Genomic DNA, 57,671 nt, shown 5'->3' on the forward strand with positions numbered 1-57,671 from the left:
TGATTTTGTTTTTCAAGATCAAGATCAAGATCAAAAGATCGCAGCCTGCGGCAGCTCCTACCGGTTTTTGTGTTGTTCGTAGCGCGCGAGGATTGGTTGCGTACTGATGCCATGCAGCAAAATACTCAGGGCCACGACCGATAGCGTCAGGTCAGTGCACAGCGTCGCGAGCGACCCGGTCAGCCCCTCGTTCAACGCATAAAACAGGTAAAACAGGCTACCGATCCCACGAATGCCGAACCAGCCGATCAACAGCCGTTGCCGTCCCTCCAGCAAGGTGCCCCACGGCATAAAGGCAACGCACGCCGGGCGTATCAGGCAGAACAATACGCCGCCCACCACCAGCGCGCGCCAATCCCAATGAGCCACCAGCACCACACCGAGCAGCGTCACCAGAAACACCTCCATGGCGCGTTCCACCAGGCTGCCAAACGACAGCATGTCGCCCATCATGATGCCGGCGGCGACCTGGCTGCTTTCCAGCTTTTCGGTGTCGCCGTGCACGGCGTGCTGCGGTTCGACGTTCTGATGGCCGACTACCGGCTGCACCAGGTGTTCGGCTGGTGGCTGACCGGCCCCGGTGGATTTCACTTCAACCTGGCGCAGGCCGAGGCCGGCGGCGAACACCGACAGAAAGCCATAACCGCCAATGGCTTCAGCGCCGACATACGCCAATGCGATCAGCGACAGGGCCAGATAGTCATTGGGGCTCAAGGTACTGTCATCATTGCGAATGCGCAGTGACAAGGTCACGCGACCGATGCCGCGACCCATCCAGTAACCGGTCAAAAGCCCTGCGGGCACGGCCCACAGCACACTGCGCAAAACCCAGCCCTGCCAGTCGCCGTCACTGTGGATCAGCAACAGACCCAGAATCACAAACGGGAAAGCGATGCCGTCGTTCAAACCAGCCTCGCCGGAAAGACCGAAGCGCACTCTGTCGACATCCCGCGCGTCATTGACCTGCACCAGTGCGGCCAGCACCGGGTCGGTCGGCGCCAGGATCGCGCCAACCAACAACGACGGCCCCCACGGCAACTGCAAGCCCCAATGCAGCAACAGGCAAACCCCGGCGATGGTCAGCACCATCACCGGCCCGGCCAGACCAAAAGCAATTCGCCAACGCTTGTCGCGTAATGGCAAACGTAATTTCAGCCCACAGACAAACAGCGAAAAGAGCACCGCCACTTCCGTCAGGTGCTCCATCCACAATGAGGCGTTTTCTACCGACAGTTGCAGCAAGCCCAGACCGCTGGGGCCGATACCGATCCCCAGCAACAGACACACCGCCGATGTCGTCACCGGCATCCAGCGCAGATAGGAAGACGTCAGTGCCAACGTCAGCAGCACGGCACCGAGCACGGCAACCCACACAGTAAAACTCATGATTTGCCGCCTTCAGTGATTAATGACGGGCGCCTGCAGAGACCATTTTCCCCTGTAGGAGCTGCCGCAGGCTGCGATCTTTTGATATTGCCCTTTAAAAACAAGATCAAAAGATCGCAGCCTGCGGCAGCTCCTACATTGGATGGTGTTAGAGCATTGGTTTGCCGCCGGTCACGCCGTAGCGCTGGCCGGTGATGTAGCTGGCTTCGTCCGAGGCCAGCAGCACGTAGATCGGCGCCACTTCCACCGGCTGGCCTGGGCGGCCGAGCGGGGTTTCGGCACCGAAGTTCTGCACTTCCTCGTCGGGCATGGTCGAGACGATCAGCGGCGTCCAGATCGGCCCCGGTGCCACGCAGTTCACGCGGATTTCCTTGGGCCCGAGCATCTGCGCCAGACCACCGGTGAAGTTGGCAATCGCGCCTTTGGTGGTCGCGTAGGCGAGTAGGGTGGGCTTAGGCATGTCGGAGTTGATCGAACTGGTATTGATGATCGATGAACCGGCGCGCATGTGTTTGATCGCCGCCTGGCACAAACGGAAGATCGCGGTGATGTTGACGTCGAACGTCATCACCCATTCCTCGTCGGGGATTTCCTCGAAGTTTTCGTGGGTCATCTGGAACGCGGCATTGTTGACCAGCACATCGATGCGGCCGAAGCGCTCGACGGTGTCGTCGACCAAGGCCTGGCAATGGGCTTTTTGGGCAATGTCGCCGGGCAACAACAGGCACTGGCGCCCAGCCTGTTCAACCCAGCGCGCGGTCTCCTTGGCGTCCTCATGCTCGTTCAGATAAGCAATTGCAACATCGGCACCTTCACGGGCGAAGGCGATCGCCACTGCACGGCCTATACCGCTGTCAGCCCCGGTGATCAGGGCGATCTTGCCGGCCAGACGCCCCGAACCCACATAGCTTTGCTCACCGCAATCGGGGTACGGCTCCATTTTGCGTTGCGAACCGGGAACGGTTTGGGTTTGCGCGGGGAAGGGTGGTTTTGGATAGTCGGTCATCGCGGGTCTCCGAGGTCTCAGGGCAGGTATGGGCGGTTGACCCGGATGGTTTGCCGTGAGTTCGATCGGATTTACGACGGTCTTGCAGACAGTTGAAAAACCTGTGGGAGCTGGCTTGCCAGCGATGGCGGCGAATCTGTAGACATCCATGCTAAATGTCAGACCGCTATCGCTGACAAGCCAGCTCCCACAGTGTTTAGTGGTGATTTCAGGTATCGCGGTGAGTCAGGGCACGTTCCATGCGGGCGATGCCTTCTTCCAGCAGCGAGCGCGGGCAGCCGAAGTTCAGGCGCACGAACTGTTGGTGCTGGTCACCGAAATCCACACCGGCGCTGAGGCCGACTTTGCCCTGTTCGAGGAAGAACTGCTGCGGGTTGTCCAGATCCAGCGCCGAACAATCCAGCCATGCCAGATAAGTCCCCTGCGGCACATTGATCGTCACGCCCGGCAAACGGCTGCGCACGGCTTCAACCAGCCAGTCGCGATTGGCCTGCAGATAGGTTTTCAGCGCAGCGAGCCACGGCGCGCCTTCGCTATACGCCACGCGTGTCGCTTCCATGCCCAGCGGGTTGACGCTGTCGACCATGCCGCAGCGGGCGTGGTTGACGCGTTCGCGCAGGGCGGCGTCCTCGATGATCATGAACGAGGTCTTCAGGCCGGCGATGTTGTAAGCCTTGCTCGCCGACATCAGGGTGATGGTGCGCCGGGCGATTTCCGGGCTCAGCGAAGCGGTCGGAATATGCGTACGACCGTCGAAGCACAGCTCGGCATGGATCTCGTCGGAGATGATCCATGCGTCCTGCGCCACGCAGATATCCGCTACGGCTTGCAGTTCTTCGCGGCCGAAGACTTTGCCGATCGGGTTGTGCGGGTTGCTCAGCAGCAGGGCGCCACCACCGTTCAGCGATTCACGCAGCACGTCCAGCGGGGTTAAATAGGTGCCGTCTGCCTGCGCGTCGAACTCCAGCTCGACCTTGTTCAAACCCCAATGCCCCGGCGCATGCCGCAGCGGCGGATAGTTCGGTACCTGCACCACAACGTTCTGCTGCGGTTGTACCAACGCCTTCAGCGCCATGTTGAAACCGGACTCGACGCCCGGCATGAAGATCAACTCCTGCGGCTTGACCTTCCAGGCGAACTTGGCCCAGAGGTCAGCGACGATCGCTTCGCGCAAGTTGTCCTGCGCCACGCTGTAACCCACCAGCGGGTGCAGCAGGCGCTGTTGCAGTGCTTCGATGATTACCGGCGGCGCGGCGAAATCCATATCAGCAACCCACATCGGCAACACTTCGGCCGGGTAACGGCTCCATTTGGTGCTGCCGGTGTTGTGGCGGTCGAATAGCTGATCAAAATCGAAAGTCATGCGCGGTCTCGTCAAGGCGGGTTGATTCTGCCGGCCATGATAAACCCTCAACCCTACGGGAACACACAAAACCTTGTGGGAGCTGGCTTGCCAGCGATGGCGTCGGCATATCCAATAATGTAGGTGACTGACCAACCGCGATCGCTGGCAAGCCAGCTCCCACAGGGATTGCAGTTGTTAGTGGGAGTGCCGACATGCGGCCGACGGTCGGTTTTCACACGGATCGTGTGGTCTTTGTCTACAGTGAAAAGGTCGGCAGCACATTTGCCGCAACCGTGTTTGTCCAGATAAAACCCGGCACAAGTACCGGGTTCCACCTGATCAGGAGTGCACGATGGATCTCAGCCGTCGTCAGTTCTTCAAGGTCGCCGGTATCGGCCTTGCAGGCTCGAGCCTGGGCGCGTTGGGCATGGCCCCGACGCCAGCCTTCGCCGAGCAGGTGCGCCACTTCAAGCTTGCCCACACCCATGAAACCCGCAACACCTGCCCGTATTGCTCGGTCGGTTGCGGTTTGATCATGTACAGCCAGGGCGATACTGCGAAGAACGTAGCGCAAAGCATCATTCACATCGAGGGCGACGCCGACCACCCGGTCAATCGCGGCACCCTCTGCCCGAAAGGCGCGGGTCTGCTCGACTTCATTCACAGCCCCGGCCGTTTGCTCTACCCGCAAACACGCAAGCCCGGCAGCAGTGAATGGACGCGGATCAGTTGGGACGAAGCGCTTGATCGCATCGTCGACCTGATGAAGATCGACCGCGACGCCAATTTCATCGAACAAAATGCCAATGGGCAAACGGTGAATCGCTGGTTGACCACCGGGTTCCTCGCCGCGTCGGCGGCGTCCAATGAAGCCGGTTACATCACCCAAAAGGTGATTCGCAGTCTCGGCATGCTGGGGTTCGATAACCAGGCGCGTGTCTGACACGGCCCGACGGTGGCAAGTCTTGCCCCGACGTACGGCCGTGGTGCCATGACCAACACCTGGACCGATATCGCCAACGCGAATCTGATCCTGGTGATGGGCGGCAACGCAGCAGAAGCGCATCCGTGCGGCTTCAAATGGGTGACCGAGGCCAAAGCGCACAACGCTGCGCGGCTGATCGTGGTTGATCCGCGTTTTACCCGGACCGCTTCGGTGGCCGACTACTACGCGCCAATCCGCACCGGCACCGACATCGCCTTCATGGGCGGGCTGATCAACTACCTGCTGACCGAGGACAAAATCCAGCACGAGTACGTGCGCAATTACACCGACGTCTCGTTCATCGTCAAAGAAGGCTACGGCTTCGAAGACGGCATCTTCAGCGGCTACGACGTGGCCAAGCGCAGCTACACCGACAAATCCGGTTGGGGTTACGAGATGGGCGACGACGGCTTTGCCAAAGTCGATCCGACCCTGCAACACCCGCGCTGCGTCTATCAATTGATGAAGGTGCATTACAGCCGCTACAACATCGACCTCGCCAGCCAGATTTGCGGGATGCCGGTTGATGCCATGCAGAAAATCTGGGACGAAATCGCCACCTGCTCGATTCCGGGCAAGACCATGACGATTCTCTACGCCCTCGGCTGGACCCAGCACTCGATCGGCGCGCAGATCATTCGCAGCGCGGCGATGGTGCAACTGCTTTTAGGCAACGTTGGCATGCCGGGCGGCGGGGTCAACGCCTTGCGCGGTCACTCGAACATTCAGGGCCTGACGGATCTGGGCCTGCTTTCGAATGCGCTGCCGGGCTATCTGACTTTGGGTCAGGACAGCGAGCAGGACTACGGTCAGTTCATCCACAAGCGCACGCAGGTTCCGCTTAGACCGGGCCAACTGTCGTACTGGCAGAACTACAGCAAATTCCACGTCAGCCTGATGAAGTCGTGGTACGGCGCCAACGCCACGGTCGAGAACAATTGGTGCTATGACCATTTGCCGAAACTCGACATTCCCAACTACGACGTTCTGAAGATGTTCGACCTGATGAGCCAGGGCAAGGTCAACGGCTACTTCTGCCAGGGCTTTAACCCGATCGCCGCGCTGCCGGACAAAAACCGCGTGATGGGTGCCCTGGCGAAATTGAAATGGCTGGTGGTGATGGACCCGCTGGCCACCGAGACCTCGGAGTTCTGGCACAACGTCGGGCCGTACAACGATGTGAAAAGCGCCGACATCCAGACCGAAGTCATTCGCCTGCCCACCACCTGTTTTGCCGAAGAGGACGGCTCGCTGGTCAACAGCAGCCGCTGGCTGCAATGGCACTGGAAAGGCGCCGATGGCCCGGGCGAAGCGCAGACCGACATTCGCATCATGGCCGAGATGTTCCTGCGCCTGCGCAAGCGCTATCAGGCCGAGGGCGGCAAATTCCCTGATCCGCTGCTGAAATTGACGTGGCCGTACAAGATCCCCGACGAGCCTTCGCCGGAGGAACTGGCCAAGGAAATCAACGGCAGCGCTGTCGCCGATTTCACCGATGCCACTGGCGTCGCGGTCAAGGCCGGCTCACAACTCGCCGGGTTTGGTTTGCTCAAGGATGACGGCAGCACCGCGTCCGGCTGCTGGATTTTCGCCGGTAGCTGGACTGAGGCCGGCAACCAGATGGCGCGGCGCGACAATGCCGATCCGTATGGCATGCACCAGCATTTGGGCTGGGCGTGGGCGTGGCCGGCGAATCGGCGGATTCTCTACAACCGCGCTTCGGCCGATGTGTCCGGCAAACCATGGGACCCGAAAAAACGTCTGGTCTGGTGGAACGGCAAAGCCTGGGGCGGCACCGACGTGCCGGACTACAAGGCCGACGTGCCACCAGAAGCCGGGATGAACCCGTTCATCATGAACCCCGAAGGCGTGGCGCGATTCTTCGCCGTCGACAAGATGAACGAAGGCCCATTCCCCGAGCACTACGAGCCGTTCGAAACGCCAATCGGCATCAACCCGTTGCACCCGCAAAACAAGAAAGCCACCAGCAACCCGGCGGCGCGGATCTTCGATTCGGTCTGGGAAACCCTCGGCGAGGCCAAGGACTTCCCGTACGCCGGCACCAGTTATCGGCTCACCGAGCATTTCCACTTCTGGAGCAAGCACTGCAAGTTGAACGCGATTGCTCAACCTGAACAGTTCGTGGAAATCGGCGAGGTGCTGGCGAAAGAGAAGGGCATTGCTGCCGGTGATCGCGTGCGCGTCAGTTGCAAACGCGGCTTTATCGAAGCGGTGGCGGTGGTGACGAAGAGGATCCGGCCGCTGCAGGTCAACGGCCAGATCGTGCATCAGATCGGCATCCCGCTGCACTGGGGTTTCACCGGCCTGACGCGTCACGGTTACCTGACCAACACCCTGGTGCCGTTCCTCGGCGATGGCAACACACAGACCCCGGAATCCAAGTCATTCCTGGTCAACGTGGAGAAGCTCTGATGGAGAATCTTTAAATGGCCAGCCAAGACATCATTGCCCGCTCGGCCACCACGACGGTGCCGCCGTCGGTGCGGAATCAGGAGGCCGTCGCCAAGCTGATCGACACCACCAAATGCATCGGCTGCAAGGCCTGCCAGGTGGCCTGCTCGGAATGGAACGAGCTGCGCGACGAGGTCGGCCACAACCACGGCACTTACGACAACCCGCAGGATCTGAGCGCGGAAACCTGGACGTTGATGCGCTTCACCGAACACGAAACCGACGCCGGCAACCTCGAATGGCTGATCCGCAAGGACGGCTGCATGCACTGCGCCGAGCCCGGTTGTCTGGCGGCGTGCCCGAGTCCCGGCGCGATCATCAAGCACGCCAACGGCATCGTCGATTTCGATCAGGATCACTGCATCGGCTGCGGTTATTGCATCACCGGTTGCCCGTTCAACATCCCGCGCATTTCGCAGAAAGACCACAAGGCCTACAAATGCACCTTGTGTTCGGATCGTGTGGCGGTGGGGCTGGAACCGGCCTGCGTAAAAACCTGCCCGACCGGCGCCATCGTCTTCGGCACCAAGGAAGACATGAAGGAACACGCCGCCGAACGCATCGTCGACCTGAAAAGCCGTGGTTTCGAAAACGCCGGGCTGTATGACCCGGCGGGCGTTGGCGGCACCCATGTGATGTACGTGTTGCACCACGCCGACACGCCAACGATCTACGCCAACCTGCCGCAGGATCCGGCGATCAGCCCATTGGTTGGCCTGTGGAAAGGCATCAGCAAACCCTTGGGCCTGCTGGCCATGGGCGCGGCGGTATTGGCCGGGTTCTTCCATTACGTGCGCATCGGCCCGAATCGCGTCGAAGAAGATGAACATCCAACACCACCCGATACCTCGGTGCATGTCGTTGACCCGGCGGTACACACCTTCGATCCACGCGGGGAGGACCGGCCATGAGCAACAAGACGATCCTGCGCTACACCGCCAACCAGCGTACCAATCACTGGCTGGTGGCGATCCTGTTTTTCATGGCCGGGCTGTCCGGGCTGGCGTTGTTTCATCCGTCGCTGTTCTGGCTGAGCAACCTGTTCGGCGGCGGGCCGTGGACGCGGATTCTGCATCCTTACATGGGCATCGCGATGTTTGTGTTGTTCCTCGGCCTGGTGTTTCGTTTCTGGCGTGCGAACTTCTTTATCAACAATGACTGGAAATGGCTGCGCCGCATCGATCGGGTGCTGGTCAACGATGAAGAAAGCGTGCCGCCGGTAGGCAAGTACAACGCCGGGCAGAAGCTGCTGTTCTGGACTTTACTGCTGTGCATGCTCGGGTTGCTGTTCACCGGGCTGGTGATCTGGCGCGCCTGGTTCAGTGCGTATTTCGGCATCACGGTGATTCGTTGGGCGATGCTGTTGCACGCGCTGGCCGGATTCATTCTGGTGCTGAGCATCATCATTCACATCTACGCCGGGCTGTGGATCAAGGGCTCGGTCGACGCGATGATGCACGGCTGGGTCAGCCGCGCCTGGGCGAAGAAACACCATGAACTGTGGTATCGCGAGATTACACGCGATGAACGCCAACCGGACGTGCCGGAGCGACCGATCACCAAAAAGGGCTGACTTTTGCCAACCATTCTGGAACCTGGGGAAATCGAGGCGGCGGCGAGTTCGCCGCCGTTTCTGCATCTGCCGCCTTCGAACCTGTTTGCGCTGCGGGCTGATCGACTGGAGCAATTGGCCGAAGGGCATGCGCTGGCTGATTACCTGCGACTGATCGCCGGGTTGTGCCGGGTGCAGCAGCAGGTTTTCGACGATCCGCCGCTGACGGCGCCGTTTGATCAACAACGCATCGAGGCGTGTCAGCAGCATGGTTTGCCGCCGTTTGCTGCTGATACGTTGATCCGCGAAGACGCCTGGCAGGCGTATCTTGAGGCTCTGTTGCAACGTTATGTCCCTGATGAGCAGCCTGCAGTGGTCGATGCGCTGACGACGTTGCGGGTCGCCAGTACCGGGCAGTTACGTTCGTGGGCCGTGGCGTTGGTCAGCGGCCAATATTCAATGGTGCCGGCGCAACTGGTGCCGTTCCTCGGCGCAGCACTGCAAACGGCCTGGAGTCACTGGCTCCTCAGTGCGCCGAATCTGCAATTGAAACCCGGCGACAGCCTCAGCCAATGCCCGGCCTGTGGTTCACCGGCGATGGCCGGGGTGATCCGTCATCGCGGCAAGCACAACGGTTTGCGCTATCTGGTCTGTTCTTTGTGCGCCTGCGAATGGCATGTGGTGCGGGTCAAATGCGTGTATTGCGAGTCGAGCAAGGGCCTGGACTATTTCAGCCTTGAGGATGATCGCCATGCCGCCAATCAGGCACCGATAAGGGCGGAGGTCTGTCCGGGCTGTAACAGTTATCTGAAACTGGTGTATCTGGAAAACGATGCCGATGCGGAGGCGTTGTCGGCTGATTTGAGCAGTCTGCTTCTGGACATGCGTCTGGCCCAGGACGGTTATCAGCGTCTGGCACCGAATCTGTTGCTGGCTCCGGGAGACGAATGATCTGAGCGTCTACACTCTGGCGCAGTGATCTGTCTCCAGGAGTGGCTGATGTCCCTGCGGTTACCTTCCATTGATGGTTTGTTACGTCACCCCGCGTGTGTGCCTTTACTTGAGCGCCACGGACGTGAGTCGCTGCTGGCCAGTTTGCGACAGTTGCTCGATGAATTGCGCCCCGGCGTGTTGGACGGGCAACTGTCAGCCGTCGAAATCAGCCCCGAAGTGCTCGCCGGTCGTGTCGGCGAACGCTTGGCGCAGCAACAACGCAGCAACGTGCGCCGGGTGTTTAACCTGACTGGCACGGTGCTGCACACCAATCTTGGCCGCGCGTTGTTGCCCGACGAAGCCATCGACGCCGTGCAAATGGCCGCGCGTTATCCGCTCAATCTGGAATTCGATCTGGCCAGCGGCAAACGCGGCGATCGCGATGATCTGATCGAAGGCCTGATTCGCGAACTGACCGGCGCCGAAGCCGTCACCGTGGTCAATAACAATGCCGCCGCCGTGCTGCTGACGCTCAACAGCCTGGGCGCGCGCAAGGAAGGCATCATCTCGCGCGGTGAGTTGATCGAAATCGGCGGCGCGTTTCGCATCCCCGACATCATGGCCCGCGCCGGCGTGCGTCTGCATGAGGTCGGCACCACCAATCGCACCCATGCCAAAGACTACGAAGCGGCGATCAACCCACGCAGCGGTTTGATCATGCGCGTGCACGCGAGCAACTACAGCATCGAAGGTTTTACCGCGCGGGTGCCCACGTCCGAGCTGGCCGAGTTGGCGCATCGGCATGGCTTGCCGTTGCTGGAGGATCTGGGCAGCGGCAGTCTGCTCGATCTGACGCGTTGGGGGTTGCCGGCAGAACCGACGGTTCGCCAGGCGTTGCTCGACGGCGCGGACATCGTCACCTTCAGCGGCGACAAGCTGCTCGGTGGGCCGCAGGCCGGGTTGATTGTCGGGCGCAAAGAGTTGATCGCGAAGATCAAGAAGAACCCGCTGAAACGCGCATTGCGGGTCGACAAGTTGACTTTGGCGGCGCTGGAAGCGGTGCTCGGTCTGTACCGCGATCCGGATCGCCTCGCTGAGCGCTTGCCGAGTTTGCGCCTGCTGACGCGCCCGCAGGCCGACATCTTCGCGCAGGCCTCACGCTTGCAACCGGCGCTGGCTGACGTGCTGGGGGAAACCTGGACGGTCAGTGCCGTGCACGCCTTGGGCATGATTGGCAGCGGCAGCCAACCGGTGGCACGCTTGCCGAGCGCGGCGCTGTGCATGCGCCCGCAGGTGTCGAAGCGTTTGCGCGGGCGTTACCTGTTGAATCTTGAAGTCGCATTGCGCGGGCTGCCGATCCCGGTGCTCGGGCGAATCGACGACGATGCGCTGTGGCTGGACTTGCGCCAACTCGACGATGAGCCGGCGTGGCTCGCGCAGTTGCCACACTTGCAGGTCGATCGGTGATCGTCGGCACGGCGGGGCACATCGACCACGGCAAGACGTCGCTGCTGCAAGCCCTGACCGGGCAAACCGGCGACCGCCGCCCGCAGGAGCGCGAGCGCGGCATGACCATCGACCTCGGTTATCTCTATGCCGAACTCGAACCGGGAGCGGGCCTCACCGGGTTTATCGACGTGCCCGGTCATGAGAAATTCACCCACAACATGCTTGCCGGCGCGCAGGGCATCGATCTGGTGTTGCTGGTGGTCGCGGCGGATGACGGCGTGATGCCGCAAACCCGCGAACATCTGGCGATTGTCGAATTGCTCGGCATTCCCCGGGCGCTGGTGGCGATCACCAAATGCGATCGGGTCGAGGCGGGCAGGGTGGAGGAGGTTCAGCGCCAGGTGCTTGATCTGCTGGAAGCCGCGCCATTCGCCGAGGCGCCAATCGTGATTGTTTCGAGCGTCAGCGGGCAGGGCGTTGATCAGCTGCGCGAGGCGTTATTGCAGGTGCAACGTGACGTGCAGGTGCGCAGTCACGAGGGTGGTTTTCGCCTGGCCATCGACCGTGTGTTCAGCGTTGCCGGCGCCGGGATTGTGGTGACCGGCACGGCGTTGTCCGGTGAGGTTTCAGTGGGCGATAAACTCACACTCGCACCGTCCGGCAAATTGGTCAGGGTGCGCGGCTTGCACGCGCAGAACCAGACTGCCGAGCAGGCCTTCGCCGGGCAGAGGGTTGCCTTGAACCTCAGCGGTGAACGCCTTGAACTGGCGCAGATCCATCGCGGCCAATGGCTGCTGGCGGAGTGGCTATATGCACCGACTCAGCGCATCGACATCGAATTCCAGCTGTTGCCCGGCGAGCGCACGTTCGAACATTTTCACCCCGTCCACGTACACCTCGGCACGCAGGATGTCATCGCGCGAGTCGCGTTGCTCGAAGGATCGCGTTTGAGTCCCGGCGCGCGCATGTTCGCGCAGCTGCTGATCAACGCGCCGGTTCACGCGGTGCAGGGCGATCGGCTGATCCTGCGCGATTCCAGCGCGCAACGCACCCTCGGTGGCGGCCGGGTACTCGACCCGTTTGCCCCGGCCCGACAACGCCGCAGCCCCGAACGACTGGCGCAACTTCAGGCCCTGGCCAGTAGCGAAAGCTTCGAACAGGTGTTGCCCGTGTTGCTTGATCACAGCGCGGGCGGTCTTGATCCGCAACGGCTGGAACGTCAATTCAATCGCCTGCGTTCAACGTGGGCGCTGCCGGAAAACGTGCGGTTGATCGACACCCGTCAAGGCCCGGTGCTGTTCAACGTGCAGCGGTGGGGGCAGTTGAAATTCACCCTGCTGGAGCAACTGGCAAAGTTTCATGTGCTGGAGCCCGATCAAATGGGGCCGGACCGTGATCGTCTGAGGCGATTCAGTGCGTTGCCGCTGGAACGTTCGACGTTCACCCGCCTGCTCGATGAATTGCGCGACACCGGCGCGATCACCGCCAGCGGCCCGTGGCTGCACCTGCCGGATCATCAGGTACGTTTGAATACCGAGGACGAAATGCTTTGGCAACAACTGCAACCGGTGTTTGAACACGGTGGCTTCGACCCGCCGTGGGTACGTGACGCGGCCAAAGCGCTTGGCCAGGACGACGCGGTGGTGCGCCTGCTGCTGCGCAAACTGGCGCGGCTGGGCCTGATGCATCAAGTGGTGCGCGACCTGTTTTTGACTGATGTGCAACTGCGCCGAATGGCTGACGTGTTGCTCAATCTCGCCAAGGAAAATCCGCAGATCCAGGTGACAACCTTCCGCGATGCGCTAGGCTTGGGACGCAAACGCTGTATTCAGTTCCTCGAATACTTCGACCGTATCGGCCTGACCCGGCGCAGCGGCGAATCACGACAAATCCGCTACGACAACGCGTTGGCCAGCGCCGACGCGCACTGAGTTCAAGGAAGGCAATCGCGCCCGGTGGCGCGGCCGGGCTTCAAACCCGGTTGGGGACGGCATCCGTTCCCGGGCAGGTTCGACTCCGGCTGCCTTCCGCCATATTTGCGAGATCAAAAGATCGCAGCCTGCGGCGGCGCCTACATTGGTAATATCCGCCAATCCTGACAATGGACTGCCGGAGATTCGCTTGAGAAGTACAACCCGAAGCACAGTGCTTTTTTTCATTCTGTTGGTGTGCGCGAATGCTGCGGCGTGGCTTTACTTTGTGGTGATACACGCCTCGGCGACGCGCGGCATGCCCATGATCAAAACCACCGAACCCTTGTACATCGGCGGAATCGATGGCGACGGCACCCGCTACGTTCTGCCCGCCGGGGCGACGCTCTATGCCGATAAGCACTTTCCGGAAGGTTTTACGCGCTACATCGTCTACTTCAATCACAAGGGCCTGATCGAACACGAGGAGGTCGAGATGAAGCCGGAATATGGCGGCAATCTGATCGACCCGCTCTGGCTGGAAAACATCGATGAAGCCACGCAGACACCATAGATTCAGGCGGGTGTTTCAGAACGCCAATGGGTATTGGATCACCACGTAGATGCGGTCGATGTCATCGCCGGCCTGTGCGTCATTGGCGCGGTGGCTGACGTGGGAGAGCTGCACCGACAAGTCTTTCGCCGTGCCTGACTGGACGACGTATTTCAAATCAATATCCCGCTCCCAATGTTTGCCGCCATCGCCTTGCTGCGGCTGGAACTCACCGCTGTCGGCATCAAACGGGTTGTAGGCGCCGCCCTGAGGCGCATGGGTGCCGTCGATGTGGCTGCCGGAAACGTAGCGGGTCATGAAGCCCAGACCGGGAACCCCGAAGGCGCCGAGGTCGAGGTCATAGCGCACCTGCCAGGAGCGTTCGTGGGCGCCGTTGAAGTCGGCGTATTTGATCGAGTTGGCGAGGTAGATCGAGTCGCCGCCGACGAAATCAAACGGCGTGTCGCCATTGATGCGCTGCCAGCCGAGCAGCAGCGCATGGGGGCCGAAGGCGTATTTGCCGGACAGGCTGAACGCAGTGTTGTCGATGGCGCCGGCCAGCGCTCGGCCGGTGTCGCGGGTGTGATAAAGGTTGGCGTCGAGCAACACGCCGGATTGTTTGAAATGCAGATTGGCGTAGTACTGGTGCCAGGTGTCACTCAGGTCGGAGGCGTAGAGCGCGCCGCCGAAAGCGCTGTCAGGGAACAGATCGGCGCCGATAAAGCTGATACCGCCGGCTTCGGTATTGGCGCCATAGCCGTAAAAGTCGCCTTTGCCGGATGAGCTGTCCTGATTTTTGAACGCGGTGAAGTGGCCGGCCACCAGGTTCAGATTGTCGATCTCGCGGCTGTTGAGCAGAAAGCCTGTGGCGTATTCCGGTTGCAGGCGTTTGTCTGAGGTGTCGAAGACCGGGGTTTCCACGGTCATTTCGCCGAAAGCGAGGGTGGTGCGTGAGGCCCTCAACTTGAGGGCACCGCCGGCGCTGGAATAGTCATTTTCGCTGCGCCCGTCACTGTCCACCGGCAGCAGCCCCGTGCCGGAATGGCCTTTGCCGCCGTCGAGTTTCAAGCCGTAAAAGGCGTGCGCGTCGACGCCGAAACCAACCGCTCCCGGTGTGAAACCGGATGAGAAGGTGCCGATAAACCCCTGAGCCCATTCCTGTTTGTAGTTTTTCCCGGAGGGTGAGTGCGAGCGGTAGTCGTTGCTCAGATAGAAATTGCGGCTGAGCACTTCGGTTTTGGCGTCATCGAGAAAACCTTCAGCGGCAGCCGTTGCGCTCAAACCGCAGAGCAGCGCGAGCAAGGTAAGGCGCGAGGGGGCGCGGTCGATCATGGTCAGTGGCCAGCGGCAATTAAGGTGACCTGGATGATCGTGAAGTTTCAGGGAACGCGATTGAGCCGATGTGCTGACTTGCTGTGGCAGTGCTGACGCCATCGCTGGCAAGCCAGCTCCCACAGGGATTCAGGGGGGGCTCAAGATTAATGGCCACACACAATCTCTTGTAGGAGTGAGCCTGCTCGCGATCGCGGTGTGTCAGCCACATTCATCCAAGCTGATTCAGCGCTATCGCGAGCAGGCTCACTCCTACACGGATTTGCGTTGAATGAAGACTTTGTGGCGGGAACAGAAGCCTGTGGGTGCTGGCTTGCCAGCGATGGCGGTGTGTCAGCCACATTCATCCAAGCTGATTCAGCGCTATCGCGAGCAGGCTCACTCCTACACGGATTTGCGTTGAATGAAGACTTTGTGGCGGGAAGAGAAACCTGTGGGTGCTGGCTTGCCAGCGATGGCGGTGTGTCAGCCACATTCATCCAAGCTGATTCAGCGCTATCGCGAGCAGGCTCACTCCTACAGGGGTTCGGGGTGAATAAGGACTTTGTGGCGGGAGCAGAAACCTGTGGGAGCTGGCTTGCCAGCGATGGCGGTGTGTCAGCCACATTCATCCAAGCTGATTCAGCGCTATCGCGAGCAGGCTCACTCCTACAGGGGTTTGGGGTGAATAAGGACTTTGTGGCGGGAGCAGAAACCTGTGGGAGCTGGCTTGCCAGCGATGGCGGTGTGTCAGCCACATTCATCCAAGCTGATTCAGCGCTATCGCGAGCAGGCTCACTCCTACACGGATTTGCGTTGAATGAAGACTTTGTGGCGGGAGCAGAAACCTGTGGGAGCTGGCTTGCCAGCGATCGCGGTGTGTCAGGCAACATTTTTGTCGACTGACACACCTTTTTACCGCGTTACGACAATGGCGGGGTACGGGGCGGGATCTGGCGCTTGTTGCCGGTTGACTCGAATGCGGCGGCCAGGCGCAGCAGGCTCGAGTCGTCGTAGGCGCGGCCAGCGAAGGTCAGACCGACCGGCATGCCGATGTCGGCCATCACGCCCATCGGCACGGTCACGGTGGGCACGCCGAGGTGGCGGATCGCAAGGTTGCCGTTGGCGACCCAGATGCCGTTGCTCCAGGCAATGTCCGCCGACGCAGGATTGACGTCCGCATCCGCCGGGCCCACATCGGCGACCGTCGGGAACAGCACGGCGTCCAGACCCAGCTTATCCATCCAGTCTTCGAGGTCGATACGCCGGGTCTGCTCCAGACCGCGCAGGCCGTCCGGTACTGTAGAAATCTCATTCCACGGGGTGATGCCGCGTTCGGCCATGCGCACGTATTCGTCCATGCCGGCCACCAGATCACCTTCACGGTTGGGCAGCGTGCCCGGTTCGTGCGGGAAGATCTTCGCCCCGTCGACGTCGACCAGACGATTGAGTTTCGGATCGCCGTTGGCGCGCAGAAAATCGTCAAACGCCCAGGCAGTCAGGTCCCACAGTTCGTGGTGGAGAAACTCTTTCGACACCAGGCCCCGGGTGAACACAGTCGGTGCGCCCGGACGGTCGCCCTCGCAATTGGAGACCAGCGGGAAGTCGGTTTCGATGACTTCGGCACCAGCAGCTTCGAGGGCCTGACGGGCCTGTTTCCACAGATCAATAACCGACTCGCGGGTGTTGATGCGCTGGCCAGTCGGGCCACCGATGCCCGGCGCCTCGCTGGTGCCCGCTTCAGGGTCGGCATTGATGAACATGCGCGGCACGGCGAAACGCTTGCCGGCCAACGCCTTGGCATCGGCCGCCAGCTCAGCGTAAGCGGCAGGGCGCACGGAGTTGACGCTGGGGATCGGCACCCACGGTTGCAGGCGCCACAGATCGCCACGGGTGTCCGGGTCTTCGGCAACAACAATGTCGAGCACTTCCAGCAGGTCGGCCATGGTCCGTGCGTAAGGTACAACCACGTCCATGGTTGGCGTCAGCGGCCAGTTGCCGCGCACCGAAATCACACCGCGCGACGGCGTGTAGGCGCACAGGCCATTGTTTGAAGCGGGGCCACGACCACTCGACCAGGTTTCTTCGGCCAGGCCGAATGCGGCAAAACTCGCCGCCGTCGCCGTGCCGGCACCGTTGGACGAGCCAGACGCAAACGGCGCGGTCAGGTAATCGGCGTTGTACGGACTTTCAGCGCGACCATAAACGCCGCGCTGCATGCCGCCATTGGCCATCGGCGGCATGTTGGTCTTGCCCAGGCAAATCGCCCCGGCCGCGCGCAGGCGCTCGATGGTGAACGCGTCGCGGTGCGCGACCAGATCGGCAAACGCCGGGCTGCCCGACGCGGCGGTCAGGCCCTTGACCAGATAACTGTCTTTGGCGGTGTAGGGAATGCCGTCGAGCGGGCCAAGGGTTTCGCCTTTGGCCCGGCGGGCGTCGGCGGCTTGCGCTTCGTTCAGGGCTTCGGGATTGCGTACCACCAAGGCATTCAGCGCGGTCGGGGTGTCGGCGCTATCGTAGGCGTCGATGCGCGCAAGGTAGGCCTGCACCAGTTCAACGGCGGTGGTCTGGCCGGACTCCAGTGCTGCGCGCAGTTGGGCAATGGACACTTCGGTGACTTCGATCATGCGGTCACCGCCGTTTGAATGTGGGTGCTTTTCTTGGAAGGGGTGTTCATATCGGTTCTCGTTGCACGGCTTTAAGCGACAAGGTTAAGACTGGCGCCTATTTAACACCAAGCGGCGCACGGAGTAATCGCCGCGATCCATCTTTGTCCGCCAATAAATAATGGACGGACACCTGTAGCAGCTGCGGCACGCTGCGATCTTTTGATGTTGTTTTTAAGACAAGAACAAAAGATCGCAGCCTGCGGCAGCTCCTACATGGGTATTGCGCAGTGACGAAGGATTGATCTTTGGCCGCCAATAACGGCCGGGGGAATACCTGTAGGAGCTGCGGCACGCTGCGATCTTTTGATGTTGTTTTTAAGACAAGAACCAAAGATCGCAGCCTGCGGCAGCTCCTACATGGGTATTAGAGGACGCCGTACTCGCGCGCCGTGCGATCCACGGCAATCCGTGTTTTGTCGATCAACTCATCCAGCTCCGTGCGTGTGGCAATCAACGCCGGCGCCATGATCATCCGGCCCAAGGTCGAGCGAATGATCAATCCCTCCTCAAAGCCAATCGTACGGCAGCGCCAGGCCATGTCGTTTTCATTGGCAAAGCGCTTGCGACTGGCCTTGTCCTCGGCAAACTGCAACGCCGCCACCAACCCCACACCCTGAATCTCACCGACCAACGGGTGATTGCCGAACACTTCGCGCAGGCAATTCTGCAGATACGGCCCGGTATCGGCCTTCACTTGCGCAACCACGCCCTCATCGCGCAACGCCTTGAGGTTGGCAATCGCCACCGCAGCCGCCACCGGGTGGCCGGAATAGGTCAGCCCGTGCGCAAACACGCCGCCTTTTTCCACCAGCGCCTCGGCCATGCGCCGCGACAGAATCAGGCCACCCATAGGGATGTAACCCGAGGTCAGGCCCTTGGCGATCGACAGGGTGTCGGGCTCAAAGCCGAAGGTCTGATGCGCGAACCATTCGCCGGTGCGGCCGAACCCGCCGATCACTTCGTCAGCGCACAGCAGCACGTCATATTTACGGCAGATACGCTGAATCTCGGGCCAGTAGGTGGCCGGTGGAATGATCATGCCGCCCGCACCCTGGAACGGCTCAGCGACGAAGGCTGCGACCTTGTCGGCGCCCAGTTCAAGAATCTTGTCTTCCAGTTGCCGCGCCGCTTGCAGGCCGAACGCCTCCGGGCTGAGGTTGCCTGCGTGGGCAAACCAGTACGGCTCGTCGATGTGTGCGACATCCGGGATGGTGCCGCCCATTTCGTGCATGAATTTCATGCCGCCCAGCGCCGTCGCCGCGAGGGTCGAGCCGTGATAGCCGTTCCAGCGGCCGATCATGATTTTCTTCTCGGGCTTGCCCATCACCTGCCAGAACTTGCGCACGGTGCGGATCAGCACCTCGTTGGCTTCAGAACCGGAGTTGGTGTAGATCGCGTGGCTGTAGTGCTTGGGCAGCAGGCTGAACAGCAGCTCGGACAGCTCGATGACCGCCGGGTGGGTGGTGTGGAAAAACATGTTGTAGTAGGGCAGTTGTTCCAGCTGTGCGGTCGCGGCTGCGGCCAGGTCTTTGCGGCCGTAGCCGAGATTGGTACACCACAGCCCGGACATGCCGTCCAGATAACGATTGCCGTCGTTGTCCCACAGTGCCAGACGATCACCGCTGACCATCACCCGCGGGCCTTCCTCGTTGAGAGCCTTCTGATCGACGAACGCGTGGATGTGGTGGGCAGCGTCAGAGGCTTGGTAATCGCGGGTAGTGCGGGTCGAATCGAATTCGGCGGACATGGCGGATCTCCGGGACATTGAGCGGGTGAGTGCAACGCTGCACGAGTAAAGTTTTGTCACCTTAAAATATTTTTGTAAAGAAAATATTTGTCGGTGAAAAAATATCTCCGTAGGCTGATCGCCATTGGCAAGGATCATCAGAGGCAACATGAGCGGACTCAGAGAGCGGCAGAAGGAACAGCGCCGGCAGGTGATTGCCGAAGCGGCGCTCGAGTTGTTCAAACGCAACGGCTTCGCGGCCACTACACTGGAGCAGATCGCCGCACAGGCAGGCGTCTCCGCCCCGACCGTGGTGAATTACTTCGGCGGCAAGCAGGAGATATTGCTGGCGTTGCTCAAGCAACCTGACGAACAAGCCATGCGCGAGGCGCGGGCGAATCTGGACGAGAACAGCGATCCCCTGGAGGCGCTGTGCGAGTTCGAAGGGCTGATGACCGATTACCAGCTACAGGCGATGCCGGCTTCGTTGTGGCGCGAATTGGCGCCGTTTCTGTTGACCGGTGAATTGGCCGAAGCGATGAGTCCATGGAACGCGGCGGTGATCGAAGAGACCAAGACGCTGCTTCTACATTTCCAACAGGCTGGCAAAGTGCGCGAATCGATTGATCTCGACGTCGTGGCGACGCTGTTCAATCAGTACGCGAACATGGCGTTCATTCGCCTGGCGACGCAAGAAGTCCCGGACAGAACCGCGCACGGCTTGCACATGCGCAGGGTTCTGCACCTGTTGTGTCACGGCATGCTGGAGCGCTAACGCGTAAATCTGTGGCGAGGGAGCTTGCTCCCGACAGGGCGCGCAGCGGCCCTTGTTTTGATGCAAAAAAGACAGGCCTGCTGCGCACCTACATTTGATCTTCCGCGCCCACCTGAAACCTGCATAAGCGCTTTCCTGATTCACCCTTTCGGCGAAAAAATGCATGCCGCAAGCACTTGAGAGTCAATTGGTGATTGACTCTCAAGTGCTTGCGAAGCGTTATTCTTTGACTTTTTTGCAGTGCACGGACGCTAGAGAAAAACAGTCCCATCGAAAGCCAACAGTTTTAATCTCGGCTGGAGGTTATTTTTTCAAAATGCAAAATCAGTGAAATCCATGAAAGCGTTCGACGCACTGACAATGCCGATCTAATTGCAATGAGTCTCACGCAGAAAACTGGACTATTCTTTTTTTTCAGGCTGCATCTTTAGCGCGTTTTCATGGGGGCTTTGCTTAGATCCAGCCTTCATCGCACCGAACTTTTCTCTTTCCAGTTTCAATCGACTGCTGATGATGCCTTTCTGATCAAAACCCAGCCGATCACTGGTCACGCCTATGTAATAGTCATGAAGTTTTTTGCTGTTCTGATCTTTGCGCTCTTGAGACGAGTAATCTATCTCAAAGTTCATCTCCTTCGCAAATACCTCAGGATGGAAACTTGCTTCTTTAGTAAAGACGCTGCTCTGAGTTGCTTTCCAATAAGCTCTCAACATGGTGTAGTCAAAAAATTTAAAGATATGCCATAGTATCGACGTGCTTAGCGCAGGCAAGTGCTCGCTCAACTTTCCCTGATACAAGAGATTCTGCAGTGACGCCTCAATTGCTGATGAGCTTTCATTCATCATGTCCGTCCTGTAGTAAAGCATTCCAGCTTTCTTGTTCAGTAGGTGGTCCAACAGGCTGGTTGAAGACAGCCAGCAATTTACCTCTTGGTATTTTTTTACTTCCTGGACTACATAGAGGTCCACAAGTTGCTCAGCCAAACTCATCAACTCAATGTCGGTTCTGTCCTTGACATCTTCTAAAAACACACCTTTCAGCACAGCGGCAGATACATGTTGAGTACTATGGATTTTATCTTTCGCATTCAGAAATCTCATAGGGCGTATCAACGATTTGAAAGTGTCCATGTTTTCGGTGACGCGGAGCGTTATCAGCGCAGCACCTACATCAGCGTTTGATTCCGCAATGAGCTGCCCCGTGTCCTCATCAATGTCCATCCCATACTTTTTTGTTGTATCCAGGTAATTGCGCGTGTGGATGGCTTTGTCATGTGCATGGGTCATTTCATGAAAAAACCCCCACTGATTAAGTTCCTGCAGTGTGGTCGAGTAAGGTACTCGCTGGGAATACGCTGTGAAATCAACGGGTGACTCCGGTCTCAAAAAAGCGACCGATTGATCATCATCGAAACCGCTTCGATTAACGTTGGCTGTTGCTCCACCTGAGAACATGTAACTTCGATCAATCAATAAGTTCCAATCTTTGATCGTAAAGTCGAGAAAGTACCTTCCCATAGGATTATTCAGGTACTGAATTTCCTTGGTGGTTGTTCCGCCACTTCCATGGCTTGGGTAGTTGAATTGATCGTCAAGTTTGTTGGGATAATTCACCAGAAAAAAATCTGACTTGGGGTCGCTCGGGAGAATAATAACCATGTTGCCCCCACCAAACTGCCTGGTGATTTCGGCGCTTTGCGGGCTCATTTGTTGTCGAATATCTGAAATGGAGAGCGGTTGGTAATCATTCAAGGCTCTGTTTATATCAATGAAAGCCAAGTTAGACTTTAATTTTTCGCTGTCGCTGTACACAGTCCAGAGAAACAAGGGTGTGATACCAATCGTAAGCGTTGCGATCAACACCCGAGCAAAAAACTCTTTAGCGTCTTCGTTCTTTCCCTGATTGTTTTTGAAGCTGGAGCAGTATTTGAGAACAGCATCCTTGACACTCATAAAAACTCTCAAAAAATTAGTTGTCAGCACCGATATCTACCGAATGCTCAGTACGGCATGCGATTGCAGTACGGCGAGTCTGCCATTGTGCAAAACAAGTCCATTGTCCTATTCGCGGGCCCGCACAAGACTGGCAGCGGTAGTGGCCAGTCCAGCTCACCCGGTAAAAATTCCACGCAAAGATAAACTTAACGCGATGATGGTGCCACGCCAATCTCCGCTAAACGGACCTGGCGGGAAAGTGCGACGACTGCGGGAATGTGTTCTAGTCTCAGCGCACTGACGGAAAACGGGCATCGGGAGAAACCGAGATGGAAGAAAAGCCACTCATTGCCTTCAACAGTTCCAGAGCTTTGTTGGACGTGCTGATCCGCGCCGGGCTGATCGCCACGCTGGTGCTGTTCTGTTTCGACATCTTCCATCCGTTCCTCAACGTCATGCTGTGGGCATTGATCCTCGCGATCACCCTGTACCCACTGAATCAGACACTGGGACGCAAACTGGGCAATCGCTACGGCTGGGCGGCGATCATTCTGGTGCTCCTAGGGCTGTTGATTCTGATGGTGCCGCTGAGCCTGCTCGGCGCTTCCGTTGCCGATTCGGTGAAGGTCGGCATGCACGCGATGGAGGCGGGGCAGTTCGAGATTCCGCCGCCACCGGCCAGCGTCGAGAGCTGGCCATTGATTGGCGCGCCGTTGTTTGGCATCTGGCAGCATGCCTCGCAGGATTTGAGCTGGGCCTTCAAAGAGCTGGCGCCGCACCTGAGCAACTGGGGCAAAGTGCTGCTGCATCAAGCGGCTGGTGTCGGCGCGGGGATTGTGGTGTTTGTCGTGGCCTTGATCGTTGCTGGCCTGATCATGAAAAACGGTGAGCTCGGGCATCGCACCGCGATAGCGATCACCACGCGGATTTCCGGGCCGGTGCGCGGCCCGCAGATTGCTGAATTGTGCACCGCGACCATCCGCGCCGTGGCGCAAGGCGTGGTGGGGATCGCGTTTATCCAGATGCTGCTGATCGGTGTCGCGCTGGTGATCATGGGGATTCCGGCCGCCGGTATTCTGGCTTTGATGGTGCTGCTGCTGGGCATCATGCAATTGCCGGTTCTGCTGATTACCGTGCCCGTGGTGATCTACGTTTTCGCGCAGGATGGCGTCAGTGCCAGCACGGTGATCTTCACCGTGTGGATCATTATTGCCGGGCTCTCCGACAACGTGCTCAAACCCATGCTGCTTGGGCGCGGCGTCGCGGTGCCAATGCCGGTGGTGCTGATCGGCGCACTCGGCGGCATGGTCACCAGCGGCATCATCGGCTTGTTCACCGGCCCGGTGATTCTGGCGGTCGGTTACGAGCTGTTCATCGGTTGGGTGTATCAGCCGGCCAACGTCACACAGCTTCTGGATGACCCGAGCAGAGAAAATCTGTCGTGACATTTATCGGTACGAGGGAATCTGACAACCATTCATCGCTCACGGCGCCTGCGCAAGCACCGAAGGATCAGTGACTGTCGTTCAAAGGAGTGTCGCCACAGCGATTTGTTGCTGGGGCTAATTGGCGCACACCCACACGGACGGCTAGGCTGGTCAGTCAGTCGCCCTCGGGGCGCAACGCCCAACGCAGGGACAGGAGCGGAACCGATGAAAACCCCAGCCAGTATTGTCTGCCTGATGTTCACGCTGGTTCTCGCGCCGCCCGTGCGCGCCGAAGACCCGCCAGCCAGCCCGGCGCCCGAGGCTACCGACGACGCGCCACTGATCAATCCGCAAGTGGTCGACAAACTCATCGACATGGGCAATTACCTACGCAGCCTGCCGAAATTTCAGGTAGATGCCCAGGTCTCGCGCGACACGGTCCTGGAGTCCGGGCAGAAGATCAAGACGGAGTCTGCCAACACCCTGAAAGTGGTCGGCCACGATCGTCTGTACGCGAAAAGCGAAGGCGACGTGCGCACCCGCGAGTTCTTCTACAACGGCAAAAAACTCACCCAGTATTCGCCGTACCTGAAGTACTACACCACCGTCGATGCCCCGGCCACCGTGGCGGAAACCCTGCACAGGGTCGAGAACTTCTACGGTGTGCAGGTGCCGATGGAGGATCTGTTTCTGTTCGGCAGCGATCAGGCACAGATCGATGCCTTGAAAGCTGCGTTGTACGTAGGCCCGTCGATCATCAAGGGCCAACTCTGCGACCACTTGGCGTTTCGCCAGGAAGGCATCGACTGGCAACTGTGGCTGACCCGCTCCGACAAACCCTTGCCGTGCAAACTGGTGATCACCACCACGGACGAAAAGAGCTATCCCGAGTACAGCGCGGTGTATCAGTGGAACCTCAAGCCAAACATCCCGGACACGTTGTTTACCTTCAAACCGGGCAAGGGCGATGTGGCGATTGCGTTTAAAAAAGCCAGCGATCAGGGAGGGCAGTGACATGAACAAGTCGATGACGTGGAGTCTGTTGTTGTCGCTGGCCGCCGCAACGCTGTTGACCACAGGTTATGTCGCCGAGGCCGACGCCCGGCCGCAACGTGCCCAAGGGCATGCCCGCGCCAACGTCAACCGCGCGCCAGCACCGAATGCGCAACGGGCGCAGCGAATCAACGCTCCGCAGCGCACCAACAATGTCGCCGCTGGCAATCGGGTCAATTCGGGCAATCGGGTCAATGCCGGCAATAACGTCGGCAACCGCACCTACGTCAATAACAGCAATCGCAACGTCAACCGTAACGTCAATATCGACAATCACCGCGATGTCGACATCGATGTCGACGGCCATGGCCGTTATGGCTACGACGATAACTACCATCCAATTGCGACGGCAGCAGCCGTGACGGCAACGGTCGCGGTGACGGCGGCGGTGGTTGGCTCGATTTTCACCCCGGCGCAAATGCCCAGCAGTTGCGTGCAGGTGATTCGCTACAACGTTGCCTACATGCAATGCGGCTCGACCTGGTACCAGCCGCAGTATCAGGGCAGTGATGTGACGTATGTGGTGGTCAATGCACCTTGAGCAGGGCTGAGGCTTTCAGGCTTTCGGCAACCTGGAGGTGCATTCAGGCTAGCTGATAAAAATGCTTGAGCCGGGTGGCGAAAGTCGTTCGAATGGCGCAACACCAACGCCCCTCAGCCAAACAACGAGCGCCAGACATGACCACAGGCCATCCGCAGATACCGGATCAAGAGCAATGGCAACCCTGGAGCCCGGACGACTTGGCGCGACGCCTGAGCACGGTCAATCGCCCGTGGTGTGTGGTCGGCGGCTGGGCGCTGGACTTATGGCACGGGACGCAAACCCGCGCCCACAGTGATCTGGAATTCACTGTGCTGCGGGGGGATTTCGTTTGTTTTCGTAAGGCGCTTTGGGGCCTGGAGTTCTATGCCGTGAAAGACGGCATGTTCCAGTTTCTGTGCGCTGATTGCCTGCCCGCAGAAGATGTTTTTCAGGTCTGGGCGTATGACCGTACTGCTCAGGCGTGGCGCGTGGACGTGATGATCGAGCCCGGAACCACGGATAACTGGGTCTATAAACGCGATCCGTCGATTGTCTACCCACGCGCCGAGATGGTGCTGCGCAGCGCCGACGGCATCCCGTATCTGCGACCGGCCGCCATCCTCTTGTTCAAGGCAAAACACACGCGCGGCAAAGATCAGATTGATTTCAGCCATTGCTTGCCTGATTTACCTGCAGTGGAGCGAGTCTGGCTGGTTCGTCACCTGATGTTGCTTCACCCGGACCATGATTGGCTCCGCCGTTTTTAGGTGTCCGTGGAGTCCGCCACATTCAAACTGCTTGGTGAGCTTTTGCCCGCGAGTCGCTACGCCCACTGACCGTGAAACGGACATCGCCCACATGAGTGGGCGATGTTTGAGAGCGCGCAGAATCTATTAGTCAATCCGTGGATGCTGTTGCGCCAACTCCTGGCGCTTGGCTTCCAGCGCGGCGATTTCGGCGTCGATGTCTTCGATTTTCTGCTCGATGTTGTCGTGGTGTTCTTGCAGCAGTTCCTTGGCTTCCTCAAGGTCCGAGGCCGCCGGTGCAGCGCCACGCAGGGGCTTGTTCGCGGTTTCCTTCATGGTCACGCCGGTGACCAGGCCGACCACGGCGATGACCATCAGGTAATACGCCGGCATGTACAGATCGTTGGTGCTTTCAACCAGCCAGGCAACCACGGTCGGCGTCAAACCCGCAATCAGCACCGAGACGTTGAAAGCTGCGGCCAATGCGCTGTAGCGAATGTGCGTGGGGAACATCGCAGGGAGCGTTGAGGCCATGACGCCGATAAAGAAATTCAGCAGCACCGCCAGCATCAGCAGGCCGGCGAAGATCAAACCGATCTTGCCGCTGTTGATCAGCATGAACGCCGGAATCGCCAGAATGAACAAACCGATGCTGCCGACGACGATGAAAGGCTTGCGGCCGATCTTGTCGCTGACGAAACCGATCAAGGGCTGCACGAACAGCATGCCGACCATGATCGCGATGATGATCAGCACACCACGGTTTTCGCTGTAGTGCAGGTTGTGCGACAGGTAGCTCGGCATATAGGTGAGCAGCATGTAGTAGGTGACGTTGGTCACGGCTACCACGCCGATGCAGGTCATCAGGCTGCGCCAGTGTTTGGTCGCGACTTCCTTGAACGACACTTTCGGGCCACGGGCCAGGCCTTCGCGGTCACCCTGTTCGAGTTTTTCGACGTGCTGCTGGAACGCCGGGGTTTCTTCCAGCGCATGGCGCAAGTAGAGGCCGATCATGCCCAGCGGCAGGGCGAGGAAGAACGGCAGGCGCCAGCCCCATTCTTCAAACTTGGCTTCGCCCAGCGTCGTCGAGATCAACACCACCACACCGGCACCGAATACGAAACCGGCAATCGAACCGAAGTCCAGCCAGCTGCCAAGGAAACCGCGTTTGCGATCCGGCGCGTATTCGGCAACGAAGATCGACGCCCCGGTGTATTCACCACCCACCGAGAACCCTTGGGCCATTTTCGCCAGCAACAACAGAATCGGCGCCCAGATGCCAATCGAGGCATAGGACGGGATCAGGCCGATGGCAAAGGTACTCAGCGACATGATCACGATGGTCGCGGCGAGGACTTTTTGTCGTCCGTACTTGTCGCCCAGCGCGCCAAAGAACAAGCCGCCCAGCGGCCGGATCAGGAAGGGCACGGAGAACGTCGCGAGCGCGGCGATCATCTGCGTGCCGGGGTCGGCGCCGGGGAAGAACACTTTGCCGAGCACATAGGCGACAAAGCCGTAGACACCAAAGTCGAACCATTCCATGGCATTGCCCAGTGCGGCGGCGGTGATCGCCTTGCGCATCTTGGCGTCGTCGACAATGGTGATGTCGTTCAGGCCGATCGGCTTGACGGTTTTTTTGCGTGATTTCATCCGGGTATTCTCTTTGCTGATCCATCTTGCCGCGTAAATGCCATCGATTTGATGGCGCGTGCTCTTTGGCTCAGATACATGAGGACACGAAATAATTCACTGCTCGGCGCTTTTTTTCGCCGCCCCTCTGTAGGAGCTGCCGAAGGCTGCGATCTTGATCGTTCCCATGCTCTGCGTGGGAATGCCGCCGGGGACGCTCTGCGTCCCACCATCAAGAGATCGCAGCCTTCGGCAGCTCCTACAGGTCTCAGTGTAGTGAAGGGCGAGGATTAGCTCGGCAATTGCAGATTATCCAGCACCCGATTGGCCGCCAGCTCCCCGAGCATGATCAGTTGCGCAATGCCCAGCAGCGTCCGGCGCTGCGACGCTGGCATGAGATGGGCGAAGTCATTGGCAATGGTTCTTGCGCTAGCGAGGGTTTCGCAGGCATCGACCAGCAGCTCCTCGTTTTTGAAGTCGGCGGTAACGGCGTACATCCTGCGGGGTTTACGAGGCGGTGGCGTGGAACCCGGCGGGCAGAGGTAGTGATCGAGGGCGCGGTCGGCAGCGTCGTTGAGTTTTTTCGAATCGAGGGATTCGTAGGGGGAGGTGAGATCGGATTCGGGCGGGTTAGGCGTTGGTTTTATCATTGTGAAGCGCCTTGAGAAAAATGGAGCCGTCAGCCATCGCTGCTAAACGAAGAGGTGGCGGCTGTACGCGGGTTAGCAGACCAGGCTCAAGGATCCCGGCGCATCGAAGTGCCCCACGCAAAGCCGCCATTACATATTGGCGGAACTCACGTGCCTTGATAATTGCCGAGCTGCTAAACCCGATCGCTGATTTGTCAGCGACCGGATCACAATAGAACCGGCCCCCAAGGCGCACAAGCCGGCGGATTCTGGCGTAGCTGTAGGCAATTACGCAAGGTTGCGTAGCCTGATTACATGTCTTGGCGTGTCTTTTAAACGTGGGTGTTTAAAAGCCAAGGATCGCGGTCTCCGGCATGGCCATAGACGGGTGGAAATACACCGTGATTTCTGCACGTTAAACAACAAAGCCGCGGTACTAGCGACGAAGCCCTACATACGATTGCCGCAGATCACTGGCCCAGCCATCCAGCACGACTTTGACGTCATCGGCCGTCAGCACTTGTTGGTTGTTTTCCAGTGCCACGCCGGTGCCCTTGCGCACCACTTCGGCGATCACTTCGCCGGTCGAACCGTCTTCGAACGACACCTCGGTGGCGACTTCACTGTCCTGATCGCGGATGCCGGCAGCGGTACTCACTCCGGCAGCCACTAACGTGACCGGCAACCATTCATAGAAGCGCAAGCCCTGAGTACTGGTGGCGACCTGAGTGATGGCGGGGCGTACGACCAACGTGTCCGGTCCCGGCTGATTGACCAGGTGCAAGACCTTGCCCAATTCCAGCCTGAGCGCCGCGTCGTAGTAGTCGGTGACGCCGGCGAGGGTGCTCAGCGGGATGCGCTCGGTCGGCTCGGCACTCGGGTAAAACTGGCTTGGCGCCAGGTACACCTGAGTGTAGCGAGCCCTCGCCAGGGCCGGGCTGACCCACGCCAGCAGCGGTTGACCGGATGGCGACTGACGCTCGCTCAACACGCTGTAGTCATGCAGAAACCCGGTGTGTTCGACCTTTTGATTGCTGCAGGCCGACAAACTCAGCGAGGCGCTACACAACACGGTCATCAGGCAATGGCTTCTCATCAACGCGCTGCCTGCTGCTTGGGTGTGCTGTGATCCGAGCACTCGATGTGCAACTGGCCGTGGCGCATGATCCATTCGACAAGGTCGGCGGCCGCGATGCTGTGCACGTACTCGACCCAATGCGCACTGGTCGGGCTGAATTGCTCGAAGTAGCGGCGCAGCACGATCCGGCTCTGATCGCCCGACACGCCCAGGCACGATTCCTGAAACACCACCGGCGTGTCGGGGCCGAGCGCGGCGGTGCGCTGGCTGAGGATCAAGGGACGGTTGCTGTGCTGTCCCTCGGTGCAATGGCTGTTGTTCAATACCTTCATGCGAACCCCCTCGATTGGAATGGCTGCAGAATGCGCGAGAGGTTTTGCCAGACGATGTCCGCTTGATGTCTGGCGTGCAGGAATGTTGCTCGATTGAAATAAATGACCCGGGCGGCGAAATGGCTTTAGATAGCCTCTTTTTGGTCCATGGATCCTGTAACCGTGAGCAGACTGTTGTTCGTCGACGATGACGTGGAAATTCTCGCGCTGCTGAAGAAGTTCTTTGTTCAGCACGGCTATGACGTCGACGTGGCGCCTCACGGCGAGGCCATGTGGGCGTCGATCGCCGAGCAGCGCCCGGACACGATCATTCTCGATCTGATGATGCCCGGCGAAGGCGGTTTGAGCCTGTGCCAGAAGGTGCGGGCGCAGATGGCCATTCCGATCATCATGCTCACCGCCATGGCCGAACTCAGCGACCGCATTGTCGGGCTAGAGCTGGGCGCAGACGATTACCTGACCAAACCGTTCGCCCCGCAAGAACTGCTCGCCCGGGTACGCGCCTTGCAGCGTCGCGCGGGCGAACAGCGAGCGGCGGTCGAGCCTTCGCGGCCGGTGATCGCCTTCGCCGGTTGGCATCTGGACATCACCTGCCGCGAATTGCGTTCACCGCAAAACGTGATGATTCCGCTGTCCGGCGGTGAGTTCGATTTGCTCGTGGTGTTTCTCGACCATCCGCAGCGCATCCTCACCCGTGAACAGTTGATCGACCTGACCCACGGCCAGGGCCACGACGCGTTTGATCGCAGCATCGATGTGCAGGTCAGCCGCTTGCGCCGCAAGATCGAACCGGACAGCAAGCGCCCGGACCTGATTCGTACCGTGCGCAACGGCGGCTATATGTTCACAGCCAAGGTCACGCGCTCGTGATTCGCCGACTGTTACCGGGCGATACCCTCAGCCGCCGGATTGCCCTGACCATCGTCGCAGCGATGCTCGCCTCACTGGCGCTGAACGCGCTGTTCGTGCAGGTCGCCGGCATCTGGGCGCGCCCGCCCATTGAACGCACGGGCCTGCTTGAGCAGATTGCCGCGACCTCGCGGGTGATCGAGGCGGCGCCGGTCAGCCTGCGCCCGCAACTGGCGGACGCGGCGAGTAGCGCCATGCTGCAAGTGTCGTGGAAAGCGCAGCGCGCCGATTTCGATCTGCCCAATGACGGCGTTCGCGTCGAAGCGAGCCGGGTGCCGGTGCTGCAACAACTGCTCGGCGGCGATCGCAAGATCGAAGCCTTCAACCCTGACGACTGGCCGCGCAACAATCCCCGTGCGCATTACGCCGCGCTGGTGCAACTGGCGGACGGCAGTTGGTTGTCCTTTATTCCGCCTGAACGCAGCTGGGGTCTGGAGTTGGGCACGCGGATCGCAATCATCATCGCCCTGGGCCTGATCGCGACCTTTTTGGTCGCCTGGATCGCCACCCGGCAACTGGCCAATCCGTTGCAACGTTTCTCCCGTGCAGCGCGGCGATTCGGCACGGACCTGCGGGCGCCACCGATCAAGATCGAAGGGCCCCACGAAATTCGCCAGGCCATCGTCGCGTTCAACACCATGCAGGCGCAGATTCAGCACTTTATTGCCGAGCGCACCCACATGCTTGCGTCGATCTCGCATGATTTGCGCGCACCACTGACGCGCATGCGCCTGCGCAGCGAATTCATGGAAGACCTCGATCACCAGCGCAAGCTGATTCGCGATGTCGAAGAAATGCAGTCGATGATCAACGCGGCACTGGCGTTCTTTCGAGAAGACACGCACCGCGAGCCAAGCACCGCGTTCGACCTGTCGGAGCTGCTGCAAACCATCATTGATGACTATCGAGATCAGCAGATTGAGGTCGATTTCAGCGGCCCGGCGCATCTGGTGTACGACGGCCGACCGCTGGGCATCAAACGGGTGATCGTCAATCTGCTGGAGAACGCGGTGAAGTACGCACAGCAGCCGCGAATTGCGTTGCGCGCTGATGAGTATTCGATTTGCATTGAAGTCAGCGACACCGGCCCCGGTATACCCGAGGCCGCGCTGGAGCAGGTATTCGATCCGTTCTTTCGCCTGGAAGCTTCGCGTAACCGCGACACCGGCGGCGTTGGCCTAGGGCTGTCGGCGGCGCGCGCGATCGTGCGTGAACAGGGGGGCGAGCTGACGCTGAGCAACCGTCACGGCGCAGGGTTGTTGGCGCGCGTCGAGCTGCCGCAATAACGAAAGGGTTGCGAATATCCTGAAACACTTTGAAACATTCGTGCGTCGCGGGCGGTCAACAGCTCACATCCCGCACAAGAAGCGTCCATGAAAACCCCGCGTCCCTCCGCCCGACTTGAACCGCTGTCGCAACTGCGCAATCTGAAAATGGCCCGCTCGGCGCACGCTTATGTGCGCGGCAGCACCGTGCAATTTTACGAGTGGCTACACAGCCAACCGGGCCGCAGCCTACCCAAAGGCCCGGCGGTGTGGATCTGCGGCGATTGCCATGCCGGCAATCTCGGCCCGACCGGGGATCTCAAAGGGCAGATCGACATTCATATTCGCGACCTCGACCAGACCGTCATCGGCAACCCGGCGCATGATCTGGTGCGCTTGGCACTGTCGCTGGCCACGGCGGCGCGGGGCTCGGACCTGCCCGGCGTGGCGACCGCACGCATGCTCGAAGAAATGATGCGTGGCTACGAGCAAGCCTTTGTCGGTGATCTGGATGAAGACCCGCCACGGCCGGCGCAAGTCAAAGCCGGCATGCGCAGTGCCGTGCAGCGCACCTGGAAGCATTTGGCCGAGGAGCGCATCGAAAGCACCAAACCGACCATTCCATTGGGCAAACAGTTCTGGGCGCTGTCGCGCGATGAACGCGCCGCATTGAAAACCCTCTGCGCGACGCCGGAAATCCATACGCTGGTGACGTCGTTGAAGGGCCGCTCGAAGGATGATCGGGTGAAAATGCTCGACTCGGCATATTGGGTAAAGGGCTGCAGTTCGTTGGGGCTCAAGCGGTATGCCGTGCTGCTGGGCGTGGGCAAGGGCGATGACGAGGAATATTGCCTGCTCGATATCAAGGAAGCCGTCGGTGCCGCCGCTCCCCGCGCCGCCCGAGCGGCCATGCCCCGCGACAACGGCAAACGCGTGGTCGAAGGCGCGCGGTTTTTATCGCCCGGGCTGGGCAATCGGATGCTGGCGACACGCATGCTTGATCACGGCTTTTTTGTCCGCGAACTGCTGCCGCAGGACATGAAGCTGGAACTGGATCAGTTAAGTCAGCGCGATGCGATGCTCGCGGCCGGCTATCTGGCGCGGGTCGTCGGCGTGGCACATGCGCGACAGATGGATCTGGCCACCCGATCCGAGTGGATGGCGGATTTGCAAACCTGTCGCTCGAAACGTCTGGACGCGCCTTCCTGGCTGTGGACCAGCGTCGTGCAACTGGTCGGCAATCATGAAAAGGGCTATCTGGAACATTGCCGGCGGTACGCGCTACAGCATTGACCGTCGCGTGGACTATTGGGCCAGTCCCGCCAAGGCAATGCCCAACGGCTGGGCCCCAACTGCCGTGGTGGCTTTCATTTCGCTGCGGTAGCCGTTTGGGCTGGTGCCCAAGTGTTTTTGGAACGCGCGGCGCATGCGTTCCTCCCGGCCAAAACCCGCTGTTTCGGCAATGCGCTTGATCGGCTCGCTAGTGGTTTTGAGTAACCGAGTGGCCGTTTCCAGACGCAGGTTCTCCACCGCTTGCGCCGGTGTTTCGCCAGTGGCGGCAACGTAGGCGCGGGCAAAATGGCGCGGGCTCATGCCGAACTGTTCAGCCAGTCGCTCAACGCGCAGGTCACCGTTCAGATTCGCCGCAATCCACGCATGCAACCGCGCCAAACGCACGTCCGGATCGGTGCGCAAGGCGTTGGACTGGGCGTTAAGCGAAGCGCTCAGTTGCGGCTGCTCCGCGCCGCGCCAGAGGAACACCGTGAAATACCGCGCCAGCGTCAGCGCCGCTTGCGCGCCAAGGTCTTGCTCGACCAGCCCCAGCGCCAGATCAATCCCGGCGGTTGCGCCGCCGCATGTCCACAGATTGCCGTCGTGCAGGTACAGCGCCTCGGTCTGGCAATGTACCGCCGGGTAGCGCACCTGCAATTCGGCGGCGAATTTCCAGTGCGTCACCACTTGCCGACCATCGAGTAACCCGGCAGCCGCCAAGGCAAAGGCACCCGTACCGATCGAACAGAGCCGGCGGATCTGCGTTGATCGCGCACGCAGCCAGTCACAGGCCTGTTCGTCAGCTTCCAGCGCGGCCATTCCCGGGCCACCGGCGACGATCAACGTGTCGATCTGCGGGGCCATCTGATCGATCTGTGCAAGTGAGCAGGTCGCGACGCTGATACCCGAAATCGACAAGACCTCGCCACCCTGCGGCGACGCCATCAGCAAGCGATAGGGCGGTTGACTGCTGAAAGCGCCGCCCAACACACGCGGTATCGCCGCGAAGACCTCCAACGGCCCGGCCGCATTCAGCAACAACAGATCATCGAAGGCCAACACCACGACGGTGCGGACCGGCTGCGGCGGGGTGTCCGCCATGGCAGCAAAGGAGGGGTGTTTGGCATGGAGCGGCACGGCGGGCCTCGACATACTGAATTCAACGCAAAAAACGAGGCCACGACAATGCCGGTAAAACCCGCGACTGCCAAGTATTCACTCACCCGTCATCTCGGCCAGTGCCTGCAAGCACTGTGGTGCTGCGCGACTTTGTTGTTGGCGGTGCCGGCGGCCGAGGCAGCGTTGAAAGTCGGTGACCAAAGCGGTTTGACCCAAGCGTTGCTGAAGGCATCGGGGCAAGACCAAGGCATCACCTATGCATTGTCGTGGCATCCGTTTCTGGCCGGCACGACCTTGCTCGAAGCGCTGAGCGCCGGGGCGATCGATGCCGGTGTCGTCGGCAATGCGCCCCCGGTGTTCGCTCAGGCGGGAGGCTATGACGTGCGCATCGTCGGAGTGGCCAGCGGCGCGCAAAACAACAATGCGCTGCTGGTGCCGCAAGGTTCGACCGTTACGCAAGTCGCCGACCTCAAGGGCCAACGCATTGCCGTGGCCAAGGGCAGCAGCGGCCACTATTTGCTGCTGGCGGCGCTGCATCAAGCAGGCCTGACGCCACGCGATGTCAGCATCGCCTATGTCAGCCCGGTGGATGCGCAAAATGCCTTCGCCAGCAGCAAACTCGAGGGTTGGGCGGTGTGGTATCCGTTTGTGGGCCAGGCCACGTCACGCGGCGCACGCGTTTTGGTGGATGGCAGTGCCTGGCCGGAAACCGGGCTGAATTTTACCGTCGCCAGCCTCAAGGCCCTGAATGATCCGCAGCGGGCAGCGCAACTGGGCGATCTGCTCGGCAGACTGGCCCGTGCCCAAGCGTGGGCTACTGCGCACCCGCAGGCGTGGGCCGAAGTGTTCGCGCAAACCACCCGACTCCCCGTGGCGCTGGTGCAAGAGATGCTTGCGCAACAGGACCTGCATTACGTGCCGATCGAATCATCGGTGATCCATTCGCAGCAGCAATTGGCCGATATGTTCGCCAGCGAACGGCTGATTCCACGCCCGTTGCAGGTCGAGCAGATCTTCGACGACCGTTTCAACAGCGCCTTGCCCACGCCTTAACAATCCTTTCTGTTCACCGTGCCGCTTTGCTGGCGGCCGGGACTCACACGCCTGGAGAAAAGCCATGCCTAACCTCGAAACCACCACCCTCAAGCGTCGCAAAACCGGCCTGATCGCTGTCGATCATGCCCGCAGCGCTGGCGGCTACACGCTGTTCGCCCCGCAAACGGCGCAGGGCAATGTGTTCCTCATCGACCTCGATGGCGAGGTCGTCCATCGCTGGAAACTGCCGCAACGCCCTGGCCGCGACGCGGTGATCCTGCCCAACGGCAACCTCGGTTACAACGGCAACCATCCGGATTCACCGGACCTGTTTCCGGGCTGGTCGGTGTGGCACGGCGGCGCGTTCAGCGAAGTGACACCGCAAGGCGAAGTGGTCTGGGAACACACGGATCTGCTGCATCACCACGATGCGCAATGGCTCGACAACGGCCATCTGCTCTACACCACCGCCGAGCCTTTAAGTGCAGAGCTGGCCCGGCGCGTGGTCGGCGGCATTCCCGGCAGCGAAGCACCGGGCGGGGTGATTTATGCCGACGTGGTCAAGGAAGTCGATCGCCAGGGCAACGTAGTCTGGGAGTGGCGCAGCTGGGAACACCTGCGCCCTGAGGATTACCCGTTGCACGAATGCTTTGAACGTCACCACTGGCCGATGACCAATGCGGTGACGCCCGGTCGCGACGGCAAAGTGATCCTCAGCCTGCGCAGCGTTTCGTCGGTGATTGCCGTGCAACGCGGCAGTGGCGAAGTGTTGTGGCGTCTCGGCCACGATCTGGTCGCGCAGCAACATTGCCCGAGTGAACTGGAAAACGGCAACGTACTGGTATTCGACAACGGCATCTTCCGTCCGCACGTGAGCATGCCGCACTCGCGCATCCTCGAAATCAACCCGTCGACGCAGCGTATTGAATGGCAATACGCCGATACGCCGGGCTACGCCTTTTTCACCCCGTTCATGGGCGGTGCGCAGCGTTTGCACAACGGCAATACGCTGATCACCGAGGCCAACTTCGGTCGCTTGTTCGAAGTTACTCAGGCCGGTGAAGTGGTCTGGGAATACGTCAATCCGCACTTCGCGACCTATCCCGATGCGGCCTCGCAACGTTATCTGCCGGGCGCCAACAACGCGATATTCCGTGCCCACCGTTATCAGCGCGCAGACCTGCCATGGCTGCGTGACTGAACACCTTCACATCCACCGCAACGATCACGCTCACGCACGCCACGCGCAGCGAAGTATCGACTCCTCTCGAAGAGCGGCTCATCGCCGCTCCAGGAACCACCGATGAATCTTCTTTTTTCGCGCAACGTTTCAGCTGGCGCCCTGGGTTTGTGCTCGTTAATGCCGTTACAGCCCGCCACGGCCAGCGATTTACCCAACAACAATGATGTGCTGCAAACGGTCACGGTCGAATCCCGGCGCCGTAGCGAAGACGCTCAGCAAGTGCCCACGGCCATGAGCGTGTTGGGCGCGCAGACGCTGGAGGAGCAACGCCTGTATCGCTTGCAGGATTTGCAGCAGGCGATGCCCAGCGTCAACGTCGCGTTCATGCACGCCCGGCAATCGAGCCTGTCGATTCGTGGCCTGGGCAACAACCCGGCCAGCGATGGTCTGGAAGGCAGCGCCGGGATTTATCTGGACAACGTCTATCTCGGACGTCCCGGTATGGCGGTGTTCGACTTGCTTGATGTCGAGCAGATCGAACTGCTGCGCGGCCCGCAAGGCACCTTGTTTGGCAAGAACACCACGGCCGGCGTGTTGAACATCACCACACGTCGTCCGTCATCGACGCCGCAAGGCAGCTTCGCCAGCTCAATGGGCGAGGATGGTTATTCGCAAAACCAGGCGAGTTTTTCCGGCCCGCTCAATGACTCACTCAGCGGACGCATCGCCGCGTACAAAACCTACGAAAATGGCTACGTGAAAAACCAGTTCGACGACCATACCCTCGGCGGTGGCGTGCGGCAGGGCGTGCGTGGGCAACTGCTGTTCCAGCCCAACGACGATTTCAATGTGCGTTGGCTGGCCGATTATCACGAGGAAGATTCCAGTGCGGGCACACGCTCGTTGTTCAGCACCGGGCCGACCATCAATGGCGTCAACCGTTATCAACAACGTGCCGCGGCGGTTGGCGCGACGTTGGTGGACGGGCGCCGGGTCAATCTCGACGCCGATCAGAACGTCACGGTGTTTCAGGGCGGCACCTCGCTGGAGGCGAACTGGAACCTGCCCGGCGACTTCACGCTGACGTCGATCAGCGCTTATCGCTGGTGGGATTTCACGCCGCGTAACGATGATGAGCTGAACGTCGACGTGATGGACAACGTCGGCCAATCGGCGCGCGACAAGCAATATTCACAGGAGATACGCCTGGCTTCGCCGGTCGGCGAACACTTCGACTACGTGTTGGGCGCGTATTACTTCCGTCAGGAGATGAGCAACAAGGTTTTCACCGACTACGGGCCGTTGGCCGATACCTGGAACGGTACCCCGCAAGGCGCGCTGAACAATGTCACCAGCATTGGCCATGGCGATGTCGACACCGACAGCTTTGCCACATTCGCCCAAGGCACCTGGCACCTGACGCCGCAAGTGGATTTCAGCCTCGGTGTGCGCGGTACCTATGAGCGCAAACTCGCCCAGGTCACGCGTAACGCACCGGTCGGTGGTGTCGCCGTCAGCGGTGCGGCAGCTGCCGCCAGGGCAGGGCGGTTGGGGGCGTATGATTCCGGCGACTTGAGCCTCTACAGCTTCAGCCCTTCGGCGCTGGCAAGCCTGGCCTGGCACGTCAGCGATCAGGTGCTGGCGTATGCCTCGTTGTCTCATGGCGAGAAGTCCGGCGGGGTCAATCTCAGCGTGGCGAGCGCGCCGGTGGCGGGGGCTGACTCACTGTTGATCGGCAGCGAGCGGGCCAACGACGCCGAACTGGGCATCAAGACCACGCTGCTCGATCAGCGCCTGCTGCTCAATGCCAATCTGTTCTGGACCGTGGTCAACGGCTATCAGACCAATGCCTACGACGACGTCAACCTCACCAGTTACCTGACCAACGCCGGCACCGTGCGCAGCCGTGGCGTGGAAGTCGACAGCAGTTGGCGGCCGATCTCGGGGCTGACGATCAACCTCAACGGCGCCTTCAACGACGTGCGCTATGTGTCTTACGACGATGCCCCATGCCCGGCTGAAGTCGCCTTGCGTCCCGGCGCCCCAGCCGCCTGCGACCTGAGTGGCCACGCAGTGGTGGGCGCGTCGAAATGGGTCTTCAACAGCAACGCCAGTTATCAATGGAGTCTGCACAATGGCCTGTAACCCTACGTCAACGGCAGCTACGCGTGGCGCTCCCATGCGGTCGGCACTGTCGATGATTCCCGCGACGCGCAATTGCCCGGCTACGGACTGGTGAACCTGTCCAGCGGCGTGCGCGGCGATTGGGGCAAGGGCCAGTGGGACGTGTCGTTGTGGTTGAAAAACGCCTTCGACAAGACCTACTACACGACCCTGTGGAATTCCCCGAACGGCGCCTACACCGGGGTGCTGGGCACACCGCGAACACTGGGCATGACGGCGCGCTACGATTTTTGACCGATGTTTTATAAGTTGCCGACGCCGCCATCGACCAGCAATTCGCTGCCCACCACATAAGTCGACTCGTCAGAGGCCAGATACACCGCCGCTTTAGCCAACTCCCATGGCGTGCCCAAACGCCCGATGGGCACCAGTTGGCGGATCCGCTCGCGCAGGGCTTGCTGTTCGGCGGCGGGCAACCCGAGTTTGTCCAGCGCCGCCGTTTCTGTCGGTCCGGGGCTGAGTCCGTTGACGCGGATGCCGCGTTCGACAAACTCGCCGGATAAAGTCCGCGCCAGGGACAGCAAACCGGCCTTGCTCGCAGCATAAGCACTGCTCTGAGCGAGGCCGATCCGCGCACTGACCGAACCGCAGAGGATCACCGAAGAAGGATTGGCCAGCAGCGGCAACAGCGCCTGAATCAGGAAGAACGGGCCCTTGAGATTGGTTTGCATGAGCTGGTCCCAGGTCGCCTCGTCCCAATCGGCGAGGGCGCGGTGGGTGACGTCGCCGGCGTTGATGAACAGCACATCAAGGCGCGGCCACTTCCCGCCAATCTGGCGGGCCAATGCCTGTTGACCGGCGGTGTCGCCGGCATCACTTTGAATCGCCAGAACCTGTGCGCCGAACGCTTGCCTGACTGCTTCAAGGGCTTCGGCGCTGCGGCCGGTGACTGCAACCGTGGCACCTTCCTCGATAAATTGACGGGCTGTTTCCAGACCAATACCCGCCGTACCGCCGGTGATCAGAGCGAATTTGTTTTTCAGTCGCGACATGTCATGACTCCCTGTAATGAGCTGGAGAGGCCATTCTCAGAGCGTTAGTATCCTTTGACCAGTAGGCACCTTTTGCATACCAAGGGACGGATTTGATCCTCATGAACAATGACGCGGTACAGCCGATAGCATTGCCAGCCTGTCCGATGGTGGACTTCGTCAACCTGATTTCCGGCAAGTGGGCCGTGCCGATCATTTATCGGCTGATCGTCATCGACGGCCCGGTGCGCTTTAGTGAGTTGCAGCGCGCGGTTGCGCCCATCACGCAGAAAGAATTGACCCGGCAATTGCGCCTGTTCGAGCAGCGCGGGCTGGTCACGCGCACGGTGTACGCGCAGGTGCCGCCACGGGTCGAATATCAAATCACTGCGCTGGGAAAAACCTTGCGCCACACGCTCGATTCGCTGGCCGAATGGATGCGCGTGAACGCTGAACAGCTGCGAAATCCGCCGATCACCGAACCTTGAAAGCGCATTGACTGCATCGCTGAAGTTGCTCGTGTGAAATTTATTCTGTAGATTTTCATGAAATTATAAAAAGATAATTTCACGAGGTCGCGAATGTTTCAGCAGTCCAGCCAGCACGTCGACAGTTATTACGCCCACAGTTGCGCCGATATTCTGCGCCAGCGACCGGCGCTGGAGGGCGAGCAACACACCGACGTGGTGATCATCGGCGCCGGTTTCAGCGGTTTGCATACCGCGTTGCGACTGGCGCTGGCCGGCAAACGCGTGACCTTGCTGGAGGCCAGCCGTGTAGCGTGGGCGGCCTCGGGGCGTAACGGCGGGCAAGCGATTCTCGGCTGGTCATGTGACATGCCGCCACTGGAAGCCGCGCTGGGACATGAACGCGCTAAACGCTTGTGGGACGGCATGCGCTGGGCTGCTCAGGAATTGCGTGAGTTACCGGGGCGTCACGGTTTCGACATTGATTATCGCCCAGGGCATTTGTGGACATCGGTGATGCCACGACGAGTCAGTCTGCTCACCGAATGGCAACACGAAGCCAGCCACAAGTGGGGCCACGATGCCTTGCAGTTCATCCCGCGCGAGGAGCTGCCGGCGTGGGTCGCCAGTGATCGCTATCAAGCCGGGCTGTACGACCCGGAAGGCGCGCACCTCAATCCGTTGAAACTCGCCTTGGGCCTGGCGGGCGCCATCGAGCGTGCCGGTGGGCATATCTATGAGCAGAGCAAGGCACTGAGTTATCAGGAGGAGGGCGCAGGCTTTCGCGTTCACACCGCGCGCGGATCAGTGCGTGCCGATGTGCTGGTGCTGGCCTGCAACGCCTATCTCGATGAACTCGACCCGCAACTGTCCGGCTGCATTCTGCCGGTGGGCACCTATCAAGTCGCCACCGCGCCGCTGGCACCTGATCTGGCCACCGCGTTGCTGCCGAGCAACGTCTGCGTAACCGACAACCAGTTCGTCCTCGATTACTTCCGCCGCACGCCGGACCACCGCTTGTTGTTTGGCGGTGGCTGCACCTACTTGGGCGGCATGCCGAAAGACATCGCCGCTGCGACCCGACCGTTTCTGCAGCGCGTGTTCCCGCAGCTAAAAGGCGTCGAGGTGGAATTCGCCTGGGGTGGGCACATCGACCTGACGCTCAAGCGCACACCGGACGTCGGCGGCGAAGGCAATCGTTACTGGCTGCAAGGCTATTCGGGCCACGGCGTATTGCCGACCCTGGCCGCCGCACGGGCGGTGTCTGCGGCCATTCTCGGCGACGGTGATGAATTGGCGTTGTACCAGGGCTTGAGCAATGGCCGCTTTCCCGGCGGCAAGCATTTCGCCGCACCGCTGGAGGCGATCGGCAAAGCCTGGTATCGCCTGCGCGACAGTATTTGATGAGGCTTTGACGATGAACAAGCAAGAAGAGATCGCCGCGCTGGCGATCCTCATCCACGACCTGCGCAAGCACAAGAAGTGGACCCTCAAGGAACTGGCCGACAAGATCGGCCGTTCGGTCGGTTTCCTCTCGCAGGTCGAGCGCGGCCTGTCGCGGCCGACGGTGGCGGACCTGACCGCGATCAGCGAAACCTTTGGCGTGCCGACCACCTATTTCTACAGTTTGCCCAAGCCCAAGGAGCTGCCGTGGGTGACGCGTCCGGACGAGCGCCGCACGTTGTATTACGCCAACGGCATCACCGACATTCTGGTGTCGCCGCAGATCCGCGCCTCGTTCTCCATGCTCGAAAGCCATCTCGAGGCTGGCGCGAGCAGCGGTGACCGCCACCTGACGGACAGCTCGGAGCAGGGCGGTTACGTGCTCGAAGGCGAACTGACGTTGTGGCTGGGCGATGACGAAGAACCCGCCACGCTCATGGCTGGCGACAGCTTTCAATTCGACAGCCACACCCGCTGCCGCTACGGCAACCTCACCGATCAGCTCACACGCGTGCTGTGGGTCTACACCTGATAACCATAAAGGATGAACACGATGGACGCTGTCTGCGCTGACCTGCTCGCTGAAGTACGGGCGTTTCGCCAACGCTATCCCGAGGTGCGTTATGTCGACCTGATATCCCTGGACATTCCCGGGCACTTTTATGGCAAGCGTTACCCGGTCGACATGCTTGAAAAAGTCGCCGCCGGCAGCGCACTGAAACTGCCGCAGAACTGCGTGTTGCTGGGCGTGCAGGGCGGCTTGTTCAACATCGGCGATTACTGCTTCAACGACGGCGACCCGGACGCCGTGCGCCGTTTGGTGCCAGGCACCTTGAAACCGGTGACCTGGGAAGCGCAGCCGTTGGGGCAGATGCTGATCACTTCGGACGGCACCGAAAAACCCATCGAATTCGAACCGCGAGAAGTGCTTGCACAGGTACTCAATCGCCTCGCACGCAAAGGCATTCATCCGGTGGTGGCGTTCGAACTGGAGTTTTACCTGTTCGATAAAAAACTGCGTGACGGTCTGCCGCAGTTCCCTCGCGATGAACTGAGCGACGACGCCGACGATCAACCGAACATGCACATCGAACGCCTGTCGCGTTTTGCCCCGGTGCTCGATGAAATGGTCGAGGCCACGCGAGCGCAGGGCATCGATGCCACCGTGATCACCGCCGAACTCGGCCCCGGTCAGTTCGAAATCAACTTCGGCCACCTCGACGACGGCTTACGCGCCGCCGACTGGGCGGCGTTGTTCTGCCGCAGCACGCGTGGCGTTGCGCTGAAACACGGCTATCGCGCCAGTTTCATGGCCAAGCCATATTTGCAGCATCCGGGCAGCGGCATGCACGTGCACGTCAGCCTCTACGATTCAGCGGGTAACAACCTGTTGGCGGCGAACGATCAGCAGCCACTCCGCCATGCGGTCGCGGGGTGCCTGGAACTGCTGCCACACAGCATGCCGATCTTCGCGCCGAACCAGAACGCCATGCGCCGCCTGGGCGGCACGGTTAACACGGCAACCAAAGCCAGTTGGGGTTTTGAGGATCGCGATGCATGCCTGCGCATTCCGGAATCGGACGCAAAAAACCTGCGCATCGAATATCGCCTCGCAGGCGCGGACGCCAATCCGTATCTGGTGTTGGCGGCAATTCTGGTGGGCCTGGAGCATGGGCTGGCATCGGGCAAGGAGCCGATTGCGCCGCTCAATGAAGACCGCAGCAGCGGCATTGATTTCCCCAAGGAAATGTTCGAGGCCGTGCGTGCGATGCAGCATCAGCCGCAGTTGCGCGAGGGCTTGGGCGCCGAGTTTGTCGATGTGTATTGCGAGAACAAACGTCAGGACCATCTGGCATTCATGCAGGAGATCAGTGCGCGGGAGTATCGCTGGTACTTGTGATGGCGGACATTGATGCGCGTAAGGTCATGCAAGGCTGTTTTCGGCCAGCAGCCTTTTTCATTTCACCGCATAGCGCAGCCGAGGCGGGAAGTGTTCCAATTACGCAATTTCCCGACGTTGATAGAAGGTAATCCGCAATGACCGATACGACCGATGACGCTTTCTACGATCGCGCCGACGCCCACATCAGCCTGTCGAACGAGCAGCTAAAAGTGTTCGAAAACCTCGGCAAAGTCAGCGCATCGATGATGTTTGGCACTACCCGGTTCAATGCCTGGGTGAGCGCGCGCAGCTTCAAGTCGGGCGAAGAAATGGCGCAAGCGCGCGAGGCGATGCTGAAGTACTTTTGTGAGCAGTACCGAATGATGCTCGAGGATAACCTTGACGACCATATCAACAATTTCAGCCAGTACATGACTGTGAAAGATGCCTGACTGACCGGGCCTGGACTGCTTTGACTAACTCAATAAAGGACTATCTGTATGGCCGTCCGGGTGTTGAAAGCGGCGAAGCGTATCCATTGGGTATGGCCGTTTGGGTCGAAAGCCGCCATTCAGGCTGCAACAAATCCAAGCGATTACTACAGATCGGCGCTAGGTACTACAGTTGAATCGCCCCACGCGCAGTCAACTGACCGAGAACCGTGCAGCTTCGTCGAGTGCAGCCATCAGCTCCATCCGATTTGCAATTAACTTAAGCCGGTCCGACCCAGAAAGATATTTACCAGGTGTGGGCAAAGCAGACGCTGTGGCCTCGCGCCAGCGTGAATACAAAACGCCGGTAGTGGCGAAATCTGCTACTTGCGCCTTGCGCAGAAATGCCAGGTCGATCTGTTTAGCGATAATGGGATTGACTTTGGAGTAAGCAAACCGCGAAGACGGGTGGTTAGCCACTGCTACAGGCACGTCACCCGCTAGCGCAGTAATTCGCTTACCGTTTCGCTTGCTGAAGCAGACGATCAACTCTGGTGCTAAAACCTCCAAGACTTCAGTAAACGTTCGCTTGCCGTTCTCCCAAGCTGCGTCCGACGGCTTTTCGCGAATGCTGGGTAAAAACTCCTGGATGAAGTTGTAATAGGCAATGCGATGCCAAAAATCACTCCTGTCTGCGCTGGAGAAGTGCTTTCGGGCATTCAAGATAGAAGCCATTATTTTAGTGAAATGTGCATGTTTACGAAGCTTGGCTGTGGCTTGAGGATGTTTCTGGCCCAAGGCCAGAGCCTTCAATACTTCGGGTGTGACTGTCGGGCGCTCATGTTCTTTGGCCCCGTAGTGAGATTCGCAGACAACGAGAATGCGTAACCCGTGAATGCCGCGCTCGTAGTGCGCCCCCACCCATGGTGCAAAACGGACCGTACTTTTGCTCATTTCCATCCTTGGTTTGTTTGTTCGGGTCAAGATTTTGGCCCAAGCGTAATCACACTGTCAGTTTAATAAAATAGCGATTGGGTTTGAAACTAGGGCAGTTACCGACCCGCGCCTGTTTCTTTAGAAATACTGAATGGCTTGTTTTGCCCCACCCACACTCTTGGTTTTTCAAACGCCAACTGGTAGCGTGCGCGGCCTCGCTGTATTGCCCGATCCCTTTCGTCATCCGTTGCCTGCCCAAGGCACACGCACACGAGTACCCGCTGCCCCACTTGAGGGCGCCGACGCAGGATGCATCGGGCGATGCACAGTCATTCGCAAATGGAGTTCACAATGACGCAAAACAGCACCGTGCTGTCCGGTATTGCGCTGGATCAATTCATGGATCGTCTTGAGGTCGAGCATCAGGAACACGGTGCCGATTATCTGCTGGGCCAACTGCGCGCCCAGCCGCTCAAGGCTGTCTCGCTGGAGTCGATTGGCCGTCTTTACGTGCTTTGGGTCAACGCCGGTGATGCTGATGCGGCCAAGGCAGTACTGACCGACGATGGCCAGGCACTGATCGCGGCGACGCCGGGCGATGCGCGCAACGAACTCAAGGTCAATCTGCTGATTTTCCAACTGCGGCTCGGCAACTACCTCAAAGACGAGCAAGGCGTGCTGCTGGCGCTCGACACCCTGCAGCAATTGACCCACGAGTCGCTGCCGTTCGACGTTGAACAGTACCGGCGCTACCGCATTTTCGACGACCTGCAACACGCCACTTTCGACATCGCCGTCAAGGCCATCGAGGTGCGTCACAGCCTGGCCCTGATCAACCCTGATCGGCACGCTTTGCGCGCTTGGGACGATGCCGATCAACACAGGCGCCGGGCCCAGGTGCTGGCCGCCCATGAACGTGACGAAGCAGCGCGCGAAGCCGCACTGGCGGCGATTGATGCATTTCGCACGGCCGGCAACGATCAGGATATCGACGCTGACGACTGGCTATGGCTGGGCGATGCGCTGATCGAAATCGTGCCGTTGCGCCTGGCTCTGTTCGAACAACCGGTGATGCAGTTGACCGCCGATTTGTCGCTGCCTCAGCGCCGGGAATGGGAAGTGCGCCTGGCGCGTCTCGCCGCCCGTTCACTGAAGGCCCAGGGCGACCTCGCGGGTGCATTGAAAGTCTGTGACGTGGCGACCCTGAGCCTGGATTCGGGCGGCGCTGACAACTTCGTCGATTACCATTTGCCGTGGTTGCTGGAGAACGGCCAGGTCGACGAGGCGGGGCAACGTGCCTTCGAGGAAATCTATGAAGTGCGCGCTCACATGTGGCCGGGCACGGCCTATTGGGTCAACGAACGTCTGCTCAATGCTGCAGACGCGTCCGTGTGGTGGCCGCTGTGTGTAATGCGTGCCTGTGACGATCAAGCGGTGCTGGAACGGTTCCTTTCCGGCTTGCCATGGCGAGATGAGTCGACGCCGTCTCAAGGGGCGCTGCTCGATGCACTGCAGGCCGCGCGCGATGACCTGGAGCAAATCGACAACGTCTTCGCCCAGGCTCTGGCGGAGGCGCGACGTCGCGCGCCGGATCATCCGTGGATCAACCGCCTGGTGGCGGTGCGTGAAGGCCAGGCCGGGCGCATCGACGCCAACACCCAACTGGCAATGCTGCGTGAAGCCGTCTCGGCCGGCAACCTGCAGGACAATCGCAGCAACTTCGCCTTGTTCAGTGCCCATGCCAGTGTGTTTGGGATCGCTGATGCCCTGCGCCAACCCTTGCCGCCATTGGCCAGCGGTATGTACTACTACCAGTTTGCGACCAACCTTTCGGGACTGGTCGAAACCCATGTCGAGCCGCTCTCGGAAGAGCAAGCCGAACCGATCTGGTGGCAGTTGCGCGAAGTACAGAAGGTTGCCTACGAACACGGCCAGGCCCGTATGGAGCAATGCATCACCAGCGGCCGCGGTCACCGTTTTGACGCCTGCGCACACCTGTACTCAATGCTGTGCGCCAACCTGGCGTTCAATTACCGCTGCTACAACGACAAGCTCATGGGCCGGGCCCTTGAATTGCATGCTCGCGGCATCGCCGCCAGCCCGTTCGCCGAACACTATCAGGGCATCCTGGAAAATCGCATCAAGATAAAGGACGACCAAGGCATCGCCGAAGCGGCCGAACAGCTCTGGCACTACGCAGCCGACCATGGTTACAGCCGCCACGACCCGGAAGAATATATCCAGGACGTTACCCGCGCGCTGTACCGACTGGACCGTGAACGCGAGATTCTGATCTGGCTGGAACGTCTTCTCAAATGGCAGGAAGAGTGCGAAATCAGCGACAAGGAGCTGGAATACTCGCCGCTGTTCGCACGCATGAAAATCGCCATGTACCTCTCCTACACGCTGCCGGAAGCAGCCACCAGCCTGTGGCTGCGTTACGCGCCGATCATCGACGAAAGCGCCGAACCGTCCCTGCTGGGCTGCGCCGGTGATGTGCTCAAGGGGCTCGGCCGCAACGAAGAAGCCGTGGCCTATTACCATCGCTCGATCCTGCGCAGTGATCCGAACAACCCGGTTGATCAGGGCAACAATGAGCTGTTCCACCAGTGGATCGCCGAATTGCAGGCGTCTGCAAAACCGGCCGCCAAGGCCTGGTGGCAGATATGGAAGTAACGGTGGACGGAGCCTCGCCACCGCGCCAGTCCGGTTACGCCCCGCGCAACGCACTCAATGCCGATCAACTCAAACGCGGCATTGCTGAGCGCAGCCATGCTCGCGGCGATGCGCCAGAAATCAGCAAATGGTTGCTCAACCATTTCTACCGTCATCTGGTCGGCAACTTCGAACCTGCGCGGCGGATCACCACGCGGGTAGAGGCGGCCGAGGCATTGGGCAGCGAGCCGCCAGCCTGGGTGGAAAGGCATTTGCACGACGCCGGCAAAGCGTCGCAGCAGACGCTGGCGCCGCTGGTCTGGGTCGATCCGCAGCAGGCGCCACTGCTGGCCGAGGAAGCGTTGCTGGTGGAGTTTCTGACCTCACGCCAGGGCACGGCGCTGGCCGACAAGCTTGAACGCATCAATTGCCCACAAGCGCTGGCGCTGTGGCAAAAGGAACACGCGCAGATGGCGGCGCGGGTCGAGCAGGGCTGGTGTAAGAGCCGTCCCGAAGCCTTGCTTGTGCGGCTGACCACTGCTGAGCACGTCTTGCACGAACTGCGTCCCGAAAGTGATTGCCTGCGCGCGGAAATGGCCTTTGAAAGTTATGTGATGCGCCACTGCCTGGGCCAGTTCGCTGATCGCCGCGCCTTGACCGGCGGTTACGGCGAGCGCTATGCCGAAGCGGTGGAGCAGCAGCGCATGCGCGTGTTCAGTTTTCGCGATGCCCAGGGCCAACCCCACATCACCATCAGCCTGATCGTCCAGGCCGACGGCACCTTGACGGTCGAGCAGGTCAAAGGCAAACAGAACCGGCCACCGGTTGAACGCTACTACCAAGACCTGCTGCAGTGCCTGAACGCCTTGCACACCGACCAGCAAACGCCCGCCGACTGCATCGCCATCGGTATCGTGCGCACTGAAGCCGGTTGGCTGCGCATCGAAGACGTCAGCGACCCGACCGCGCAGACTCGTCTGGTGGCGCGGTATCCGCAATTGTACGAGCGCCTTGATGCGCCGTCGGCGATGGTCGAATGGCTGGTGGCCGGGCGACAGCCGCAGCAATTTTTGCAGGTTGCCCCGCAAGCGGTGTCGGTCAAATACGCCATCCGACATATTTTCAGCAAGCGCATTGAGCGTCAGGCCAGTGAGCCGCTGTGCCTGACCGAAGGCGTGCCGTGGCCGGACATGGCGCCGGCCACGGCCGAGGAAATCCAGACCTGGCAGGCTCGGGCAAGGTGAGGGGAACGGCATGTTTTTATTGATTGCAGTGGTTGTTTCAGTCTGGTTGTTGTGGCAAGCATTCAAGCCCCGCCGTGCGCCGTTGTTCAGCCCACGCAAGCACTGGTCGCTGCTGCTGGCCAAACCTATGGCCGATGCGATGGGCGTCGAGGGTTTCTATTCGCCGGCGTGTGATCACTTCAACGAGCAGGCGCAGAAGATCCTGCGGGCAGCGTTGCTGCACCAGGGCGGGATACGCAGCCATTGCGATGACGAGGCGGTGCGGGCGCATTTCAGTGCAACCCTTGAGCGGCAATGGTTCAGCCTCGACCTGCAAGCGCTGAAAGCCGACGATGAGCCGCGCGCGGCCATGGCCTTTGCTTGTGTGCGGGTGGCGTTTCTAGTCCGTTGCGCACTGTTGATGCACTGGCTCGAACCCGGTGTCGCCTGGCGTGTGTTGCTGCTCAATGCGCAGCGTGCGCAGGACTGTTTCGACAGTTGGGAAGATTTTGGCAAAGCCTATCAGCAGGGGCGCGAGCAGTGGGTGGCGGCATTTCGCGTCGACTCGCTGGGCGAGGCGTTCCACGAGCAGCATCTGCGCCAGTTGCTGACGCCCGGCAGCTGTGCCTGGAACGCTATCCCTTGGCATACGCCAGCGGCGTTGAGCCCGACGCCGGCAAGGTCGTTCAGCAAAATGCGTCAAGCGATTCGCTGAGGGCGAAAAGCCGTTCCATCGAGCACACACTTTTTCACAAAGACCTCCAAGCCACCGATCAATGGCAGAATCCCCTTACTTGAAAGTTTTGGAGATCACCATGCTTCGTGTGTTTGAACGAAGGCTCGACCCTTTTCCTCCTGACGAGGTACCGCCACCGCCCACCGGCCTGGCGCGGTTCCTCTGGGCTTGCACCCGTGGTGCGCGCGGTTACATCCTTGCGCTGGCGCTGCTCAGTGCCGCTGTATCGATTTATGAAGCGTGGCTGTTTTCCTTCCTCGGCCAAGTCGTCGATCTGCTCTCGACCTGGCAGGCCGGCGGCGAAGCGGCGGCGCAGGAGAGTCGGGTGTTGTGGGGTATGGGCATCGTCATGGTGCTCAGTGTCGGGCTGGTGGCGTTGCGCACGATGGTGCAACACCAGATTCTGGCGATTAACTTGCCGCTGCGCCTGCGTTGGGATTTCCATCGGCTGATGCTGCGGCAAAGCCTTTCGTTTTTCTCCGATGAGTTCTCCGGTCGGGTCACCACCAAAGTGATGCAGACGGCGCTGGCGGTGCGCGATGTGTTGTTCACGATGATCGAGATCCTGCCGGGGATCGGTGTGTATTTCATTGCGATCATCGCGTTGGCCGGCGGTTTTGCGCTGAAGCTGATGCTGCCGTTCCTCGCCTGGGTCATGCTGTTCGGCCTGGCCATGTGGTACTTCGTGCCGCGTCTGGGCAAAGTGGGGCAGGAGCAGGCCAATGCGCGGTCGATGATGACCGGGCGCATCTCCGATGCGTACACCAACATCACTACAGTGAAACTGTTCTCGCACTCCAATCGCGAAGCGCATTTCGCACGGGCGGCGATGGAAGATTTCAAGCTGACCGGTTTTCGCCAGATGCGTCTGGTCAGCCTGTTCGAGATCGTCAATCAGGCGTTAGTGGTTGCATTGATCATGTCGGCGGGCGGTTATGCGCTGTGGCTGTGGCATCAGGGTGAGGTCGGCGCCGGTGCGGTGGCGGCGATCACTGCCATGGCGTTGCGCATCAATGGCATGTCGAACTGGATCATGTGGCAGATGACCTCGCTGTTCGAAAGCATCGGCACTTTGCACGATGGTATGGCAACGCTGACCCAGGGCACCAAGGTGCAAGACGCGCCGGATGCCGGCGTACTGAAGACTTCCGGCGGCGCGGTGACTTTCGACAACGTCAGCTTCAACTACAACGGCGAACGTCAGGTGCTTGATGGCCTGAGCTTGAGTATCCGTCCGGGTGAAAAAATTGGCCTGGTGGGCCGTTCTGGCGCCGGCAAATCGACCTTGATCAACTTGTTGCTGCGCTTTTACGACATTGATCGCGGGGAGATTCGCATCGATGGCCAGAACATCGCGCACGTGACGCAAGACAGCTTGCGCAGCTGCATCGGCATGGTCACGCAGGATACTTCGCTGCTGCACCGTTCGATTCGCGACAACATTGCTTACGGCAGGCCCGATGCCACCGACGCGCAGATTCGCAGCGCGGCGGCCAGCGCCCAGGCCGATGAATTCATCAGTCAATTGAGTGATCGTCAGGGCCATACCGGCTACGACACGCTGGTCGGTGAACGCGGGATCAAGTTGTCGGGCGGCCAGCGTCAGCGTGTCGCGATTGCGCGAGTGATGCTCAAGAACGCGCCCATCCTGTTGCTCGACGAAGCCACCAGCGCGCTGGATTCGGAAGTCGAGGTGGCGATTCAGGAAAGCCTCGATGACATGATGCAAGGCAAGACCGTGATCGCGATTGCTCACCGCTTGTCGACGATTGCAGCGATGGACCGGCTGATCGTCATGGACGAAGGGCGCATCATCGAACAGGGCACCCACAGCGAACTGCTGGAACTGAACGGCGTGTATGCGCGGCTTTGGCAGCATCAGAGCGGCGGGTTCCTCGGCGAGGATCAGGGCGTGGTGGAGGCCTTGGATCAGGCCTGATGATCACGTACAAAAAAACCGGCCTTGCGCCGGTTTTTTTGTCGCCGAATGCGCGCTGCGCGCTCAGGGTGACTGCCAGGGCCCGCCATCCGCTACGGGCACCTCACCCAGATCATAAGGATTGATGCCTTCAAGACAGCCGACATTGAAAGCGAATTCATGCGGATTGCTGCTGCGGCGGTGATGGGTGTAGATGCCGCAGTTGCCGCAGAAAAAATGTTCGGCCACTCGCTGGCCAAAGCTGTATTTCAATAACGCCGACTCACCGCGGATCACCCTCAGGTCAGCCGCTGGTACCGCCGCGACGATCGCCCCTCGACGTTTGCAGAACGAACAGTCGCAGCGATGGGGCGTGGGCAGGCCGTCGGGCAAGTGAATCTCGAGGACGACGGCGCCGCAATGGCAGCGCGCGCGATGGTCACGCTGGATGAGCGTGTTACCGATCTGCTTGAGCATGACTGGGCCTCCGTCGACCTCGAGCGCTGTTTATCTGGCGCGACCGCGAGCACGATTGATCGCCAACAGGCAGAGGCCTACGAGCGTTGCTGCACCTGCAACCAGTAATGCAGAAGGTTGCATCGGCTGACGCGGGCCAGTACTGCTGAGCTGGTCAGGCATCGCCAGTCGCCGGGCTGCAGAGGTCGATTCGACAAGCGGCGGTAATGAGCTGACGCTTTGCGCCTGATACGGCAACTCCTCGATGCTCAGACGCAGACCATCGCTCAACTCCAGTGTCAGCGCGGTGATCGTGCCAACGATTCTGTCGGGGTAAACCGGTTCGCCGGCGGGATCGAGCTGGTCATACAAGAAATTCTGGCCTTCGAGCCAGCCGACTGCGGTCTGCAGTTCAGGGCCCAGGTAGTATTTTCCGTCGAGGAAAAAGCCGGGGAATTGAGGCGCGCGCTCTACGCTTTCAATGCAATAACGCTCACCCGGTTTCATACCGGTTGCAGGGGCAATCATGGTGAATTCCTCTGATGGTTTTGCGATAGAGAACTGAGATCACTCAGGGTTCCATGCAAAGGAGGAAAGGTAGCTGTCGGCCTGGCCACTCGAAATCGGGCGTCACCGACTTGGCGGCGTGCCATTCGTCCAGTGGCGGGCACTCGCGGTGGTGGAGAGTCTCTGACGTTCAAGCGCGGAATTTCCGTGCATCAGCAGGAGAGCCAGCATGGACATTGATGAGAAAGCGCCGGGCAACCAGTCTCAGCAGCAAGTCACGCGCACCACGGACAATGAGACCGGGCATGATCCGCGACGCGATGAAGCTGAGGTGCCGCTGCCGGCGGACGACGAGGCGTCGGTCGATGAAGACATGAGCGACGTGGACGCGGCCAACTCGGTCGCAAGCGAACATCCGCAGTAGAGATAATTGCAAGGCAATAAAAAACCCGGCATTTACGCCGGGTTTTTATTGCCTGCTATCCCCGCACATTCGGTCAGAGCGACGCTTTCACCTGCAGACCAAACACCAACGCATTGTCGATGTCCTGCCCGGAGAACGCGCCCGGCTCGATGATGTATTGCATGTTCGGGCGCAGGGTCAGCCACGGGGTGGCTTGATAACCGTAGCCCAGCTCGATCAATTGCTCAGCGCTGTCCAGGTTCGGGAACGCGGTGCCATTGTTCAGCGCAGCGTCTTGCAGCACATCGCGGCTGCGCGGGTTCGGCACGGCACGGCCGTAGCCCAAGGCGACGGTGTCACGCGGGCGACCTTCGAACGGTTTGTACAGAACCACGCCGGTGCCGTACCACTTGCTGAACGGCGAGGCCGCTTCGCTGGCCGCCGAGTATTGACCGAACGCGTGCAGGCTGCGGCCTTCGGACGACTCCGAGCGCCACACGGCTTGATCGACCAGCAGGTAATGACCGCCGCGACCGGACACTTCTTTGCTGCTGCCAATGCGTTTCACGTCGGAGCTGTCGTAGTAATAGCCGGCCTTGTATTCGCCCGGCAGCTCACCGGCGTGCTTGTACACCAGCTCGATCGGCACCACGGTGCCGGTAGTGTGTTTCGGGCCAAGATGCCAGGCTCGGCTGGAGTTGCCGTTACTTTCCGGGTCGACGTTGAACGCCGCCACGCGCAGCTGCCACGACGGCGACAGGTCATATTTGACCCGCACGCCCAAATGCGCGTTGGGATAGTTGGTCCAGCCGCTGCCGCCGGACATGTTCAGCGGGTGACCGCAGAAACCGGCGTTCATGAAGTTGCAGAGGATGCCGCTGTCGAGGCCGCCGAGGTCGTTGCCCATGGCCATGTAACCAAGCTTCACGTTGAGCGCAGGAGTGAACAGGCTGCGCTCGTAGCTCAATTCGGTCAGGCGCGTGTACAGGCCGCCGTAGTTTTCCTGGATCGGCAGACGGTTGCCGACGAGGTCTTCCGAGGCGCTGTTGCCGCGACGGTCGTTGATGGTCAACTGGACTTTGCCGGCGTTGTCGACGCCGTACAGTTTGCTCAGATCAAACTGCACGCCGAGCTTGATGTTCTGCGAGTAACGCGCCGAACGATGCAGGCCGCCGTCAGCGTTATAGGCGGTTTCGCCGCTGTAGTCGCCGGTGAACTTGACGCCTTCTTCGTCCATCTGGTGACGCAAGCCACCCCAGTCACCGGTGAGGGTGCTGCGGGTCAACAGATCGGAATCGTTGTCGGCCAGCGCGGGGAGGGCAGTGGTGCACGCGACGCCCAGCAACAGGCCTTTGAACAGGTCGGAACGGGAAAAACCAACAGCCGATAGCATGTAAATCTTCCTGCAGAAAACTTGAGCAATAGGGGAAAAGCAGCGCGGCACCCGAAGGTGCCGCGCTCAAAAAAAGCGTCCGCGTTTAACGTGGACGCTGGGGGTTACGGCAGAGCGTAAGCCATGACGTAGTCGCCACGATCGGTCGACTGACGCGCACCGCCGGCGGTGATGACGATGTACTGCTTGCCGGTTTTCGGCGAAACGTAAGTCATCGGTCCGCCCTGGCTGCCAACCGGCAGACGCGATTTCCAGACTTCTTCACCGTTGCCGCTGTTGAACGCGCGCAGGTAGAAGTCCTGGGTGCCGGCGATGAAGATCAAACCACCTTGGGTCGACAGGGTGCCGCCGAGGGTTGGCAGACCGATCTTGATCGGCAAGTGCATGCGGATGCCCAGTGGACCGGTGTCTTCAACGGTACCGACCGGAACCTGCCAGGCGACTTTCTGGGTCTTCATGTCGATCGCGGTCAGCGTGCCGAACGGCGGCGCCTGGCAAGGAATGCCGGCCACCGACAGGAAGCGGTTCTTGTTCACGGCGTACGGCGTGCCTTTCAGCGGAACGGCGCCCATACCAGTGTTCAGCGCTTCGCCACCGCCAGCCGCCTGGCCTTTGTTCTGCGACGGGATCATCTGAATCCACAGACCCAGGCGCATGTCGTTGACGAAGATGAAGCCGTGCACTGGGTCAGTCGAAATGCTGCCCCAGTTCATGCCGCCCAGCGAACCCGGGAAGCTCAGCGATTTGTCAGTGCCCGGCGCGGTGTACAGGCCGTCGTAGCGCATGCCTTTGAAGTCGATACGGCAGAGCAACTGGTCGTACGGCGTGGCGCCCCACATGTCCGATTCGGTCAAGTGCTGAGCACCGATTTCTGGCATGCCCACCGATTTCGGCTGGGTAGGGGAGTACGGTTCGTTCGGGATGTTCGCTGCTTTGACCGGGACTTCTTTAACGTCGGTCAGCGGTTTGCCGGTGGCACGGTCGAGCACGTAGATCTGCCCGGCCTTGGTGCCGATGACCACGGCCGGTACGGTTTTGCCGTCCTTGGTGAAGTCGATCAGGCTCGGCTGCATCGGCAGGTCGAAGTCCCAGAGATCGTTGTGCACGGTCTGGAACACCCAGCGTTCTGCGCCCGTGGTCGCGTCCAAAGCAAGGATCGAAGCACCGTAGGTGTGATCCAGTTTGCTGCGTTCGACACCATAGATGTCGGTCGACGAACTGCCCATCGGCAGGAATACCGTGTTGGTGGCCGGGTCATAAGACATCGGCGCCCAGCTGTTCGGTGTGCTGCGCACGTAGGTGCTGCCGTCGGCCGGAGCCTTTTTATCCTGCGGATTGCCCGGGTCGAACGCCCAGCGCATGGCGCCAGTGATCACGTCGAAACCACGGATCACGCCGCCCGGCATGTCTGCTTGCACGTTGTCAGCCACGCGACCGCCAACCACCACGGTGGTGCCAGCCATCAATGGCGCGGAGGACAACTGATAGTAACTGTCCGGCACATCACCCAGACCGGCCTTCAGATCCACTTGGCCGTTGTTGCCGAAACCCTGGCAGAACTCGCCGGTGTCCGCATCGACCGCGATCAGGCGCGCATCGATGGTGTTGGTCAGCAGACGGCGCTGGCAATTGGCTGCCGGCGCAGGTTTGGCTTCGATGATGCTCGAGTTGGACGGCTGAGCAATGGCGGCGGTGGCGTCGAAATACGCCATGCCACGGCAGCGCTGCCAGACTTTCGACTGTGCGTTGATCGCGGTCTTCCACAGCTCTTTACCGGTGTCGGCATCGAGCGCGATCAGGTTGTTGTGCGGGGTGCAGATGAAGACTTTGTTGCCGATTTGCAGCGGCGTCAGTTGGTCTTCGGCGCCGTTGCCATCGCTCTCGGCGATATCACCGGTGTGGTAGGTCCACGCGACTTTCAACTTGTCGACGTTGTTGCGATTGATCTGGTCCAGCGCGGCGAAGCGGCTGCCACCTTCGGTATTACCGTAGTGCGCCCAGTCTTTTTGCGCTTTGTCCGGCTCGACCGGAGTCAGGCCCGGGCCGGTGCCGGTTGCGGCAACGGTCGGGTGGGCGACGAACATATTGCCGGCCGCCACAACCACGCCGACCGCCAGCACCGCCGCCACGGCATAAGCGCCGCGGCCCGCGACGCCACCGTTGGCACGCTTGAGGAGCGGATAGACCAGCGCCACGACCAGGCCGATCACGCTGAACATGAACAGGCGCGAGAACACCGGCCAGAACACCAGGCCAGCATCGCTCACTGCCCAGATTGCGGTGCCCACCAGGAACGCGGCGAACAACCACGCACCGGCCGGCTTGAAACGCGCGATCAACAGACCGGCAACGGCCATGACCAGGCCACCCACCAGGAAGTACCACGAACCTCCCAGGCTGACCAACTTCACGCCGCCCGCAGCCAGCGCCAAGCCGAGCAGGACGATGACGACGCCCAGCCCGACCAGAATGAATTTTGATATGCCCGAGAGGCTTTGACTCTGCTTCACGTTGAGTGTCCCGTTGAAATGAGGCGCGCATTATATAGTTAGGTAACTACCTAGTTAAATCACAAATTTCAACGTGAAGCGTAGTTCGCGCTTTTGACTCGCGCCCGAGGTGGCTCAAATGTGGAAAAGTCTGTCGAAATGCACACAAAAATCACTGTTCTGTAATATTTATTGTGATTTGTGACAGATATAGACTGTCGCGCCTTCAGGCTTAAATCATTTGCGCCGGGTTGTAAATGCGACGAATAAGCGCCCAATAGCCCGATACAGGGCGGTCAGCAGACGCATCGAGCTATATGGATATGCTTTTTTAATCTTGGAATTCGCGGTGTTTTACCGCTCAACTGGCGCCTTTTTGATAGGTGGCTATTTATGTCCGAGCGATGTGATGTGCTGGTTTTAGGCTTGGGCGCGATGGGCGCTGCCACGGTTTATCAGTTGGCGAAAGCGGGGGTTAACGTCGTCGGTATTGATCGTCATCACCCGCCGCATAACCTCGGTTCCAGCCACGGTGATACGCGCATAACCCGACTTTCGGTCGGTGAGGGCGCGCAATATGTGCCGATCGTGCGCAATTCTCATCGCATCTGGCGTGAGCTGGAGGCACTGTCGGGCGAGTCGCTTTTCGAACAATCGGGGCTGCTGGTGCTGACTTCGAGTGCCGAGTTCGATCCTGAAGATCAGACCGACTTCACCTTGCGCACCATCGGCCTAGCGCAAACCTACGGCATCGAGCACGAAGTCTTGTCCGCCGAACAGATTCGCCAGCGCTTCCCGCAATTCGCCCACGCGCACGACTCGGCCATCGGTTATTTCGAGCCGGGTGGCGGCTTCGTGCGCCCGGAGCGCTGCATCGATGTGCAGCTCAAACTCGCCGAGCAACACGGGGCGGCGCTGTATAAAGGCGAGACCGTCACCGGCATCACTTCGAGCGAGGAGGGTGTCACCGTCACCACCGACCGCCGCACCCTGTTTGCCAACAAACTGGTGATCAGCGCGGGCAACTGGAACGGCGAATGGCTCGGTGAACCTTATGAAAATCTGCTGAGTGTCTACCGGCAAAAACTGTTCTGGTTCGAACTGGAGGAAGACGCCGGACTGGTGGGCCACTCGCCGACGTACATCCTTACTCACGGCCGTGGTGACGACAAAATCAACTACGGATTTCCCGCTTTATCCGGCGAAGGCAGTATGAAAATCGCCACCGCGCAGTACCACACCGCATCGGCGCCGCAGGCCATCGACCGCACGGTTTCAGCAACTGAAGCGCAGGACATGTACGAGCACCAGGTACACAACCGCATCGCCGGCGTGACCTCGACAGTCGTCAAGTCCGCCGTCTGCGCCTAC

46 protein-coding genes, 1 tRNA gene and 1 pseudogene (1 of these 48 running past the window's edge) are annotated in these 57,671 nt (G+C 60.1%); 30 read left to right on the forward strand and 18 right to left on the reverse strand.

The window, feature by feature from the left end:
• Positions 1 to 57: 57 nt before the first annotated feature.
• The 3 genes from EJA70_RS12230 to EJA70_RS12240 all read right to left on the reverse strand — a co-directional run bounded on the left by EJA70_RS12230 (position 58) and on the right by EJA70_RS12240 (position 3,755).
• A complete protein-coding gene (locus EJA70_RS12230; protein ID WP_158830934.1) occupies positions 58 to 1,386 on the reverse strand; it encodes a sodium:proton antiporter in 1,329 nt (442 codons plus the stop codon).
• A 148-nt stretch (positions 1,387 to 1,534) separates the two neighbouring features.
• The gene (locus tag EJA70_RS12235; protein ID WP_158830935.1) at positions 1,535 to 2,392 is read right to left on the reverse strand and encodes a glucose 1-dehydrogenase; all 858 of its coding nucleotides are present in this window, start codon (positions 2,390 to 2,392) and stop codon (positions 1,535 to 1,537) included.
• Positions 2,393 to 2,600: 208 nt separating this feature from the next.
• On the reverse strand, positions 2,601 to 3,755 hold the full coding sequence (locus EJA70_RS12240; RefSeq protein ID WP_158830936.1) for a MalY/PatB family protein: 1,155 nt from the start codon (positions 3,753 to 3,755) through the stop codon (positions 2,601 to 2,603).
• Between the two features lie 334 nt (positions 3,756 to 4,089).
• Here EJA70_RS12240 and fdnG point away from each other — a divergent pair, with 334 nt between their 5' ends.
• The 8 genes from fdnG to EJA70_RS12280 all read left to right on the forward strand — a co-directional run bounded on the left by fdnG (position 4,090) and on the right by EJA70_RS12280 (position 13,612).
• The gene (gene fdnG, locus EJA70_RS12245; protein ID WP_158830938.1) at positions 4,090 to 7,155 is read left to right on the forward strand and encodes a formate dehydrogenase-N subunit alpha; all 3,066 of its coding nucleotides are present in this window, start codon (positions 4,090 to 4,092) and stop codon (positions 7,153 to 7,155) included.
• A gap of 14 nt (positions 7,156 to 7,169) precedes the next feature.
• Positions 7,170 to 8,105, forward strand: coding sequence for a formate dehydrogenase subunit beta (gene fdxH / locus EJA70_RS12250; protein ID WP_008082738.1), 936 nt, complete (start codon positions 7,170 to 7,172; stop codon positions 8,103 to 8,105).
• Positions 8,102 to 8,767, forward strand: a complete 666-nt coding sequence (locus EJA70_RS12255) for a formate dehydrogenase subunit gamma (RefSeq protein ID WP_158830940.1) — start codon at positions 8,102 to 8,104, stop codon at positions 8,765 to 8,767. Before fdxH ends, EJA70_RS12255 begins: the two co-directional genes overlap by 4 nt.
• Positions 8,768 to 8,770: 3 nt before the next feature.
• The gene (fdhE, locus tag EJA70_RS12260) at positions 8,771 to 9,697 is read left to right on the forward strand and encodes a formate dehydrogenase accessory protein FdhE (RefSeq protein WP_158830942.1); all 927 of its coding nucleotides are present in this window, start codon (positions 8,771 to 8,773) and stop codon (positions 9,695 to 9,697) included.
• Between the two features lie 45 nt (positions 9,698 to 9,742).
• Positions 9,743 to 11,146, forward strand: a complete 1,404-nt coding sequence (selA, locus tag EJA70_RS12265) for an L-seryl-tRNA(Sec) selenium transferase (RefSeq protein WP_178116851.1) — start codon at positions 9,743 to 9,745, stop codon at positions 11,144 to 11,146.
• Positions 11,143 to 13,059: a selenocysteine-specific translation elongation factor gene (gene selB / locus EJA70_RS12270; RefSeq protein ID WP_158831041.1), complete on the forward strand. Its 1,917-nt coding sequence runs from the start codon at positions 11,143 to 11,145 to the stop codon at positions 13,057 to 13,059. The genes selA and selB overlap by 4 nt, the downstream gene beginning before the upstream one ends.
• A 6-nt stretch (positions 13,060 to 13,065) precedes the next feature.
• Positions 13,066 to 13,161 (forward strand) — tRNA-Sec (locus EJA70_RS12275).
• 196 nt (positions 13,162 to 13,357) lie between these two features.
• Complete coding sequence (locus tag EJA70_RS12280; protein ID WP_158830946.1) at positions 13,358 to 13,612, forward strand: hypothetical protein; 255 nt, start codon at positions 13,358 to 13,360, stop codon at positions 13,610 to 13,612.
• 15 nt (positions 13,613 to 13,627) lie between these two features.
• Here EJA70_RS12280 and EJA70_RS12285 read toward each other — a convergent pair whose 3' ends face one another.
• From EJA70_RS12285 to EJA70_RS12295, 3 genes are all read right to left on the reverse strand, one after another.
• Positions 13,628 to 14,923 carry an OprD family porin gene (locus EJA70_RS12285; RefSeq protein WP_158830948.1) on the reverse strand — a complete coding sequence of 432 codons (1,296 nt, stop codon included), beginning with the start codon at positions 14,921 to 14,923 and terminating at the stop codon, positions 13,628 to 13,630.
• A gap of 902 nt (positions 14,924 to 15,825) precedes the next feature.
• The gene (locus tag EJA70_RS12290) at positions 15,826 to 17,529 is read right to left on the reverse strand and encodes an amidase (protein WP_158830950.1); all 1,704 of its coding nucleotides are present in this window, start codon (positions 17,527 to 17,529) and stop codon (positions 15,826 to 15,828) included.
• Between the two features lie 406 nt (positions 17,530 to 17,935).
• Positions 17,936 to 19,318: an aspartate aminotransferase family protein gene (locus EJA70_RS12295; protein WP_158830952.1), complete on the reverse strand. Its 1,383-nt coding sequence runs from the start codon at positions 19,316 to 19,318 to the stop codon at positions 17,936 to 17,938.
• 148 nt (positions 19,319 to 19,466) lie between these two features.
• Here EJA70_RS12295 and EJA70_RS12300 point away from each other — a divergent pair, with 148 nt between their 5' ends.
• Positions 19,467 to 20,072: a TetR/AcrR family transcriptional regulator gene (locus EJA70_RS12300; RefSeq protein ID WP_158830954.1), complete on the forward strand. Its 606-nt coding sequence runs from the start codon at positions 19,467 to 19,469 to the stop codon at positions 20,070 to 20,072.
• A gap of 401 nt (positions 20,073 to 20,473) precedes the next feature.
• Here EJA70_RS12300 and EJA70_RS12305 read toward each other — a convergent pair whose 3' ends face one another.
• Complete coding sequence (locus tag EJA70_RS12305) at positions 20,474 to 22,024, reverse strand: hypothetical protein (RefSeq protein WP_158830956.1); 1,551 nt, start codon at positions 22,022 to 22,024, stop codon at positions 20,474 to 20,476.
• Positions 22,025 to 22,335: 311 nt separating this feature from the next.
• On the opposite strand from EJA70_RS12305, the gene EJA70_RS12310 reads away from it, so the two are divergent.
• From EJA70_RS12310 to EJA70_RS12325, 4 genes are all read left to right on the forward strand, one after another.
• Positions 22,336 to 23,451 carry an AI-2E family transporter gene (locus EJA70_RS12310; RefSeq protein WP_158830958.1) on the forward strand — a complete coding sequence of 372 codons (1,116 nt, stop codon included), beginning with the start codon at positions 22,336 to 22,338 and terminating at the stop codon, positions 23,449 to 23,451.
• 207 nt (positions 23,452 to 23,658) lie between these two features.
• Positions 23,659 to 24,447 carry a DUF2092 domain-containing protein gene (locus EJA70_RS12315; protein WP_158830960.1) on the forward strand — a complete coding sequence of 263 codons (789 nt, stop codon included), beginning with the start codon at positions 23,659 to 23,661 and terminating at the stop codon, positions 24,445 to 24,447.
• A 1-nt stretch (position 24,448) separates the two neighbouring features.
• Positions 24,449 to 25,027, forward strand: coding sequence for a hypothetical protein (locus EJA70_RS12320; protein ID WP_158830962.1), 579 nt, complete (start codon positions 24,449 to 24,451; stop codon positions 25,025 to 25,027).
• A 137-nt stretch (positions 25,028 to 25,164) separates the two neighbouring features.
• Positions 25,165 to 25,776, forward strand: coding sequence for a nucleotidyltransferase domain-containing protein (locus EJA70_RS12325; RefSeq protein WP_158830963.1), 612 nt, complete (start codon positions 25,165 to 25,167; stop codon positions 25,774 to 25,776).
• 126 nt (positions 25,777 to 25,902) lie between these two features.
• Here EJA70_RS12325 and proP read toward each other — a convergent pair whose 3' ends face one another.
• The 4 genes from proP to EJA70_RS12345 all read right to left on the reverse strand — a co-directional run bounded on the left by proP (position 25,903) and on the right by EJA70_RS12345 (position 29,423).
• Positions 25,903 to 27,405 (reverse strand): glycine betaine/L-proline transporter ProP, encoded by a 1,503-nt coding sequence (gene proP / locus EJA70_RS12330; RefSeq protein ID WP_158830965.1) that lies wholly within the window; start codon positions 27,403 to 27,405, stop codon positions 25,903 to 25,905.
• A 269-nt stretch (positions 27,406 to 27,674) separates the two neighbouring features.
• Positions 27,675 to 28,034, reverse strand: a complete 360-nt coding sequence (locus EJA70_RS12335) for a DUF6124 family protein (RefSeq protein WP_158830967.1) — start codon at positions 28,032 to 28,034, stop codon at positions 27,675 to 27,677.
• 415 nt (positions 28,035 to 28,449) lie between these two features.
• Positions 28,450 to 29,109, reverse strand: coding sequence for a DUF3313 domain-containing protein (locus EJA70_RS12340; RefSeq protein WP_158830969.1), 660 nt, complete (start codon positions 29,107 to 29,109; stop codon positions 28,450 to 28,452).
• Positions 29,109 to 29,423 carry a hypothetical protein gene (locus tag EJA70_RS12345; RefSeq protein WP_008077389.1) on the reverse strand — a complete coding sequence of 105 codons (315 nt, stop codon included), beginning with the start codon at positions 29,421 to 29,423 and terminating at the stop codon, positions 29,109 to 29,111. The genes EJA70_RS12340 and EJA70_RS12345 overlap by 1 nt, the downstream gene beginning before the upstream one ends.
• 147 nt (positions 29,424 to 29,570) lie before the next feature.
• Between EJA70_RS12345 and EJA70_RS12350 the strand changes: the two genes are divergently transcribed.
• From EJA70_RS12350 to EJA70_RS12360, 3 genes are all read left to right on the forward strand, one after another.
• Entirely contained in the window at positions 29,571 to 30,293 is a 723-nt protein-coding gene (locus tag EJA70_RS12350; RefSeq protein ID WP_008077391.1) for a response regulator, read from the forward strand.
• On the forward strand, positions 30,290 to 31,618 hold the full coding sequence (locus EJA70_RS12355; protein ID WP_158830971.1) for an ATP-binding protein: 1,329 nt from the start codon (positions 30,290 to 30,292) through the stop codon (positions 31,616 to 31,618). The genes EJA70_RS12350 and EJA70_RS12355 overlap by 4 nt, the downstream gene beginning before the upstream one ends.
• A gap of 87 nt (positions 31,619 to 31,705) precedes the next feature.
• Positions 31,706 to 32,890: a DUF2252 family protein gene (locus tag EJA70_RS12360; RefSeq protein ID WP_158830973.1), complete on the forward strand. Its 1,185-nt coding sequence runs from the start codon at positions 31,706 to 31,708 to the stop codon at positions 32,888 to 32,890.
• Positions 32,891 to 32,902: 12 nt separating this feature from the next.
• Here EJA70_RS12360 and EJA70_RS12365 read toward each other — a convergent pair whose 3' ends face one another.
• Complete coding sequence (locus tag EJA70_RS12365) at positions 32,903 to 34,021, reverse strand: GlxA family transcriptional regulator (protein ID WP_158830975.1); 1,119 nt, start codon at positions 34,019 to 34,021, stop codon at positions 32,903 to 32,905.
• Between the two features lie 33 nt (positions 34,022 to 34,054).
• Between EJA70_RS12365 and EJA70_RS12370 the strand changes: the two genes are divergently transcribed.
• From EJA70_RS12370 to EJA70_RS12380, 3 genes and pseudogenes are all read left to right on the forward strand, one after another.
• Positions 34,055 to 35,041, forward strand: a complete 987-nt coding sequence (locus EJA70_RS12370) for an ABC transporter substrate-binding protein (RefSeq protein ID WP_158830977.1) — start codon at positions 34,055 to 34,057, stop codon at positions 35,039 to 35,041.
• Positions 35,042 to 35,105: 64 nt separating this feature from the next.
• Positions 35,106 to 36,224, forward strand: a complete 1,119-nt coding sequence (locus tag EJA70_RS12375; RefSeq protein WP_158830979.1) for an aryl-sulfate sulfotransferase — start codon at positions 35,106 to 35,108, stop codon at positions 36,222 to 36,224.
• Positions 36,225 to 36,326: 102 nt separating this feature from the next.
• Positions 36,327 to 38,624, forward strand: a pseudogene (locus EJA70_RS12380) (TonB-dependent receptor).
• 8 nt (positions 38,625 to 38,632) lie between these two features.
• On the opposite strand, the gene EJA70_RS12385 reads toward EJA70_RS12380, so the two are convergent.
• On the reverse strand, positions 38,633 to 39,382 hold the full coding sequence (locus tag EJA70_RS12385; RefSeq protein ID WP_158830981.1) for an SDR family oxidoreductase: 750 nt from the start codon (positions 39,380 to 39,382) through the stop codon (positions 38,633 to 38,635).
• A gap of 101 nt (positions 39,383 to 39,483) precedes the next feature.
• Here EJA70_RS12385 and EJA70_RS12390 point away from each other — a divergent pair, with 101 nt between their 5' ends.
• The 5 genes from EJA70_RS12390 (at position 39,484) to EJA70_RS12410 (ending at position 43,605) form a co-directional block, all read left to right on the forward strand.
• Positions 39,484 to 39,849, forward strand: a complete 366-nt coding sequence (locus EJA70_RS12390; RefSeq protein ID WP_218574206.1) for a helix-turn-helix domain-containing protein — start codon at positions 39,484 to 39,486, stop codon at positions 39,847 to 39,849.
• 93 nt (positions 39,850 to 39,942) lie between these two features.
• Positions 39,943 to 41,232, forward strand: coding sequence for an FAD-binding oxidoreductase (locus EJA70_RS12395; RefSeq protein WP_158830983.1), 1,290 nt, complete (start codon positions 39,943 to 39,945; stop codon positions 41,230 to 41,232).
• A gap of 13 nt (positions 41,233 to 41,245) precedes the next feature.
• Positions 41,246 to 41,803, forward strand: coding sequence for a helix-turn-helix domain-containing protein (locus EJA70_RS12400; protein WP_008077407.1), 558 nt, complete (start codon positions 41,246 to 41,248; stop codon positions 41,801 to 41,803).
• 21 nt (positions 41,804 to 41,824) lie between these two features.
• Positions 41,825 to 43,171 carry a glutamine synthetase family protein gene (locus EJA70_RS12405; RefSeq protein WP_158830985.1) on the forward strand — a complete coding sequence of 449 codons (1,347 nt, stop codon included), beginning with the start codon at positions 41,825 to 41,827 and terminating at the stop codon, positions 43,169 to 43,171.
• Positions 43,172 to 43,308: 137 nt separating this feature from the next.
• A complete protein-coding gene (locus EJA70_RS12410; RefSeq protein ID WP_158830987.1) occupies positions 43,309 to 43,605 on the forward strand; it encodes a DUF3144 domain-containing protein in 297 nt (98 codons plus the stop codon).
• 192 nt (positions 43,606 to 43,797) lie between these two features.
• Here the strand turns inward: EJA70_RS12410 and EJA70_RS12415 are convergent, their stop codons facing one another.
• Complete coding sequence (locus EJA70_RS12415; protein WP_218574207.1) at positions 43,798 to 44,538, reverse strand: hypothetical protein; 741 nt, start codon at positions 44,536 to 44,538, stop codon at positions 43,798 to 43,800.
• A 333-nt stretch (positions 44,539 to 44,871) separates the two neighbouring features.
• Here EJA70_RS12415 and EJA70_RS12420 point away from each other — a divergent pair, with 333 nt between their 5' ends.
• The 4 genes from EJA70_RS12420 (at position 44,872) to EJA70_RS12435 (ending at position 51,073) form a co-directional block, all read left to right on the forward strand.
• Positions 44,872 to 47,196: a hypothetical protein gene (locus tag EJA70_RS12420; RefSeq protein ID WP_158830991.1), complete on the forward strand. Its 2,325-nt coding sequence runs from the start codon at positions 44,872 to 44,874 to the stop codon at positions 47,194 to 47,196.
• Positions 47,187 to 48,419, forward strand: a complete 1,233-nt coding sequence (locus EJA70_RS12425; RefSeq protein WP_158830993.1) for a hypothetical protein — start codon at positions 47,187 to 47,189, stop codon at positions 48,417 to 48,419. The genes EJA70_RS12420 and EJA70_RS12425 overlap by 10 nt, the downstream gene beginning before the upstream one ends.
• A gap of 10 nt (positions 48,420 to 48,429) precedes the next feature.
• Positions 48,430 to 49,113 (forward strand): DUF1266 domain-containing protein, encoded by a 684-nt coding sequence (locus EJA70_RS12430; protein ID WP_158830995.1) that lies wholly within the window; start codon positions 48,430 to 48,432, stop codon positions 49,111 to 49,113.
• Positions 49,114 to 49,213: 100 nt separating this feature from the next.
• On the forward strand, positions 49,214 to 51,073 hold the full coding sequence (locus EJA70_RS12435) for an ABC transporter ATP-binding protein (RefSeq protein WP_158830997.1): 1,860 nt from the start codon (positions 49,214 to 49,216) through the stop codon (positions 51,071 to 51,073).
• 63 nt (positions 51,074 to 51,136) lie between these two features.
• Here the strand turns inward: EJA70_RS12435 and EJA70_RS12440 are convergent, their stop codons facing one another.
• Together EJA70_RS12440 and EJA70_RS12445 are read right to left on the reverse strand one after the other, a co-directional pair.
• Positions 51,137 to 51,529 (reverse strand): GFA family protein, encoded by a 393-nt coding sequence (locus tag EJA70_RS12440; RefSeq protein WP_158830999.1) that lies wholly within the window; start codon positions 51,527 to 51,529, stop codon positions 51,137 to 51,139.
• Between the two features lie 30 nt (positions 51,530 to 51,559).
• Complete coding sequence (locus EJA70_RS12445; protein WP_158831001.1) at positions 51,560 to 52,036, reverse strand: short chain dehydrogenase; 477 nt, start codon at positions 52,034 to 52,036, stop codon at positions 51,560 to 51,562.
• Positions 52,037 to 52,244: 208 nt separating this feature from the next.
• Here EJA70_RS12445 and EJA70_RS12450 point away from each other — a divergent pair, with 208 nt between their 5' ends.
• The gene (locus tag EJA70_RS12450; protein ID WP_158831003.1) at positions 52,245 to 52,439 is read left to right on the forward strand and encodes a hypothetical protein; all 195 of its coding nucleotides are present in this window, start codon (positions 52,245 to 52,247) and stop codon (positions 52,437 to 52,439) included.
• A 73-nt stretch (positions 52,440 to 52,512) separates the two neighbouring features.
• On the opposite strand, the gene EJA70_RS12455 is transcribed toward EJA70_RS12450, so the two are convergent.
• Both EJA70_RS12455 and EJA70_RS12460 read right to left on the reverse strand, forming a co-directional pair.
• The gene (locus tag EJA70_RS12455; RefSeq protein ID WP_158831005.1) at positions 52,513 to 53,811 is read right to left on the reverse strand and encodes a carbohydrate porin; all 1,299 of its coding nucleotides are present in this window, start codon (positions 53,809 to 53,811) and stop codon (positions 52,513 to 52,515) included.
• A gap of 104 nt (positions 53,812 to 53,915) precedes the next feature.
• Entirely contained in the window at positions 53,916 to 56,321 is a 2,406-nt protein-coding gene (locus tag EJA70_RS12460) for a glucose/quinate/shikimate family membrane-bound PQQ-dependent dehydrogenase (protein WP_158831007.1), read from the reverse strand.
• A gap of 372 nt (positions 56,322 to 56,693) precedes the next feature.
• Between EJA70_RS12460 and solA the strand changes: the two genes are divergently transcribed.
• On the forward strand, positions 56,694 to 57,671 hold the 5' portion of the coding sequence (gene solA, locus EJA70_RS12465; protein WP_158831009.1) for an N-methyl-L-tryptophan oxidase. Its footprint extends 201 nt past the window's final position; 978 of the gene's 1,179 nt are visible here — the first part of the coding sequence; it begins with the start codon at positions 56,694 to 56,696; the stop codon falls past the right edge of the window.

Source organism: Pseudomonas sp. PB103, from assembly GCF_009764635.1.
Classification (GTDB): domain Bacteria; phylum Pseudomonadota; class Gammaproteobacteria; order Pseudomonadales; family Pseudomonadaceae; genus Aquipseudomonas.

What these genes read in the sequence shown, in the direction of transcription:
- EJA70_RS12255 (WP_158830940.1), top strand. Translation starts at nt 8,102, where the DNA reads ATGAGCAACAAGACGATCCTGCGCTACACCGCCAACCAGCGTACCAAT.
- EJA70_RS12335 (WP_158830967.1), bottom strand. Translation starts at nt 28,034, where the DNA reads ATGATAAAACCAACGCCTAACCCGCCCGAATCCGATCTCACCTCCCCC.
- EJA70_RS12365 (WP_158830975.1), bottom strand. Translation starts at nt 34,021, where the DNA reads ATGTCGAGGCCCGCCGTGCCGCTCCATGCCAAACACCCCTCCTTTGCT.
- EJA70_RS12415 (WP_218574207.1), bottom strand. Translation starts at nt 44,538, where the DNA reads ATGAGCAAAAGTACGGTCCGTTTTGCACCATGGGTGGGGGCGCACTAC.
- EJA70_RS12400 (WP_008077407.1), top strand. Translation starts at nt 41,246, where the DNA reads ATGAACAAGCAAGAAGAGATCGCCGCGCTGGCGATCCTCATCCACGAC.
- EJA70_RS12425 (WP_158830993.1), top strand. Translation starts at nt 47,187, where the DNA reads ATGGAAGTAACGGTGGACGGAGCCTCGCCACCGCGCCAGTCCGGTTAC.
- EJA70_RS12395 (WP_158830983.1), top strand. Translation starts at nt 39,943, where the DNA reads ATGTTTCAGCAGTCCAGCCAGCACGTCGACAGTTATTACGCCCACAGT.
- EJA70_RS12280 (WP_158830946.1), top strand. Translation starts at nt 13,358, where the DNA reads ATGCCCATGATCAAAACCACCGAACCCTTGTACATCGGCGGAATCGAT.
- EJA70_RS12445 (WP_158831001.1), bottom strand. Translation starts at nt 52,036, where the DNA reads ATGATTGCCCCTGCAACCGGTATGAAACCGGGTGAGCGTTATTGCATT.
- EJA70_RS12340 (WP_158830969.1), bottom strand. Translation starts at nt 29,109, where the DNA reads ATGAGAAGCCATTGCCTGATGACCGTGTTGTGTAGCGCCTCGCTGAGT.
- EJA70_RS12410 (WP_158830987.1), top strand. Translation starts at nt 43,309, where the DNA reads ATGACCGATACGACCGATGACGCTTTCTACGATCGCGCCGACGCCCAC.
- EJA70_RS12440 (WP_158830999.1), bottom strand. Translation starts at nt 51,529, where the DNA reads ATGCTCAAGCAGATCGGTAACACGCTCATCCAGCGTGACCATCGCGCG.
- EJA70_RS12295 (WP_158830952.1), bottom strand. Translation starts at nt 19,318, where the DNA reads ATGTCCGCCGAATTCGATTCGACCCGCACTACCCGCGATTACCAAGCC.
- EJA70_RS12375 (WP_158830979.1), top strand. Translation starts at nt 35,106, where the DNA reads ATGCCTAACCTCGAAACCACCACCCTCAAGCGTCGCAAAACCGGCCTG.
- EJA70_RS12240 (WP_158830936.1), bottom strand. Translation starts at nt 3,755, where the DNA reads ATGACTTTCGATTTTGATCAGCTATTCGACCGCCACAACACCGGCAGC.
- EJA70_RS12385 (WP_158830981.1), bottom strand. Translation starts at nt 39,382, where the DNA reads ATGTCGCGACTGAAAAACAAATTCGCTCTGATCACCGGCGGTACGGCG.
- EJA70_RS12435 (WP_158830997.1), top strand. Translation starts at nt 49,214, where the DNA reads ATGCTTCGTGTGTTTGAACGAAGGCTCGACCCTTTTCCTCCTGACGAG.
- proP (WP_158830965.1), bottom strand. Translation starts at nt 27,405, where the DNA reads ATGAAATCACGCAAAAAAACCGTCAAGCCGATCGGCCTGAACGACATC.
- EJA70_RS12290 (WP_158830950.1), bottom strand. Translation starts at nt 17,529, where the DNA reads ATGATCGAAGTCACCGAAGTGTCCATTGCCCAACTGCGCGCAGCACTG.
- EJA70_RS12405 (WP_158830985.1), top strand. Translation starts at nt 41,825, where the DNA reads ATGGACGCTGTCTGCGCTGACCTGCTCGCTGAAGTACGGGCGTTTCGC.
- EJA70_RS12310 (WP_158830958.1), top strand. Translation starts at nt 22,336, where the DNA reads ATGGAAGAAAAGCCACTCATTGCCTTCAACAGTTCCAGAGCTTTGTTG.
- EJA70_RS12300 (WP_158830954.1), top strand. Translation starts at nt 19,467, where the DNA reads ATGAGCGGACTCAGAGAGCGGCAGAAGGAACAGCGCCGGCAGGTGATT.
- EJA70_RS12370 (WP_158830977.1), top strand. Translation starts at nt 34,055, where the DNA reads ATGCCGGTAAAACCCGCGACTGCCAAGTATTCACTCACCCGTCATCTC.
- EJA70_RS12305 (WP_158830956.1), bottom strand. Translation starts at nt 22,024, where the DNA reads ATGAGTGTCAAGGATGCTGTTCTCAAATACTGCTCCAGCTTCAAAAAC.
- fdxH (WP_008082738.1), top strand. Translation starts at nt 7,170, where the DNA reads ATGGCCAGCCAAGACATCATTGCCCGCTCGGCCACCACGACGGTGCCG.
- EJA70_RS12450 (WP_158831003.1), top strand. Translation starts at nt 52,245, where the DNA reads ATGGACATTGATGAGAAAGCGCCGGGCAACCAGTCTCAGCAGCAAGTC.
- EJA70_RS12345 (WP_008077389.1), bottom strand. Translation starts at nt 29,423, where the DNA reads ATGAAGGTATTGAACAACAGCCATTGCACCGAGGGACAGCACAGCAAC.
- EJA70_RS12360 (WP_158830973.1), top strand. Translation starts at nt 31,706, where the DNA reads ATGAAAACCCCGCGTCCCTCCGCCCGACTTGAACCGCTGTCGCAACTG.
- EJA70_RS12390 (WP_218574206.1), top strand. Translation starts at nt 39,484, where the DNA reads ATGAACAATGACGCGGTACAGCCGATAGCATTGCCAGCCTGTCCGATG.
- EJA70_RS12235 (WP_158830935.1), bottom strand. Translation starts at nt 2,392, where the DNA reads ATGACCGACTATCCAAAACCACCCTTCCCCGCGCAAACCCAAACCGTT.
- EJA70_RS12230 (WP_158830934.1), bottom strand. Translation starts at nt 1,386, where the DNA reads ATGAGTTTTACTGTGTGGGTTGCCGTGCTCGGTGCCGTGCTGCTGACG.
- EJA70_RS12325 (WP_158830963.1), top strand. Translation starts at nt 25,165, where the DNA reads ATGACCACAGGCCATCCGCAGATACCGGATCAAGAGCAATGGCAACCC.
- EJA70_RS12285 (WP_158830948.1), bottom strand. Translation starts at nt 14,923, where the DNA reads ATGATCGACCGCGCCCCCTCGCGCCTTACCTTGCTCGCGCTGCTCTGC.
- EJA70_RS12420 (WP_158830991.1), top strand. Translation starts at nt 44,872, where the DNA reads ATGACGCAAAACAGCACCGTGCTGTCCGGTATTGCGCTGGATCAATTC.
- EJA70_RS12455 (WP_158831005.1), bottom strand. Translation starts at nt 53,811, where the DNA reads ATGCTATCGGCTGTTGGTTTTTCCCGTTCCGACCTGTTCAAAGGCCTG.
- EJA70_RS12350 (WP_008077391.1), top strand. Translation starts at nt 29,571, where the DNA reads ATGGATCCTGTAACCGTGAGCAGACTGTTGTTCGTCGACGATGACGTG.
- EJA70_RS12315 (WP_158830960.1), top strand. Translation starts at nt 23,659, where the DNA reads ATGAAAACCCCAGCCAGTATTGTCTGCCTGATGTTCACGCTGGTTCTC.
- EJA70_RS12430 (WP_158830995.1), top strand. Translation starts at nt 48,430, where the DNA reads ATGTTTTTATTGATTGCAGTGGTTGTTTCAGTCTGGTTGTTGTGGCAA.
- EJA70_RS12320 (WP_158830962.1), top strand. Translation starts at nt 24,449, where the DNA reads ATGAACAAGTCGATGACGTGGAGTCTGTTGTTGTCGCTGGCCGCCGCA.